This window comes from Neobacillus sp. NPDC093182, assembly GCF_044754045.1.
Genome location: NZ_JBIVOI010000016.1, coordinates 57,672 through 115,342 on the forward strand (window position 1 = coordinate 57,672; position 57,671 = coordinate 115,342).

The following is a 57,671-nucleotide window of genomic DNA, read 5'->3' on the forward strand; positions in this document are numbered from 1 at the left end:
ATCAAATAATTTCTTATCTATTTGTTTGGCAATTCCGACAATTTTAGAGCTATCTTGGCCCATTGCTTTTTCAATAAGACACTGATCATTGAAAAGCTCCTTTTTTGAGGAAACATAGTTACCAAGCGTACTAGTGGTTGTATGGTTAAAAACAAATAGGGTAATTTCTTTTTGCAGCTGGGCATATCCTTCGAGTCCGAGTGCATAGCAGAAACGAATAACGGTCGTCTCGCTGGTCCCAGCTTTCTCACCAACTTCAGCCGCAGAATGCACTCCGATAAATGTCAGATTATTTATCACGAAGTTTGCCACTTTTTGCTGTCCCTTTGATAGTTCATTAAAATGCATTTCAATCTTGTCCTTGATTGTATGTGTACCCTCCAAAAGAAGTCTCCCCTTTTATTGGTGATTGAATGAAGTCTAAACTTCGTTTTTAATTCAAATAAATTTATCACAATTTGAAAATAAAAACAATAAATTTTCTGAAATTTTTTATTAATTGAATATATAAATTTATTGAGAACAAGGGGGAACAAGGGGGACGGTTCTCGCGGCTTTTGACTTTAGCGGTGCACAGTTAAAAAATCGGGTGCCGTTGGGTATTCTATTATTTTCTATTGTTAATTCGAAGAAGCTATCAAAAAAATCATTACCTTTTTTCGACAAGTTCCTCTCTTGAAAACAGCAAAAACTCTTATAACAATAGGGTTCATTCGCTATTTAATCAAGCGTTTGATTAGTAGAATTGAATTTAACTAAACGTTTGATTAGAATTGCATTACGTACTGTTAATACTGTGTTAGCTTCTTTTTTGCAGGAAGAAAATTGTCGACGATTATAACGGTTCAGTTTCTAACTAATCGATCGGGGGAAGTTCCATATGGGGTGTATGTTATAGAAATTCATTCCGTGAAGCTTTGGATTAATCTTTAAAGAAGGACTGATAATGGAGATGGATAAACGAGATCTTGTCCAATATTTTATTGTAAATCAAGATTTAAAAATGTCGGCGGGTAAAACAGCTGCACAAGTGGCCCATGCTGCAACTCTAAGTACGATTAGCCTGATGTCTTCGCAATCCCCTTTTCATGAAAGGCATGATGATTTTGTAGAATGGATACAGAATGGAATGAAAAAAATTATTTTAAAGGGTAAGCAAGCCGAGCTTGAAAAGTTAGAAAAAAGAGGATTTTTTAGTATTCGTGATAGTGGATTAACTGAGATTAAATCGGGTTCTTTAACTGTTATTGCACTTCCACCGATGGAAAAATCTGAAGCGAAGGAAATAGTCGGCCACTTAACTCTCCTTAAAAACTAACCATGGGGACGGTTTACCCATTATGAAACCGTGAGAACCGTCCCTGTGGCTTACCTGTGGCTTACCTGTGGCTTAATTCGTAGCACCACTGTCAACTTTGGCTTCGATGCTGCTTTGGATGCTTGTCGAAATCGAAGAGAGGAAATCATAACCAGTCATAGATTCAATTGAGTCAATACTTACCCTGTAGTTGCCCCAAGGTTGACTGGAAGCTGTTTGATCATTCGGCACCATCACAGCGATTACTCGAGTTGCAGTGGATACACGGCTAATATCATTATTTCCTTTAGGCAATACAACGATGACCTTCCATACCTTTGCCGGCACTACAACTCCATTCCCTACAGTTGTTCTATATCCATTTGCCCCGGTACCCCCACTTCCGTAACCTCCGGAAATAATATATAATTCGTTACCAGCTGAAACAAGTTTACGAGAATACGACTCCAAATTCTCCCAGGTAATCTGGTTGTTATTTGGAGCTTGAGGGATCATATTGGTCATCAGAAATGTTGCTGAATTGTTGGCAACAGAAGATGTACGGTCACCAGATGGAGTCATGTGTCCTCTGTCAAATCCGCTTCCTGAAAATTCACTAGCAGTAACCTGATACCATCCCGACGGTAATGTGGTATCGGCACGGAAGTCATCCTGACGCGGAGTATTTCCAATATCAGATGAATCTAAATGCCAGCTAACCCAGTTAGGTATGTGTTTGCTATTGTTGTACGAAAGAGTATATTGCAGCTTCGTCATCAGATAATTATTGGAGTTGGTTGTAACGGCAGTAGCACCACTTGGATTCCCTAGACCTATATGATTATCATCAACACCTGTCTCTGTTCCAGGATCTGTTTCTGTTGTAGGCTCAGCTGGTGATGATGAATTCTGAGGAGCCAAGCTGCTTGTAATCACTAAGTCCATTGAATTATTGTTTGTGTCCCAGCCATTACCTTGCCCCTGAACGGTTCCGCCGTTATTGTCTTTACGCTCTGCACTAGTAGTAGCAGATAGAGTACCTACTGGGGAAGTTTCTGAATTATTGGCAGAACCGTAGCCAACAAAATCGACAACATTTGAACCAGTTGCCCCTGTTACCGCGGTAGTGACTTTTGCTAATGCAACTTTTCCGCTGGTTGCACTTAAGTTAATCGTACCTGTCACATTAGCTGTCGGTAAATTAACCGTTCCTCCACCGCCGCTAGCCTGTTTAATTAAATAGTATTGATGTGGCCCAATACTGCCTGTTAAATTTGTAATGTTATTGAACGTGCCAGTTGAAGAGGCATATTGAACAGACCATCCAGACAAGCTAACACTAGAATTTGTAGGATTGTAGAGTTCAATATAATCATTTTTATAAGAAGAGCCACTATTGCCCCCGCCGCCATAAACTTCACTGATTACCACATTCGTTCCTACAGCAGCTTGTGCGGGTGTAATATTTACATTGGTTATGACACCTAAAAACACGAGGCATGTAGAAACAAGAATGGCTGCCTTTTTCATTATGCTTTCTTTGCCCCTTTTTGATAAATTCGCATTTTGTACAGACCCGCTTTCAAACATATCGTGATAACCTCCTATTGATTTTACGAAAATCATATTGAGAGAAAAATAGAATAGGCAAGACAAGATTAAAAACAAGGTAAAAGTGATAAGGAAATAGCCCGTATATTTTCTTTGAAATAAGACCGATAAAAAATATAATTAAATGAACTTGAAAAAGTTGAGGTACACTAACTACCCAGCTATCGTTCTAATTTAAAAGTCCGAAATAAATCTACGGCACCCCCTTAAATTACTTTTGTTTAGCTATTTCCTTCTCTACTAACACAACCTGCTCCACATGCACAGTTATGTATTGTGTATACCTTGATAAAATTTACAATATCATAAAATTTTTTATAAAAATGTTAATTTTCAGTAAATTAATTCTTTTCCTTCTTTACCCTATCAAGAATGAAGAGGCTTATAAGATTTTCTGTGAAGATGCACCTATATTAAAGGACAGTCCAATCCAACGCGCCCAAGCCGCTCCTATGAAAAAGGCCGTCCAAGTCACTCCTACGAAAACGGCAGTTCGAGCAATAGTGTGAACACGGAGCGCCGTTCTACGGAGCAGCTGGATCAGTAGGATCATGGGTAATAAAGTCGCTTCCTTTTTGGGAGCGACTTTTACCTGTCTAGGTGGATGTTTGCCGCTTTTGGAACCATCCTGCTTTACAATTAGGTTTTGAGTTAGTGAACCCATAAGTTCAAAAATTCAATCAATCGTTCCTAAACCAGCCTTTTCGTTTAAACCAGCTCATCATAACTATTCCGATTAATAACATGATTCCAAGAATAAGAAAATATCCATAATGCCATTTTAATTCGGGCATGTTCTCAAAATTCATCCCATATATTCCTGCAATGAAAGTTAGTGGCATGAAAATAGTTGTAATAACTGTTAAGGTTTTCATGATCGAATTCATTCGAAACGAATTGATTGAAATGTAGTTATCTCGAATTTCTGAAGTCATTTCGGTACTGGAATCGACGATATCACTCAATTTAATTAAGTGGTCGTGAATATCCTGAAAGTACACCATTTTTTTAGTGGAAATGGGAAGCCGATTTGATTCCGTGACCCGGTACATTAATTGACGCATCGGGAAAATGGTTTTTCTAATTTTAAAAAGGCTACTTCTTGCTGAAAAGGTTTCTTGAATCATGTTCTTGTTTGATAAATCAAAATTACTTTCAATTGAAAGGATGTGATCCTCTATTTGATGAACAATTGGAAAATAGGTATCAACAATTTTGTCCATAATTTTATGGGTAATCTCAGTAGGACCAATTTGAGAGAAGTTTTTCATGCGTTGAATTGTGCCCCAAAATTGATTGATTTCTGGAATTTCGTCTAAATGGAATGTTACAACGAATTTTTCTCCGAAAAAAATGTCCACTTCATGAGGAGTGAGAGTGTCCATATTAATAGCATGAATCACAAAAAAACTGTGATCCTCGTAATATTCCAACTTCGGCCGTTGTAGGAAATGCAAACAATCTTCAACCGCCAAAGGGTGAAAATGAAAAAAATCTATAAGCAATGCACTTTCTTGTTCAGTAGGTTTATTGAAATCGACCCAAAACCATTTTAAATGGTTATTTTTTATTGTCTCGAGTGGAGGGTCCACCATTGGTTTATTTTGATGATCAACTGCAAATATTCGAATCATAAAGTCTCCTAGTAATTGTTAGTAAAATCTTATTATATTTTATACATTTGTATGGACCTCTTTCAAGATTTATTAATATTGGTGCAATAACATCTAAAAAAGGGGCTTTCTTGATGAAGAAAGGGAATGAAGGAGAGTAGGAATGATGTTAAAAACAGACGTTGAGAAGGAATCACGGTCATTGGCTGATAAGTGGAAGCCTTTAATCGACTACTTAGAACGGAATGGGAAGGAACAGGGTAACCATGGGGACGGTTCTGATGGCCTTTTTTGGCCAGATTTACCCATTATGAAACCGTGAGAACCGTCCCTGTGGTATTCTGTGGTATTTATGCTTCTACTCTTGTAAAAAATTGTGGCAGGTGTTCTTTGTGTGCTTCTAGCATTTCATCCAGGATTTGTTTTGCTAGTTTGTCAGATGGGACGAGCGGGTTGATGGTCATGGCTAGTAGCGCTGTGTTGTAGTCACCTGTTACGGCTGCTTCGGCTGCGACTCGCTCGAAGGATTTGATTTGTTGTACTAATCCTCTTACTGCAACTGGCAGGTCTCCAACTGATATTGGTTTTGGACCTTCTTTTGTGATCACACAGTTTACTTCTACTGCTGAGTCATCAGGAATACTAGCAATGGCACCGTTATTGCGGGTGTTTACGGGTTGAATGTCTCGTTTGTCATTATAGATTGAGCTAATCAGACTGCATGCTGCATCACTATAGTAGGCGCCGCCGCGTTTTTCTAATTGAGGAGGCTTAATATCAAGAGTTTCATCTTTATAGAGTTCAAACAATTCATTTTCTAATCGTTGAACGACTTCTGCACGAGTTCCTTCCGCTTCTGCTTTTTCTAATTCCTCTTGCAGCATTTCATCTGTTTTATAGTAGTAACGATGGTAGCCGCATGGAATTACCCCTAATCCACGAATAAAGTCAGGCTCCCATGAAAGACCAGAAATGTTTTTCATCGTTAATGCATTATCTGGATTTGCCATCGCTTCGATCACTTGGTCTTGTACGCTTACTCCATCTACGAATGTATCAAGGCCATATACCATATGGTTTAGACCGGCAAAGTTCACCTGAACACGCTCTGGCTCTACATTCAATGATTTCGCAATCCCCATGCGCATGCCAATTGGCACGTTACATAAACCGACCACCTTTTTAATGTTACTGTAGCGAAGAATCGCTTCTGTTACCATTCCGGCAGGGTTGGTGAAGTTTACTAGCCATGCTTCTGGGCAAAGCTCTTCGATATCTTTACAGATTTCAAGAATGACAGGAATGGTACGAAGGCCTTTGAATAAACCGCCTGGTCCATTTGTTTCCTGACCGATCACATTGTATTTTAATGGGATTCTCTCATCTTTTGCACGCGCTTCTAAAAGACCAACACGAAATTGAGTGGTAACAAAGTCTGCGCCCTTTAATGCTTCTCTTCGATCCAATGTTAAATGGACTTCAATTGGAAGACCTGCTTTTGCCACCATACGCTTAGCAAGATTGCCAACAATATCCAATTTTTCTTTTCCCGCTTCGATATCAACTAACCAAAGCTCTCTCACTGGTAACTCATCATATCGTTTAATAAAACCCTCTACTAATTCAGGTGTATAACTAGATCCTCCGCCAATTGTTACGATTTTAACGCCTTTTGACATTTAGGAAAACCTCCAATAATTTAGTTTTTCTCTTCTCCTATTCATTCTATTTTGTTGATGGGGATAGAGTAAATGACCTTGAGGGATTTAGGCAAAGGTGCTTTTGAAAGGAACGTGTTACAAATGAGTAACACGTTGTTTCAACTAATGTGGTATGATACTTTCAAAAAGATTTAGGAGGGCGCCAGCCATGTTCTCAAGCGAAATCATTGCTACATTTAATGAGCTAGAAACTTCTTTATACGACTACATATGTAAAAATAGCGAGAAAGTCATTTACATGCGAATTCGTGATTTAGCAGATGTAACTCATGTCTCTACATCTACCATTCTCCGCTTTTGCCGAAAATTAAAGTGTGAAGGATTTACGGAATTCAAATTGAAGTTAAAGCTTTATTTAGATGAAAATGTAGAGAGGAATATTAAAAGTACGCAGTACACCCTTTCGGAATTTGTGGAAAGGACCTTAAAGGGGAACCTTGATGAGGCCATAAAAGATGCAGCGACACTGATCGTAAAATCAGATAACCTTATTTTTATTGGTTCCGGAAGTTCAGGAATTTTAGCGGAATACGGTGCAAGGTATTTTTCAAGCTTAGGAAAGTTTTCTATGTATGTGAAGGATCCTTATATTCCAATCCATGCAAATTATCTTCATAATAGTACAACCATTGCTTTATCAGTAAATGGGGAAAATAGTTTTACGATTGCCCACTTAAATCAGCTTAAAGAAAAAGGCAGCAAAATTATTAGTATCACCAATCACAAACATAGTACCATCGCAAAAATCTCGGACATCAACATATCCTATTACGTCACCGAAGAATGGTACAAAAACTCAAACATCACCACCCAAATACCTGTCGTCTACATACTGGAAGAAACCGCTCGGGAAGTAAACAAACTCTCAGAATGAAAATCGGTGCCTGTCACCTATTTTCTGAAAATGGGACAGTCACATCAAAGAGGCATCGGAGGAAAGGGTATGTTGAGATTTAAGGGAATTTTTCATGCAGTGAGGTTTTTTATTGAACAGAATGTTTTGCTTAAGTTTAAGAGCAGTATTCGTTATAAGTTAATGGTTTTAATGCTTTTAGCGATGATTCTGCCTTTACTTATATTAATTGTCTTTTCGATCAATGTTTCGCAGCAAAATTATGAAAGAGAAGTTGTCACTTCCAATGAGTCGAGAATTATTCTAGCGGGTAAGTATATAGACGAGAAGTTGAATGAAAGTGATAAACTCTTGTTTTCTAGCCTGCTTGATGAAAGATTAATACCAAGTATTAGCCGAAGCGATGAGGAAGATATTCCATTGGATTATAATACCCTCGATTATATCCAGGACAAATTGTACTCTACCTATTATCGCAATGACTATATTGATAGTATTTCGATCTACGCGAAGGAAACTCAAAAAGTATATATGTTAAAAGAAGATGAATTTAATTTGTCAAGCATATCTACTATCAATGGGACAAACTGGGAGGAATTAAAGGTTAGTCCTCATTATGTTTTTAATAGTAAGCTGCCGCAACAAAATTTTTCTCTGACCCGGAGCATTATTCGATTTGAGGATCGTGAAATCGTCGGGGGGATTTCATTTGACATTAACTGGAATATAATCGACAGTGTGATTGAAATTTTGAAAACCGAACAGGATAGCTCCGTTTACTTACTAAACAAAGAGGGTCAAATCATTTATAACCCTAACGGGAATGACAAAACAACTGTAGATACGCACCAACTCTTTGAACAGATTAATAGTAGTAAAAATGAAAACCACCTAAAGACGAATAGTCATTATGTTTTTTTCAAAAAGGCTTTTAACAGTCAGGTAACGATTATGAAAATAATTCCAATGGCTGTCATTATGGATGGTGTAACAAAGACTTTTGTATATGGAATCATGATTAGTATTATTTCTATCATTATTACGATTCTTTTATCGATTTATATGTCATTGAAAACCACAAAGCCGATTATTCAATTAGTGGATGCCATGAAGGAAGTCGGCGAAAATAACTTTGAAGTGCACATTAGAACAGACCGAAATGACGAAATCGGGCTGCTGGAAAAGAATTTCACCGCCATGGTTTATAGAATAAAAGAGTTGATAGAAAAAGAGTATAAAAGTGAAATCGCTACGAAAGAAGCTCAGTTTAAGGCATTACAAGCACAAATTAACCCTCACTTTTTATACAATACACTCCAGTTAGTGGGGGGAATGGCAGTTAACCATGGGGACGGTTCTGATGGCTTTTTTGGCCAGATTTACCCATTATGAAACCGTGAGAACCGTCCCTGTGGTATTTGTACAGGAATTGGCCCCGCATGCGGAAAAACAACCAAGGTTGCTGATTCGGACACGGTTGCCATCGGAATCACAAACCCTGTCAGAATGCACGCTTCATTCGCCATCGCATTAACAAAACCTGTTTGAATGCCCCTTTATTAGGACTCCGTGTGCAGCCAATCATAATACATGACTTCACCTGTTCCGAGTACATAGCGTAACGGCTTACTCTCATTTCTGTCTTCAGGCAATTGGCTGAGATAGAATTCTTTTAGTTTATTGGTTAAAATGCCATAAAAGAAGGCAATCGGTTTTACTACCTGCTTAGTCGATTTAAGTTTACGGACCAGCTGTTTAAAGGACTGAATGGCAATAGCGAGAACATCCTCTTTGTGTTGATTACATTCAAATCGAAAAGCGGCGATTTGTACCATGTGCCAGTATTCTTCAATCGTCTTTGCGTCAGCGAAGAAGTATTTTACGAGCTGCACAAATGTTTGTGGAACTTGATCACTAACAAAAGTATGATCGAGTTCAATCGGCGCTTCGTTACGTTTAGTATTCTTTTGATGATTAGTTTTTAAAAGATTATTAGTTTCTTTAGGGTGGTCCAATTTTTCGGCTTTGGGTGGTTCACTTTGTGGGAAACGATTAAAACAATAAAGGTTACTAGTCTGTGAGCCATTTTTTCGTTCTGTTTCATAGATGGTGAGGATTCCCATTTCTTTGGCTTTGCTGACCATTCTTTTAAACGTGGAGCGGGAGATTCCGTTCCCTTGGTACTCTTCATTAATCGCTTTAAGCAAGGTCCCAATCTTTGCATTACATACACCGGGTACTTTTACAGAAAAACGAACCAGCCTCTTCAACCCGACAAGTTCCCCCTTCGAGAATTCCTGTTTCTTCACCGCCAGCCACATCTCGACATGCGTATTGAACTCCTTCACACTATTAAACTGAGAATACCCTTCAAAACCTTCAACTCTGCCTGATTTCAAATTCACAAAAATGCACCACCCTTTCTACCCTCTATATAGGAATCTAGAGGGCAAAAGGACATGGTGATTTGCGAAAAGTTGTTACAAAATTGTGTACTTCAAATAACTTATCCTTAACATAGTAGAATTTAGTTTCTATTGTAAGTTTTGAGGAGAAATCAAAAAAATGACAACATAATTTCGACAAGATCCTCTTCTAAAACCAAGCAAAAACTCTTATAACAAAGGGTTTAATCGCTATTTAATCAAGCGTTTGATTAGTAGAATTCGAGTTAACTAATCGATTGATTAGAATTACATTCCGTGCTGTTAATGCTGTATTTGCTCCTTCTTGGGGGAAAGAAAATTGTCAAAAAATGATATAGTCATTAAAGTGTATTTGGTCTATTGAATAGCAAGATTTAATATAATAACATGCAAAAGGGGTGCCCCAAACTTTTGGGACACCCTTTTTGTAAAAATGAAAATTATTCTCGATTTTCATATTTTATTTTTTGCATTTCTTTATATCCATTAATTTCATTTCTACAATAAATACTTTTTTTACAATTTAGTTCCAAATTCCGTTAAATCTGTGCCTCCCACTAGTCTGGATTATTATTTGCCCTTCTTGTAGTATAGTAATATGCTTTATTCATACACCAAGAGGGGGACATGATTTGTATAAATTAGTGGCAATAGATATTGATGGAACGCTGATGAATGATCGAAAAGAAATTACAAAAGAAGTAAATGACGCCATTCAAGCTGCTAAAGCTAGAGGAGTGAAGGTGGTAATCTGTACGGGGAGGCCGATTGTCGGTGTCCAATCGATTATTGAGGAATTGAAATTAAACGATGAAGATGACTATGTGATCACCTTTAATGGGGCTCTTGTGCAAAATACTTACAACCAGGATGTGGAATCCCAAATTACCTTATCCTATGAAAACTTAAAAGAAATATACGAATTAAGCTTAAAGATCGATTCACCGCTCCATTTCTTTGATACAGAAAATCTTTATACACCTAATCGAGAGATCAACCGTTACACCATTCATGAAGCCCATATCAACCAAATGCCTCTTCACTATCTGCCGATTAATGAAGTGCCAGAGGACATGCTGATTCCGAAAGTCATGTTTATTGATGAGCCGGAACGTTTGAATACTAATATTGCAAACATACCTGAATCATTCTGGGAAAAATATACGTTCGTTAAAAGTACTCCGTTCTTTTTAGAAATCCTTGACCCAAGAGTCAGCAAAGGAAATGCAGTCAGACAACTTGCCGAAAAACTTTCGATCAAGCAGGAAGAGGTTATCTGCATTGGGGATGGTGAAAATGATCTAAGTATGATTGAGTATGCGGGCTGCGGAGTGGCAATGGCCAATGCAGAATCCGTCGTAAAAGAAGCGGCTCAGTTCCATACATTATCCAATAATGAACATGGCGTTGCCTATGCGATTGAAAAATTAATTCTGGGGGCAGATCACCACTAAGCTCTACATTGAAGGGCCGCCATTGATAAAGAGCTAGTTGTTCAAAAGTTAATAGAACAGAATGTAAAAAAGAGCCTATGGCTCTTTTTTACATAGATTTACTACTCTTTCCACATCTAATGCATTTACTGGTGTAATAACTGTACCTGTGCCGTCTGCGAAAAAAACAAAGGATGGATTTAAGATTCAAATAGAACAACTCCCTTTGAATGATTAAACCTTTAGTTCAGCCATCATATTAGTTTCAGAGTAGAACGGTGATTTTGAGACCCTGCTTTCAATAGGTTTACCTTACCGATTGTTATGGTAATTTAATAGTATCATTTTACTGATAATTCCAAAAGTATAAGATGTCCAAAATGAAAAGGGAAAAACAAGGGATATGCTGAGTTTGTAGTTCTTATGGGAAATTGTTAAACTCAGATGTTTTCTCAAGATCGTCTTTAAGGACTTTCTAATTAATGACAATTATTTTATCTGAATCAAGGTAGAAAGCCTAATATAACGGTTTGCATTCTGTTTTTACACAAACGTTTGTTTACAACCTATTTTAGAAGAACCCGTCGTTCATTGTAGAAAGTTATTTTTATTGGGGGTCTTTGAAGAAATTTAGTAGAAAGCAAAGCTATTCCTCGACAAGAAATTCTCTTGAAATGAAGGTAGAGTTCGTTTTTCAAAAGGGTTTGAGGCACTTTTAATCAAACGTTTGGTTGAGAGGAATTACAGCATTTTTTGCCGAAAAAAATCAAAGTACTGATTTATGGGCATCAAAAAGAACTTTCAAAGGATTGTTTTTTGTAAATAAAAGTCCGAAATGATATTCAATTTTTCAGTTAAAATAGAATTACGAACTGGTACGAAGGGGGAGAGAAGTAGATGGCAAAAGAAATACAGAAGTTTAAGATTAAACATCCGACAGTAGAAGATGCTCAAGCCATTACGGATTTGGTGGCATTGTGTGATATCGAGGACATCGGTGAACCGGATATTACCTTGTCCGATGTACTTGATATGTGGAATTCTATTCAAATTGAGACAGATGCGTGGATTGCCCTTTCTGCAACGAACGAAATTATTGGGTATGGCTTTGTTGAGGTAACAGGGGCTAACAGAATGGATACGTGTGTATTTGTCCACCCACAGTTTAAAAACCAGGGAATTGGTTCACTTTTACTAGCGAAAGTGGAGGAGCGGGCACATGTTCTAGCGAAAGGGAAAGATGGCGGGCAAAAGTTAATGAACCAAATTTCTTTTACCAATAGTGCTGCTAGAAATTTGGTTGAAGCAAGGGGATATCAATTCAGCAGGCTATATGAACGAATGAAAATACAGTTAGAAGAGCAGCCTGGCCAGAACCATTTACCAGAGGGAATGACGTTACGGCCTTTTCAGCCTGATCAAGATGAAGAAACGCTATTCTCGCTATACGACGAAACCTTCCGGGATACATGGGGGTATACCAAGAAAGACTTCTCCACATGGATTTCTCAAAAAAAGGGAGACGGTTACGATCCAAGTCTTTGGTTTCTTGTCTGGAAGGATGCTAAGCCAGCAGGATTCCTCATGAGCAGGATGCAGGAGGATGGATTATTTATTGATTTGTTAGGCGTGAAACGTGAATACAGAAAAGATGGAATCGGTAAGGCGTTGCTTCTTCATACATTTGGGATGGCTTACCAACAGAATCAAAAAACCATTCTTTTGTATGTAGACAGTGATAGCCTAACCAATGCCAACCGCTTATATCAACAAGTGGGAATGACACCTCATTCACAAACTGCGGTTTATATGAAGGAACTTTGAAGACCATGGGGACGGTTCTTGTGGTCAGCGCAAACAAAAAAACCATGAGAACCGTCCCTATTGACCTAATCATTCCGAGTTTCACTTTGTTGGATGTTTTCGATTAGTTCTATTTCACCCCAATCCATAAGATTGTTTCTTTTCACTTGTTCATAAATTTTTGAATGAATTACCTGATCATTTTTTTCTTCATTAGCTGTTCCTTTTTCCATTCTATATCACCTCTGAATATAGTATGTTTTAAAAACGATAATTTACACTTTTGTACATCGTTAATTAAAATCAATTAACTGGAATGGTCAATTTATATATTGTTTGAAACATAGATTCCAACCTAATCAGCCTTCATGCTATACGCGCATGAAGGCTGATTTTTTTTGCAAACATTACTCTGAATGCTTCATTTTATAAATGACATATCCGGTATAAAGTTGAAATAAATCTGTAAACTTTTTAGGATTTTTGTTTGTTAATATTTCAATTCTTTGTAAGCGATAGGCTAAACTGTTCCGATGGATATGAAGTTCTTTCGAAATCGCATTCATATCACCACTGTTTTTTATATAGCAAAGAAGCGTTTCAATGAGCTCTTGTCCTTTAGGTGTAGTCTCAAACTCCTGAAAAAAATGACCAATTTCACTAAATGACAAATCTTTATTTGTTAAATAGTCAATAAACTTTAGCTCTTGATAATAACAAAAAGGTGAAGGCAGTGTTAGTTTTTCAGCGATATCAATCGCCCGTTCTGCTTCACGCACAGATTTTGATACAAGTGTACTGCTACCTCCAATCCCAATTTTTGTACGAGGATGGGTGCTCATCTGTTCCAATCTTTTTAAGATATCACTATCCGTCGGTACAATGAAAAGTAACGCAGTGTGGTTTAATTTGAATGAAAATTCCTGTTCTTTTAAATAGGGTTCTTTAATGGTTTCACCCTTAACGATAATGGCCATTCTTTCCATAGTAAGATTAATCCCCATTGCTTCCCCGTTATTCTTAAAAGCAGCATCATAGTGATCTTGACGAAAAACCCATTGATATAAAAATTCTTCTTTCATTTGCTCTTGTATTCTACGCTCTGTATATAAGTATTCCTGATTAATTAATAATTCTGCTGTTACGCGGACTAATTCTGCAAAAGGTTCAACGATGGCTGGTTCTCCGCTTATTCCAATCACGCCTATAATGTTCTTTCTGAAATGGATGGGGATATTTACACCAGGCATGGAGGGACCTTCTGTATCATAGATGCAAACAATGGTATTCTGTTCGATTGCTGCTACCGCTCCTTGATGAAAGCTGCCTTTTCTATTTGCGTCCCCACTGCCAATAATCATCCCTGTTTCATCCATAATATTTACATTGTAGGGAATAACGGTCATTACTTTATCCGCAATCTCTTGGGCTAGAACTTTATTAATTTTCAACTGCCAATCCCCCTGAATGGTAGAATTATATGAATAATTTGTTTATTTGCCTAAAAAACTTCACAATTTCTTAGTAATTTGAACGATTGTTTTATTTGTAAGACAATTATACAATAAAATATGTAAGCGGTTACGATAAATGATGAAAAAGTTCAATATATGTTTGATTTATTGTAATAAAACGAACATATGAAGAATCTTTGCTATTTTAGATTCTAATAAAATCATAAACCACTTGTTCATTTGCCTAAAATAGTCTGGATTAACTTTACCTATACATTCTAGGAATCTGACATAATTTTTGGAGTTTCAGTAAATTTAAATAATGAAAGAGCGAGAGGAGTTAAAACAATGTTTAAACCAAATGGGGTCATTCCTGCATTAGTCACACCTTTAGATAGAAATGGTAACTTGATGGAAGATGCTTTACGTAAAGTAATTGATTACACGATCGCAGGTGGTGTTCATGGATTATTCGTTCTAGGAAGCAGCGGCGAAATTTACGGGCTAACGCCAGAGCAGAAGCGCCGGGTTGTAGAGGTAACAGTCGATCACACCGCTGGAAGAGTTCCCATTTATTGCGGGGCTAGTGAGATCACGACTAGAGACTGTATTCAAACCGCACAGATGATAGAAGAAATTGGCGGTGTTGCGGCATTATCTGTCTTAACTCCGTATTTTATGTCACCAACGCAAACGGAGTTGGCTGAGCACTTTAAGACAATCGCCAAGTCAACAAATCTGCCAATTATCCTTTATGGCAATGAAGCTCGTACACAAGTGAAAATTGATGTGAAGACTTGCGAAGAACTAAGTAAGGTTGATAACATTATCGGAATTAAAGACTCAAGTGGAGATATGACGAAAACGGCTGAGTACTTACGAGTCACCCCTCGCGAATCATTTTCTGTTTTACTTGGGCGCGACACACTCATTTATGCAGGTTTATGTCATGGTGCCACTGGTGCGATCGCGAGCACAGGAAATATTGCTCCTAAGTTGGTAGCGGATATTTACAATACGTTTGTTGCAGGCGACTATCAAAAATCACTAGAATTGCAGTTTAAACTTGCTCCCTTACGTTTAGCAGTGGACAAAGCAACATTCCCTGTTGTGTTAAAAGAAGGTTTAAGAATGGTAGGAATTGATGTGGGTTATGCATTAGCTCCTGCAGCGGAAATGAATCCGGAAAGCAGGCAATTATTAGCTAATGTACTAAAAGACTTAGAGCTCTACCAAACTATCTAATTTCTCAGAGAGAGGAAGAATGACTATGCCATTAGTTTATGTTGCATTAGCTGTTGCTCTTATTTTGGTTTTGATGATTCCCTTAAAAATAAATGGATTTATTGCTTTAATCATTGCTGCTTTATTTGTGGGCTTCCTCCAAGGGATGCCAGGAAATGCATTACTGGAGTCCATTTATGGCGGAATCGGGGGACAACTTGATGAACTGATTTTGATTTTAGGATTTGGCGCCATGATCGGAACGGTTATGGCTGATGCTGGAGCTGCTCAACGGATTGCGACCACCCTAATAGACAAAATGGGAATTAAACGGGTTCAATTCGCGATGTTAATAGCTGCTTATATCCTTGGGATTACGATGTTCTTCGAAGTTGCCTTTGTCTTATTAATTCCATTAGTTTTCACGATTGCACGTCAAACAAAGTTAAATTTACTTTGGGTAGCCATACCGACATCGGTTGGATTATCGACTACACATAGCTTCCTGCCTCCGCACCCAGGACCAGCAGCGGTTGTTGACGCATTCGGTGCAAGCATGGGTTTAACATTAGTATATGGCTTGATTATTGCCATTCCTGTAGGCGTTTTCATCGCCCTAACGTGGCCAAGACTGCCCTTTGTAAAAAAAATCAATCCTTCTATTCCTGCAGGGATTGGCAGCACGAAGATTTTTAAAGAGGAAGAACTGCCTAGCTTCTTATCCAGTATCACGGTTGCACTTGTCCCGGTGGTGCTCATTGGAATATCTGCCGCCTGTGAGGTTGCTTTACCCGAAAATAATAGTTTTAGACATGTCATGGAATTCTTTGGTTCTGCTACGATTGCTTTAATGCTTACGCTATTGCTCTCCTTCTATTTGCTTGGAACAAGGGTTGGCCGTTCTTTAAAGGACGTAATGTCATCATGTTCTAGCAGTGTAAAGCCGATGGCCATGATCATACTGGTAATCGGTGCCGGCGGGGCATTCAAACAAGTATTAGTAGACAGTGGTATTGCTGATTATATCAAGGAGTTAACTAACGGGTGGGATATTTCTCCGATTGTCCTTGCTTGGTTAATCGCGGCTATCTTGCGTATAGCGCTTGGATCTGCCACTGTTGCGGTTATGACTGCAGCGGGTGTGGTTCTGCCAATCGCTCAAGCTTCTGGTATTAGCTTGGAATTAATGACGCTCGCTGTAACTTGTGGAAGTATTGCTTTCTCCCACGTGACAGACCCTGGCTTCTGGATGTTCAAAGAATATCTCAACCTATCAGTTGGCCAGGCCATTAAGATTAGAACCACTTATACAACCGCACTCGGGATCCTTGGATTGTTCGGTGTATTAATACTCAATATGTTTATTGGATAAATGAAAAAGAATTTATAGGAGTGAAGAAATAATGAAGAAAATTGGATTTATTGGACTGGGAATTATGGGTAAGCCTATGAGCAAAAACTTACTCAAAGCAGGATATCAGTTGATTGTTAGTGATTTTAATAAAGAGGCAAGTAAAGAACTAGAACAATTAGGAGCTGCAGTAGAATCAACACCAAAGGCTGTCGCTGAAAAATCAGATATCGTCATCACTATGCTTCCAAACTCTCCAAATGTAAAGGATGTTGCTTTAGGAGAAAACGGAATTATTGAAGGTGCGCATGAAGGATTAATCTATGTGGACATGAGCTCTATAGCCCCAGCTGCTTCTCAAGAAGTATATCGAGCATTAATTGAAAAGGGCGTTGAAATGTTAGATGCTCCTGTCAGCGGCGGGGAGCCAAAAGCAATTGATGGCACGATCTCTGTCATGGTAGGCGGCAAAAAGGAAGTATTTGAAGAAGTGAAGGATGTATTAGCAGCCATGGCTGGATCGGTTGTGCATGTGGGTGAAATCGGCGCAGGTAACGTTACAAAACTTGCAAATCAAATTATCGTAGCATTAAACATTGCGGCGGTATCAGAAGCTTTTGTATTAGCGCAAAAAGCCGGTGTGAACCCAGAAGCGGTTTACCAAGCTATCCGCGGCGGTTTAGCAGGAAGCACGGTATTAGATGCAAAAGCACCAATGATGTTAGACCGTAACTTCAACCCTGGTTTCCGTATTAACCTGCATATGAAAGATTTAACAAATGCACTGGAAGCCAGCCATGAGTTCGGTGCTCCAGCTCCCCTAACGGCAGCTGTTCTGGAAATGATGTATGCATTGAAAGTAGATGGTTATGAATTTGAGGACCATAGCAGTCTAGTAAAATACTATGAAAAATTAGCGAATGCAGAAGTTTCTCGTTGAATTTATTGAAAAAACTTCATAGAGAACGTGGCCTTGCGTTCTCTCTTTTATAAAAATAAAACCACTTTGATTGGAGAAATTGCTATGAATACAGTTGAGAAAGTGATTAATGCTACTCCAGTTGTGACAGAAATGGAAGTATATCCTGTTGCCGGCCGTGACAGTATGTTATTAAATCTAAGCGGCGCACACGGTGCATATTTTACTAGAAACATTGTGATCTTAAAGGACAGCAATGGTAATGTTGGTGTAGGCGAAGTACCCGGCGGCGAAGCAATCCGTAAAACGCTTGAAGATACGAGGGCAATCGTAGTCGGTTCATCCATTGGTCAATATAACAATATCTTAAATAAGGTTCGAAAAGAATTTGCCGGCCGCGATTCAGCAGGCCGCGGTTTACAAACATTTGATTTACGGATTACCATTCATGCGGTTACTGCTCTTGAAGCAGCTCTATTAGACTTATTAGGGAAGCACTTAAATGTTCCAGTTGCAGCTCTTCTTGGTGAAGGCCAGCAGCGGGATAAAGTAAAGACTCTTGGTTACCTGTTTTATATTGGCGACCGCAATCGGACAGATCTTCCGTATTATAGCAATCCGGATTCTGAAGTGGAATGGTATCGTGTCCGCCATGAAGAGGCTTTAACACCGGAAGCGATTGTACGTCTCGCGGAAGCTTCGCAAGAACTTTACGGCTTTAAAGACTTTAAGCTAAAAGGCGGCGTTTTAGAGGGGAAAGAAGAGATCAAAGCCATTAAGGCATTAAAAGAAAGGTTCCCTGATGCAAGAATTACCCTTGATCCAAACGGTGCTTGGTCATTAGCAGAAGCGGTTGAGCTTTGCAAAGATATGCACGGAATTCTAGCCTATGCTGAGGATCCATGTGGTGCGGAAAATGGTTATTCTGGCCGTGAAGTCATGGCTGAGTTCAGAAGACAAACGGGTCTTCCAACGGCAACCAACATGATTGCTACGGACTGGCGTCAAATGGGTCATACGATTTCGTTGCATTCTGTGGATATTCCGCTTGCCGACCCACACTTTTGGACGATGCAAGGTTCTGTCCGTGTAGCACAAATGTGTAATGAATGGGGACTAACCTGGGGATCTCACTCGAATAACCACTTTGATATCTCACTTGCCATGTTTACCCATGTTGCTGCGGCTGCTCCGGGTGAAATTACGGCGATTGATACACACTGGATTTGGCAGGAAGGCATTGAACGTTTAACGAAGGATCCATTCCAAATCGTTGACGGGCACTTATCGATACCTGATAAGCCAGGTTTAGGTGTAGAAGTAGATATGGAGCAAATCCTAAAGGCACATGAAGTATATAAAAATATGGGGCTTAACTCTCGTGACGACTCAGTCGGTATGCAGTTCTACATCCCTGGCTGGAAATTTGATAACAAGAAACCATGTCTTGTTCGCTAAAACATTTTGGGGTGGCTATGAGGGTCACTCTTCTTTTTTTAAAACGATTAAACTCATTACATGTAAAGGACAGATTATGATGAAGTTTGTACTAGCTCCCGATTCATTTAAGGAAAGTATGACGGCGAAGAAGGCTGCCCTTGCAATGGAGAAAGGTGTAAAAGCCGTTTTCCCTGAAGCAGAATGTGTCATTGTCCCCATGGCGGACGGCGGGGAAGGAACGGTTGAATCTCTCGTCAGCATGACAAATGGCGAGATGATTAAGACAGAGGTACTCGGACCACTAGGAGAAAGTGTCATTGCAGAATACGGTCTCTTGGGAGAGGGGCAAACTGCAGTTATCGAGATGGCAAGTGCAAGTGGATTAGAATTAATTAAGCCTGAAAATCGTAATCCCTTATTGACCACTTCTTACGGAACAGGACAATTAATTAAACATGCATTAGACAAAGGGGTCAGCCGGTTACTAATCGGAATTGGCGGTAGTGCTACCAATGATGGAGGGGCAGGGATGCTCCAAGCACTTGGTGTTTCTTTTAAAGATGAAACTGGTAAAGAGCTCTCGTTCGGCGGCGGCGCATTGGGTCGTTTGCATACGATTGATGTAAGCGGGTTGGATGAAAGAATTAAACATGTAAAATTTGATGTAGCTTGTGATGTCACCAATCCACTAATCGGTGAAAATGGAGCGTCAGCTATTTTTGGCCCTCAAAAAGGAGCAACCGCTGAAATGGTACACGTTCTGGACCAAAACTTATCCTATTTTGCTGAGGTGATGAAGGAGCAATTAGGCCAGGATATTGCCCATCTGGCTGGTGCTGGTGCTGCGGGCGGCCTTGGTGCGGGGTTAATGGCCTTCTTAAATGCCGAGCTAAAAAAAGGAATTGACCTGGTCATTGAGTATACTAGGCTGGAGGACCAAGTCAGAGGAGCAGACTATGTTTTTACGGGTGAAGGCAGTATTGATGCCCAGACATTGTTTGGCAAAACTCCTTACGGGGTCGCGAGTGTAGCTAAAAAGCACTCTGTCCCTGTTATTGCGTTTGCCGGCAGAATTGGCAATGGAGTGGAATCGCTATACGATAACGGATTTAATGCCATTATTGGTATCTTAAAAGGTGTGACAACATTGGAGGAAGCATTTGATTCCGGCGAAGCGAATTTAGCATTTGCGGCCGAAAATATTTGCCGAGTATTGAGGATATAGTGATAGTAAAACGCTGCTGGCATTTCGCAGCGTTTTTTTCGCTGGTGAAGGAGGATAGAAATATAATATAATGGGCTTACAAAAATGTGAAAACAAGGAGCCTAAAAATGGACGAAACTCCTAAAAAAATCATAGTTGAGTCAATAAATCGTACTACTTTGTCCAAGCAGGTGGTCGAAAGTATTATTCAACTATTGAGTAGTGGTCAGATGAAACCTGGAGATAAACTTCCAACAGAAATGGAATTAATGGAAATACTTAACGTCAGCCGTCCCGTGTTACGTGAAGCACTCAGCTCTCTTGAATCGTTGGGTGTTATTACCCGAAAAACACGAGAAGGTACTTTTTTTAATAATAAAATTAGCAGCCACCCCTTTTCGATTATGTTATCCCTTGCACATGATAATCTGCAAGCAATGGTAGAAGCGAGAATGGCATTGGAATTAGGGTTAATTACCATTGCGGCAGAGAAAATTAGCGACGAAGATCTCAAAAGATTAAAACAAACGATTGAAATCATTGAAAATAGTAAAGATGAAAACTATGGAGAAGCAGATATTGAATTTCACCGGATCATCGCCTTAAGTGCCAATAACCAGATTGTAGAGGGAATGGTAGATTCCTTAATTGTCACTCTTGTCAAAATCAACAGTGAAATAAAAGTTCGAGAACCAGAACGAACCATCGAGCATCATAGGGCGATTTACAAGGCATTGGAAAGAAGGGATCCGTTCGAGGCATTTCATCAAATGTATTTACATCTTGATTACGTCCGACACAAAGTTTTAAAAAATTGGCACGGTAACAAAGATTAATTTCAAGACAAATCCTTGACCTAGGTGATTGAATCATTGCTATCAGGATATCCCTGCGAGACAGATAGGCAGGTAAATGATAGTTTTTTGCAGGTACGATGGATGTGATAAAAGAAAAGTGGCCAAAACCCCACATCTTGAATATAAAAATGGAAAGATCATCTACTTAGACGCCGTGAACTGGTACATTGCAGGAAATGGTATTACTTCAACGCAATCCATGGTAGAAGAAGTGAAAGCAGCATTAGAATAGAAAGAAAGCCGGAATTATGTTCCGGCTTTTAACTTTTATTCAACTATGGTAAAGCTAATTGAATAAGATAACTTACAGGCATTAGGTGCTCTTATTTAATTTCATTCCAAACGTTAAGATCTCATAACTATTTTTAAGCATAAATCCATAATTCTTTTTAAAATCAATCACTATATCTCCATCTAGATGGCTAATCACCAATGGGTCGATTAGGATTGTAATCGCTTCGACTGTAAAAATCTCCTCATTATTTATCTGCTCAACCTGAGCAAGTTCGTACACATACGTGGCACCTCAACCAGTTGTTCGGATTTCATTAATCTTAATGGTTGGCGCTTCACCCAGTACATTTATCAGCTGCTGCTTTGCGTCTATTGTAATAGTAACCTTCATTTTCTCACCTCAATTTATTTTACCCTTTCCTTATCATGTTAAACGAGAAAATATTAATCAGCAAACTTTTAGAGAATGTGAACCTCTCGCACCATTTTCTTAAACTAGCAGTTCCACCTTGCTTTTATTCCTACGAATAGTGTTCCATCATACAAGACATTATAGTATTTTTTCTTTTCTGGTTTGTATTGAAAAAACAGAAAATTTGTAGTTTAGTTCATTGTAGATGTGGGTAATTAAAAAGGGGATAAGAGATTTCTTTTTAAATTGGAACTCTCATCTAGTTATTAATAAGCAGTCGTATTGGAGTGGTCTTGTTACCATCGGACTATTTTCAAGAAAATAGGAAACATTTTCAATTTTGAAACGTTTAATAGGTAGAGATAATTTTGGGGGGTAATAAAAAGATGAAGCGTGGATTAATTTTGATAACTCTTTTAATGTTAATGACTGCATGTTCTTCTAAAGATGTTTCTCCGAGTAAGGTAGATAAAACCGATGAATTATCTCCACAAACTATCACCTTGGAACCAACTCAAATGATTACGGAAAAAGAAATGATTGAGAGCAATCAAGATATTCAACTGATAAACAGTGAAAATAGTGAAAATGTTGAAACGCAAAGTCTACTTTCTTCTCAGACGGTAGAAGGGGAAGAAAACGAAATTCAAACCCTGTCACAGGTATCTGCGGAACCACTAGTGAAGGAAGAGGAAGAAACACCTGCCGAGGATTCTATTATAATCGGAGATTCGGAATATATTAATTTGATGCATGAAGAAAAATTTCAGGATTGGATAACGGTTGCGGAGAAATATGGGGCAGCTCTTTATGCCATCCCGTATTCCGATGTGTTTGCTATTGTGAAAGATGAAGAGGTGCTCGTCGGTATGAGTACTGGGGTTATGAGTGCTACGCCAAACCATATCGATATATTATGTGATTTGATGGTAGATAAAGGCGAATCTGCGGTAAAAATAATAGAAGGTATCCACCATGTGGCCCAAACAGGAGAAAGCGTTCAATTGGTGGGTCCACAAGAATTTGACGATGATTTTTCAATCCAAAAGCAGGATGAGTGGATTGTCGTTTCGTGGTAATAAGAAGAGAGGATTTCTAGCGCTGCCTAGAAACCTCTCTTTTTTGTAAGTTACTATAGCTTTCCATAGCATTTTCCATTTTTCTATTAAAAAAGCAAAGGAAACCGGGAATATGGTGCTTAAATGTGGGCTCGATTAGTTATATCCTAACGCTTACGTCCACCACATTTGACCAATAGATTCTTTTACGATAATTGGTTTTAGGTTTTCGACTGCTTTTGTAAATCCTTCCTCAACGGACATTAAACCATCTTCATGCTCAATGCTCACAACATAATCATATCCATAAAGTCGTAGTGTACTAATAATATCTGCCCATGTTTTTTGGTCGTGTCCGAACCCCACTGTTCTAAAATACCATGACCGGTCACGCATTTGGGAGTAGTCCGTCATGTCTGTAAGGCCATTACGGTTCATGTTTTGCTGGTCGATAATGGTATCTTTTGCATGGAAATGGTGGATGGCATTTTCCCGGCCAAGTATTTTTATCGCTTCAATCGGGTCAATACCTTGCCACCACATATGACTTGGATCCAAATTTGCACCAATTGCTGGCCCGCAAGCTTCTCTTAATCGTAGCATGGTAGCTGGTGTATGTACGGAGAATCCCCCATGCAGCTCTAAGCCGATTTTTACATTATGTGCTTGTGCAAAATCATTTTTACCCTTCCAGTACGGAATTAGCTTTTCTTCCCATTGCCATTTCAAAACCTCTTGAAAGTCGTGTGGCCAAGGCGTTACTGGCCAGTTTGGATAAAGGGCATTTTCGTGATCGCCCGGACAGCCGGAAAATGTATTCACGACTGGAACCCCTAGTTTGGAAGCTAGAACAATCGTCTTTGTGAGCACCTCGTCGGCTGGTCCAGCGACTTTTTTCTGTGGATGAAGTGGATTACCATGGCAGCTTAATGCACTAATGATTAATCCATAATCCTCAACCTTTTGCTTAAAGCTTTTCAATTTAGAGTCATCATATAATAATTCATCCAATTTACAGTGAGCATCACCAGGATATCCTCCTGTACCTATCTCAATGGCTTCTATGCCTTTCGAGGAAACATAATTTAACATGTCTTCAAAACTTTTATCGGAAAATAATACAGTAAATACACCTAATCTCATTTGAAGTACACCCCTTATCTATTGTTATCTGAATTTTTCAAAATGTAATCCATTACATTTTAAAGATATTAAAATTGTCCCAGTAAATCAACTGTTTTATTTTCAGAAAAATAAATATTGACAGATAATTGTGAACATATTACTATAAAAAATGTAATCGATTTCATTGAAAGACAACATGAAGTCAAAGAAAGTAGGAAAGTAAGATGGCAAACATCCAGCAGGTTGCTAAACGAGCAGGAGTTTCTGTTGCAACCGTATCGAGAGTACTAAACGGGCAAAATACCGTATCAGCAAAAACACGAATGAAAGTCGAAGAGGCTATAAAAAAATTAAATTATGAACCAAGTCTTCTTGGGAGAAACTTAAGAACTTCAGAAAGCAGGCTTCTCTTAATTTTAATCCCAACCATCTCCAATCCATTTTATTTAGAAATTATTAAAGGAATTGAACAGGTGGCGATTAGTCAAAATTATAATATTCTCCTTTGTGAAACCGATTCCAACCCTGAAAAAGAGAATATTTACTTCGACCTGGTTCGAAAAAAGATGGCAGATGGAATTATTTCGATGGATCCGGCTGTTAATGTTGAAACGCTCAAAAAGTTAGCAGAGAATTATGCGATTATTCAATGCAGCGAGTATGAAGATTGTACTGGTATCCCGTATGTAACCATTGATAACGAGGAAGCTTCTTACCGAGCAGTCAAGCACCTGATTCAAATCGGTCACAACAAGATAGCTTTAATAAATGCTGATGAAAAATATTTATTTGCCCGCCAGCGAAAAATGGGTTACAAACGAGCATTAGAAGAGAATGGAATCACTTTGAAAAACGAATATATCATTCCTGCCCAACAGCTAGGTTTTGAAAATGGACAGCATGCCATGAAAAAGATCTTGAATTTACAAGACCGTCCTACCGCTGTATTTGCCGTATCGGATCTTTTAGCTATCGGGGCGCTTAAAGAAATTAATGCCGCTGGTTTGCATGTACCCAATGATATTGCGGTAGTAGGTTTTGATAAAATTGATTTTTCAAATATGACGAACCCTACTCTAACCACCATCGCTCAGCCGATGCATAAGATGGGAACTGTTGCAGCAAGAATGTTGATTGAAAAGATTAAAGGTGAAGAAGTGGAAAGTATCATATTAGATCACGAGTTAGTAATACGAGAGTCTACATCAAGATAATGCATCTAAGATCAGCGCTCTGCTATTAATAGTTTAATAGTAGATCGCTGACCTTAGATGTGAATGTAATCGATTACAGTACATATAGGGAGAGCCTTTTACAAAATACAAAGGGGTGAAGGTTTTGAAGAAATTATTAGTCTTAATTTTATCTTTAGTAACAATGTTTAGTTTGGTAGCATGTAACAGCGAAACAGGAGGTTCCGAGGGTGGTAAAGAGGATGACACACTAAAAATCGGAATTTCTTTACCTTCCGCAACACATGGTTGGATGGGAGCTTTGATTGATAGTGCTGAAAAGCAAGCCAAGGAACTGAAAGAAAGTGATGGCATTGAGTACGTGATGACAAATGCGGCTGATCCAAATAAACAAGCAAATGACGTTGATGATTTAATCGCTCAAGAAGTGGATGTTATCGTCATGCTTCCAATTGAGTCTGCAGCACTTTCTCCTGTAGGTCAAAAAGTTAAAGACGCTGGTATTCCTTTAGTCATTGTTGACCGCGAACTTGAAAATGATGCAGCTACTGTAGTGGTAAAAGGTGACAACGAAGGTATCGGTGTAAACGCTGGTAAATACTTTGTAGAAAAGTTAAATGGAAAAGGAAAAGTGGTTGAAATCACTGGACCACCAAGTTCTGTTACTGAACAACGCGGAGCAGGCTTTAAAGAAGCAATGGAAAACTCAGATATTGAAATTATCGCTTCTCAAAGTGGTGATTTTTCAACGGAAAAATCTTTAGAAGTTATGCAGAATATTCTCCAAGCGCATCCTGAGATCGACGCTGTGTTTACACAGGATGATGGAATGGCTCTAGGTGTACTACAGGCTATTAAAGAAGCTGGCCGTAAAGATATTCAATTTATAACAGGGGCTGGCGGCGGAAAGGCTGTATTTGAAGACATGAAAGAAGATGGTTTAATTACAGCAACCTTCTTATACTCACCAACGATGGTTGAAGATGCAGTTAAAATTGCAGCAGACATTGCAAAAGGAAATAAACCCGCAGAATCAATGGTCGTAAAAGAAGCAACTCAAGTGACAAAAGATAACGTTGATGAGTTCTATGATTCGGAATCAAAATTCTAAATAATTGGTGGAGATACAGGTAGTGTATCTCCACTTTTCCTAAAAAGGAGGGACAAAGAACATGACTGCAAGTCCTTTTTTGACAATGAACAACATCGAAAAAGCATTTAACGGTGTACCTGTATTGAAAAAAGTATCTCTTACCGTCGCGCAGGGTGAAATTCATGCTTTGTTAGGCGAAAATGGTGCCGGAAAATCTACGCTGATGAACATTTTAGGGGGTGTTCATCAACCCGATAATGGCTCGATTCAGATTAATGGTCAGGATGTAAGAATGTCTAATCCCAGAGTATCTCAGGAGCAGGGTGTCAGCTTCATCCATCAAGAACTGAATGTCGTAGCTGATCTTAGAGTCTATGAAAATATGTTTTTAGGTTCAGAGCTTCGAAGTAAACTTGGATTCTTAAAAGTAGAAGAGATGTGCCGACAAACGAGTGAAATTTTAGCGAAGCTTGGTGTAGATATCAATCCGAAGGAATATGTTAGAAATCTAGAAACCTCTTATAAACAATTAATTGAAATATCAAAGGCGCTTCTACATAAATCTAAACTGATTATTATGGACGAACCGACAACATCGTTAGCGGAACATGAAGTCAAACGTTTATTTGAGTTAATGAAGAACTTAAAGAAATCAGGCGTGTCTATTATTTATATTTCTCATAAGTTAAAGGAAATCAAGGAAATTTGCGACCGTTATACGGTGTTACGTGACGGAGAACTAGTGGGGACTGGCAGTATTGAAAACGAAAATTTAGATACCATCACGAAACTTATGGTTGGTAAATCGATTTCTCAAGAGCGATTAGTTCAAAAGCATTCGGTTGGACCAGTAGTTTTAGAAGTGAAGAACTTAACGAGTCAAGGATTATATAAAAATATAAACTTCACCCTCCGAAAAGGTGAAATATTAGGCTTTACTGGCTTAGCTGGTGATGGTCGAACAGAGCTTTTTGAAAGCTTATTTGGATACCGGAAAAAATACACTGGTGAAATTAAGATTAATAACCAGCTGGTAAAAATAGATCACCCACGAAAAGCGTTAGAAGCAGGCTTGGCACTTGTTCCGAAGGATCGGAAAGAAAATGCAATCATTAAAGATTTAAGCGTTATTCATAATATGAGTTTATCGTCCATCGGACATTTTGAAAAATCTGGTTTTATCCAAGAAAAGAAAGAAAAGGACAAATTCCAATATTATAAGGAACGGCTTAACATTAAAGTCCACAATCCCCGGATAACCATTGATAAGCTAAGCGGTGGTAACCAACAGAAAGTCATTATTGCTAAATGGCTTGAGGTCGATACAGATATTATTATTTTTGATAATCCAACCCAGGGGATTGACGTGGGAGCGAAGCATGAGATTTATCAGCAAATTGTGTCATTAGCAGAACAAGGAAAAGCCGTTATTATCTTGTCCTCAGAGGCACCGGAAGTACAAAAGGTTTGTCATCACATCTATGTCATGTACCAAGGGGAAATTACAGCCCGTCTTAAGGGAGAAGAAGCAACAGATGATGAAATTATGAGTTATGCAACTGGCTCAAAAAGGGAGGCCGAAAAAATTGGCTAATGTTAATACAATCAAACAACAACCAAATCCGCAAACCTCAACTACAAAAAGTCGCCTCTCTTGGCTATGGTCCGAGTATAGCGTTATTATTGCTTTCTTAGTTATTTTTATTGCTGCATCGGCAATGAATCCTAGATTTCTAGATATCAATAATCAACTAAATATCTTAATGCAAGTCTCCATTATTGGAATTGTGGCTTTAGGTATGACGGTTGTTATGCTCTCCGGCGGAATTGACTTATCGGTTGGATCGGTGCTGGTTTTCGTTGGTGTCATTTCCGTTTTAGCAATGAATGCTACTGGTAGTATTTTCGTTGCAATCGTAACGGCTTTGGCCGTAGGTTCATTCGCAGGATTTCTAAATGGATTAATGGTTGCGAAGGGTAGAATTGCTTCGTTTATTGCGACCTTAGGGATGATGGCTGCAGCCAGATCGATCGCTTTATATATTGCAGAAGGCGGGAGTATTTCAGGAGAGGTTTCAGGTTTCACAGCGATTGCGAATAGTAACCTATGGATTTTTGATTTTCCTGTTATTATTTTCTTTGTTATGACAGCACTTGTTTATGTTTTAATGCATAAAACTCGTTTCGGGCGTTATGTCTATGCCCTTGGCAGTAATGAGAAAGCGGCACTTCTTTCAGCCATCCGAGTGGACCAGGTGAAAATTGGTATCTATAGCTTGGTAGGATTACTTGTGAGTGTAGCGGCGATTATTGAAACATCTCGATTAAACTCGATATCTTCATCAAGTTCAGGCGTTCAATATGAACTAGACGCGATTGCTGCCGTTATCATTGGCGGTACTAGAATGACCGGTGGTCGTGGTAAGATCATGGGTACATTTTTTGGCGTACTTATCTTAGGTATCCTCAATAACATGATGAACTTAATGAATGTTTCTCCACACCTCCAAGGATTTGTAAAGGGATTAATTATCATCATTGCAGTCGTATTCCAAAAGAGAGAGTAGGAGGGAATTCATTGGGTATTAAAGTAGGAATTATTGGTTGTGGATCAATTACTAAATTACGCCATGCACCCGAATACAAAGCGAATCCCTATGTAGATGAAATCATTTTTTATGATCGGAATCCGGAACGCGCAACAGGACTTGCGAACCAGTTTGGTGGAAGTGTCGCTCAAACCGTCGAACAATTATTTGCAGATCCAACGGTTGAAGTCATCAGTGATTGTTCTTCTAATGAGTTTCATCATATCTATTCTACACAGGCATTACTTAGCGGAAAGCATGTTTTATGTGAAAAACCGATTTCTTTAACGGTCGAGCACGCAAACGAAATTGTCGAAGCCGGGAAGATATCAGGAAAAAGATTAATGGTTGATCATAACCAGCGATTTACTCGGGCCCATCAAAAGGCGAAAGAAATTATTAAAAATGGAGAAGTTGGGAAAGTCCTTACCTTCCGAACAACATTTGGACACTCTGGGCCGGAACAGTGGAGTGTCAATAAATCAAACGCTACCTGGTTCTTTAAAAAAGAACGCTCAGGTTTTGGAGTGGCAGGAGATTTAGGGATTCATAAGGTCGATTTACTCCATTACTTATTAGATGATGAAATTGAGACAGTAAGTGCTTTTCAAGGCGCTCTCGACAAAGTCAATGAAAATGGAGAACCCATTGAGGTATGCGATAACATTGTATGTAGTTTAAAAACCAAAAAAGGCCGTCTTGGCACAGCTTCCTTTTCTTGGACCTATTATGGAGAAGAAGACAATAGTACCATCATTTATTGTGAAAAAGGAATTTTAAAGATTTATCATAGTGAAGCATACCAACTAGAAGTCATCCATAAAAATGGAGAGAAGGTTCATTACGAACTCGAAAAGATCCAAACGAACGATAATCAAACCAATAGCGGCGTTATCGATGCTTTTATTGATTGTGTACGTCTGGACCAAGAACCAATTGTGACAGGAAATGACGCGCTTTCCTCTCTAAAAGTTATTTTAGGCATTATGGAAGCAGCAGAAAAAGGTAGTGTGATTACAATTTAACGAGTCCATTTTAATATGGAAAAGACGAGAAAAAGCCACTGTTTCAGAGATTGAACACAGTGGCTTTTTTACTATCATTAAAATTTCCTAACTCTCAAAGAACCACTCAGATTACACTCAGTGGTTCTTCCAATTACTACTTAGAAGTATCCTTAGACAAGAAGTTATAAATATTAGCTTCGCCTGCCCCATATAGTGGATCGACTCCAACTTTTCCATAATCAATGGCACTTTGTCTGATGGCGGCTGCTACTTGTGCAGGGCTATACTCAGGGTGAGCGGCTTTAATGACCCCGGCAACTCCAGCTACTTTCGGTGCTGCCATGGAAGTACCATGCAAATAAGAGTACCCATGCCATTCTCCGTCGCTAAATTGCGTTGTAGCATTATTCCCTCCGCCTACTGGATAACTAGGATAAGTAGATAATGTACGATACGTAAAATCACGTTTATTTAAATAGTTTCCAGTCGGATTTTGGCGGTAAAGACTGTCGTACAATGGGCCATTATCGCCTCCAGGACCAGCAACATCGATGGCATTACCGTAATTCGAGTAGAATGCAATATTGTCTTCTGACCATTCATTCGAGGAAGAAACCGTAATAACCCCAGGAATTTGTGCTGGAACCACACGGGATGGCCCCTTAATGTCTAAGCCGTAAGTAGCCTTCCAATAGGCTTGCATATCATGTAAATTGTTTAGGTCTTTTGAGTCGTTACCAGAAGATACGACCACGGTAACTCCTTTTTGAATCGCGTATTGAACGGCACGGTGATAGGCAACCATAGAAGCGGAATCACCTTTCTCTTCTAAGTTATGAGCCATCCAGCGCCAGCCGCCAATGGACATATTAATTACTTCAACGCCATCGTTTGCTGCTGCTATAATGGCATCGGTAATCCATGATTGCTGTGCTCCGCCAGTTGCTCCAAACACACGGTAAGCTCTGACAGTTAAATCCGGACCAACACCCTTTACCTTTCCATTCGCAGCGATTGAACCAGCGACATGTGTGCCGTGGCCATTTTTGTCCCAAGCATCTGTTGTTCCCGGTACAAAGGTTTTAGAGCCTGCCAAATCAGCATTATCCTTCAAGTCCGGATGGCTAAAGTCAATACCAGTATCAATTACCGCAACCACCGTATCTTCATTTCCGTTATTTAAGGTATAAGATTGCCCGTTGTTAGTAAGACGCTGCATGTCCCATTGTTTATTCCAATAGCTGCTTGCGTTTGGATCTAAAGTAACTTTCGCTCCATCAGCAGTTCCTGGGGTAAAATTAACTTTCGTATCTGGGTCTGTTTCTAAGTATGCTTCAAGTTCTATGCCCGCTGATTGTACGTTTGTATCTTTTTTTACATTTGTAAGGAAAGCAGGATCATTTGAAGCAACTTCTACGATGCCAATTTCTTCAATGATTCGTTCTACTTTTCCGCCTGATTTTTCAATTCTCTCAGAAAAATTGGATGGCAGTTTCCCCTTATAGGCTACAACATAATGTTCCAGTTCCGCTGAAGCCTTTGTTTTGTTCGGTTGGACCCCGACAAGTAGTGAAAATGATAGAGCAGAACAAATAGATAGTACAGCTAGTTTCTTCTTCATTTAAATCCTCCCTTTATATTTAATTTTACGTGATACACGTAGAATTAAATTTTATTACAAGCTCTTAAATATATTTGTCGAAGTATAAATTGTAAGAGTGGGAATATTACGACAAAAAATATTGAGGGTAAGTACTCGTGCCCAATCACTTCCCGATTTTTCTCGAAGGTTGATAGATTGGTAAGATACTATTCTAGTTAAAGTTCCTTCCTGGGTAGTACTTCTTCAAATTGAGGTAGTCTTTCAATGGAATCTAGCAATATTCCCACTTGTTCTTCCTTGTCACGAGGGGGGATAAGGCATTTCAATCTTGAACCACCACTCAACTGCCCGATGTAAGACGTCAAAAAAAGTGAAGAATTACATCTTCACTTAAATTGCGGTATTTTCCTTCTGTTATTCCATCCATTCTTTATATCTCTTCGATGACAAACTAAAAGTAATCGGCTATGGAAGAACACTTCCTCTTGTACCATCCGTTTCAAATGCGGATCCGCATGTTATGGGTTCGTCGACCAAAGTCCAGCCGTTTTTAGGACAACTCTTGGATGAAGCTTTAAACCTGAAACAATCAGGTCTGCTAGATCTTCCGGCTGCATTACATTTTCAGGATTTCCTGAAATTAGATTTGTATCATAGGCTAAATCTGTAGCCACCGTGCTCGGTGTTAATGCTGTTACACGGATATTATGTTTTCTTACTTCTAGCATAAGTGATTCTGTCAGCCCGAGGACAGCGAATTTGGATGCGCTGTATGCACTTGTAACTGGAGCTCCTTTTTGCCCTGCTGAAGAGGATATATTGACGATATCACCGGATTTCCGTTCGAGCATTCCGGGTAAGACTGCTCTCGTAACATTGTAGACACCCATTACGTTTACGCGAATGATGTTCTCCCATTCTTCAGGGGTTAAATCTAAAAAGCCGCCAAATTTCGCTACCCCTGCGTTGTTAATTAAAATATCAATGGATTCTAAATCCGATAGTATATGCTCTACGGCGTGTTGAACGGAGGTTAGATCCGCTACATTGGCTGCAGCGGCAGAAACGTTGACATCATAAGAAGCTAGCTCAGATGCTACTTTCTCCAGATTAGACATGTTTAAACCGATTAATCCAAGATTTACGCCTTCTTTGGCTAATGCAATGGCTGTAGCACGGCCAATTCCTCTTCCCGCTCCTGTTATAATTGCGGTTTTTCCTTTTAAAGAGATCATCTATACACTCCCTACGTTTAATAAGATAGTCATTCAGTCTAACACATACATGTATTCTCTCCATATTTTTCATATTCATTTCACCATTAAGCAAAATATGTAGAACGAATAGAAAGGCAAGAAATAGCGCAAAAATGAACAGGTATGATAATCTATGAAGGTAATTACATATCGATAGTGAAGGAGCATTTAGTATGAATTTTGTTACTTTAAATAACGGTTTAAAAATGCCGCAGCTGGGATTTGGTGTTTGGCAGGTTCCTGACGACCAAGCGACAGAGGCGGTTGAAATCGCACTAAAAGTTGGTTACACATCAATTGATACGGCGATGATCTATAAAAACGAAAAGGGCGTGGGAAGGGCAATCGCTGAATCTTCCGTTCCTCGTGAAGAATTATTTATTACAACCAAAGTTTGGAATGCTGACCAAGGCTATGAAAAAACCTTACGTGCGTTTGATGAAAGCTTGGCAAGATTAGGACTTGATTATATTGATTTATATTTAATTCACTGGCCAACTCCTAACTTTGATCAGTATGTTGACACTTATAAAGCTTTAGAAAAGCTATACCATGATGGCCGAGTGAAGGCAATTGGGGTTTGTAACTTTGAAATTGAACACTTAGAGCGCATTTTAAAAGAATGTGAAGTCGTGCCGGTACTGAATCAGGTTGAGTGTCACCCATACCTTGCTCAAAATGAGCTAAAAGAGTTTTGTGCCAAACATAATATCTTTGTAGAAGCTTGGAGTCCTCTGGACCAGGGAGGAGAGGTGCTGCAAGACGAAGTCATTCAAAAAATTGCTGCGTCACACAGCAAATCACCAGCTCAAGTTGTATTGCGCTGGCATTTACAAAACAACACCATCGTCATTCCAAAATCTGTGACACCATCTAGAATCGAAGAAAATTTTAACGTATTTGATTTCGAACTGAGCAAAAATGAAATGAACGAAATTAATAAAATTAATCGTAATCGACGCAAAGGCGCACATCCAAACGACTTGCATGTTCGATAAAATCCTCCTTCAAATCAATGCAAAAAACCGAGAAGGCCATCAAGTGATGGTCTTCTTTTGTTTTTCCTCTCAGACTTTCATTACTTTTTCATCATCATCCGGAACCATAGAGTAAGAATATTTCCCACTGGTTGCTACAAACTAATTTAAAGGATAAGAAAAAGTTGATCAAATGCGCATCCAGAAAGGACAGAGAGTATGAAAAAAAATCTTATGCTCCTCATTTTCACTATCACATTCATGTTCATAAATTTATCTCCTGTCTACGCTCAAAATAACCCGAGAAACATTTATGAAGTAAAACCAGGAGATTATTTATGGAAGATTGCTCAGACCTATGAGACGACAGTGCAGGATTTGAAACAAATCAACGGCTTACAAACAGATATACTAATTATTGGGCAAAAATTAAGGGTTCCCATTAATTACGAAGTTGTTCCCGGGGATACACTCTGGAAGATTTCTCAGAACTTCACCTCTACAGTTTCATTAATTAAATCAGCAAATGGTCTTACATGGGATATAATTATTGTTGGACAAAAGTTAAAGATTCCTCCGAAAAAGCTTAGAAACCAAGGACAATTTTTCCTGATGACTAGAGAGGAATTCAAAGACTGGATTTTCAACCAAAAATTCACGAGAAGAGTGGGGAAGATCCAACAGCATCACACGTACCAGCCATCTTATCAGTCATTCAACGGAGTTAATCATTTTATGTTAATGCAGGGGATGAAGGAATATCATGTATCAGGCATGAAATGGAGCGATATCAGTCAGCAATTGACCACATTCCCAGACGGAACAGTGGCACTCGGAAGACCGTTTAACACACCTCCTGAAGGTTCATTTGGGCTGCTAAATGAAACTGTCATGCACGAAATCGAAAAAGATGCACTAGCGATTGAAAACGTCGGAAACTTTGATGCTGAACACATGACAGCCGAGCAAAGGGAGACCATTATTACCGTTACCGCCTTGCTCATGTTGAAATATGGCTTGCAGCCAACGGTTGAAACGATCACGTATCATCACTGGTGGGATATCAACACAGGGGAAAGAGTGCTAGATGCGGGACACGGACATGCGATCAAAACTTGTCCTGGTACTGGATTTTTTGGTGGAAATTCCACGGACGCTGCAAAAAATAATTTTTATCCTCTAGTCGATAAAAAAATGCATGAAATTTTAGCTACTATGCAATAGTAAAAAAATGCTCAGTCGATCTGAGCATTTTTTTTATTAATGGAAAAGATTAATTCATCTTCTACAGCCTTAATTACTCTGCCGGTATCTTTAAATCCTACTGATACATAGAGTTTTTTAGCTTTTCCATTTTCGGGTACAAAGGTTATAAATATTTCGTCACAATTAAATTGATTCACCATTTCTTTTAATACTAGGAGTAATGCTTTTCTCCCATACCCATTACCTTGAAACTTGTAATCAATCATAATTCTGCAAATCTCATAGCCAGCGAGCTCGTCCGAATACCCATACATGGTAAATCCAATTGGTGTTTCATTTTGATAAACGGCATTAACTGTCCAATTCTCCTCCATACTTGCTTGTGCTAAGGACAAACAGTTTGAGGCAATTGTTTTTTCGAATACTCTGTTTCGTTGATCTTCTGCACTACTTAGTCTTACAATGTCAAACCAGTTTTGTTTAGTTACTTCTTTTAATGTAATCATTTTATTTCCCTCTAATCAAAATTTTAATCTCCATTAATAAATTCTCCGTTTGGCGAAAATCACCTTTTTGGGGATTGCTCATAACTAATTTTAAAATAATGTACTTCCAAGCTGCTAGATATGAGCATCCGTGTTCTAGGAAAGGGACGTAGCTGACCGGAACTTTAAGTACAAAAAGAAAAGCTGCCATATATATGGACAGCTCTGATTATTATAAGTGTCTTTTTAATTATGATTTATTTATTATTTGCGAGAATCGCTAGTGATAAAACAGAGTAGGATGCTTTTTCATTATTTACGTAGCAATTCATCAAGTTTCTCCTCTATCTTTTTAAATCTTTTGTCATAGTGTCGATATGTAATATAGCCCGTAATTGCTTTAGCCAGGAAAAATAATATGGCAGCAACCGCGATAAGCACATAATTATGCCCTAAACGACTTAAAAATTGATTGATATCATTCATAGCTTCTAAGCAACCTCTTTCAATCCTATCACAAATGAAGTATTTATATTGATTATGTCCTTACTATGAATATTTATGTGAGACGGATTGGGGAGCTTATCGCTTTAATCTTTCTTCGATTACCATCGTTGGGAAATAATCACCAAATTCATTAGTTTCCTTTTCATTACGATTCATACTGATTGTCCCAATATTAGGATATGTAATCGATAGGATTTCCCAACCTTCATGTTTTAATAATTCATCTGATAATTGACTATATCTATTAACTGCCATATCTTTAGCAGGAAACTTTTCATTTGGAGCTAAATCAATTGTGGCTTTAATTTCACGATTTACAAAAGACACATTAGTTAACTTGTCACCTTCTCCAATTCCATAATAGTCAATAATTTCTTTCACCAGCACTTCTGTAAGCGGTTGTGGTGTTTCTCGTGGTTGACTTTCCTGAGATAGTTCAATTAACTTTTCTTTATTATCCTCTGTTTGTTGTTCTGTCAGTAATCCTTCTGATTCATTAGGTTTTTCTTCAGTCTCCTTTATTGGTTCATTTGTTGACTGGTTATTATTTGGTTCTTCTGCATTACATGCTGCTAGAAGTATTAAAGAAAACAACATCATATAAAGTATTTTTTTCATGTTACACCCTCCACCAATTGGTTAAAACTAAAAATGTGTCTTTGAACATTAATCATTTTTCCCTAACTTTTTTTATCTAGACGGGCTCGAATTTGCGTTTCCGTGTGTATGATATAGTGTATTGGCATACTAGCTCTCTATGCAAATGAAAGGAAGTGTTACAATGGATAATATGATTCCGTCACATACTATGGGTGCTAATGTACTTCCCCAGCCTCAAATGCATTATGGCTATGCGGCTCCATGTGTTCAAACACGTGGTTGCGATAGTTTTATCATTATAATCGTGTTGTTTATTTTATTAATCATTATTGGTGCATTTGTTTTCTGCGATTAAAAGGCACCTATTACGGTGTTCTTAAATAAGCTCATTCAGGATACGAAAAAAGGGGGAGACGAATGGAATCGTCTCCCTCAAATTATTTGGTCTTGCGCCATGTTGCGCCATGGGTGCGCCATGGGGACGGTTCTTGTGGTCAGCACTAACCAAAAAAACCATGAGAACCGTCCCCATTGACGCAACGCCCGTTGACGATAAAATTACAGTTTGTCCCATTCAAATTTCGATTATTACCATAAATATATAAATGGAAGAGTATTTTGAAAAAAGAATGGAGGATAGTTGATGAAACTTTATTTAGATCCAGGTCATGGAGGCTCAGACACTGGCGCTGTAGGCAACGGACTAAGGGAAAAAGATATTACGTTAGATATTGCGCTTAGAATACGTTCGATCTTAACGAATAATTATGAAGATGTTCAAGTCATGATGAGCCGTACAGGCGATACAAGTAAGACCTTAAGCCAACGGACCAATGAGGCGAATTCTTGGGGTGCCGATTATTATTTGTCGATTCACTGCAATGCGTTTAATGGCTCTCCGGGGGGATATGAAGACTTTATTCACACCAGCCAATCCAGCTCATCCGTTACTGCACAATATCAGACCATTATCCATGCAGAGGTTATGAAATTGAATCAGCTGCAGGACCGCGGCCAGAAAAAAGCAAATTTCCATGTTCTACGCGAATCTGCTATGCCAGCACTATTAACGGAAAATGGTTTTATCGACAACGCACAAGATGCCGCACTGATGAAACAGTCTTCATGGCGGCAACAAGTGGCACAAGGTCATGCAAATGGTGTAGCGAAAGCATTTAATCTTAAAAGTAAAACAACTGATCCCGGTACCGGAGCGATTTACAAAGTAATAGCCGGGTCATTCAAGTCAAAAGAAAATGCGGTCGAACGTGTCGCATTTCTTCGCACCAAAGGGATTGAATCGTTTGTTGATACCGTTTTAATCTCAGGTGAGACTTGGTATCGGGTTCAGGCAGGGGCCTTTTCAAACCGTGAAAATGCAGAGAACCGTTTGAATGAAGTTAAAAATGCGGGGATTCAGGATGCCTTTATTCTTGCTGAGAACACAAGCGGCACTTCTAATGAAGAAGGTCCAACGGGGTATTCCATCCAAGGGCAAACCTTTCTCTCTCCCGAACATATGAATCTATTTGTAAAAACTATTAATCCTGCTGCACTTGAATTAGGGATGTATTATTTAACCTTCGGAGAATATTACGGAATCAGAGGTGACATTGCCTTTGCACAAGCCATGCACGAAACAGACTTTCTTCGATTTACCGGGGGCGTGCAGCCTGAGCAGAACAATTTTTGCGGATTAGGCGCCACTGGGCCAGATAATCCTGGTGCAAGCTTTGCTACTCCAAGAGAAGGAGTACTTGCCCATTTGCAGCATTTATTTGCCTATGCTTCTACTAAACCGCTGCCAGATGAATATCCATTAGTGGATCCTCGTTTTGACCTGGTAGCAAGAGGATCTGCTGCAACATGGGTTGGTTTAAATGGAAAATGGGCCGTACCGGGTACCAATTACGGTCAATCTATTTTAAGTCTTTATGAAAGAATGATTGATGAAGCAAGGAAAAATCTAGAAAATGTTCTACTAGAATTAAAAGGTTAATTTTTTCTAGTTACTTGCCCTTTTCTCTTTTTATAAACATTTTCATCATTTCCTCTATTAAAAGATTGCATAGAATATCTTGTTGCAAAATAATATGAGAGGAATGAATGCGCATGTTAGGTTTTTCAATTATTCAACTGGTTCGGCGAAATGGACATAAAATTGATAGAAACTTACGCCAGGAATTACTTCACATCTATTCCCCATTTCGTACTATTCCATGTTTCTTACACAGACCCGTTGAATATTTAAGTAAGAAGGTAAAGAAGATCCCATTAGTCATTGAGTTTGAGGCGGACTGTTTTGAGCAGGGGATAAATGATGTTAAAAATACAAAGTCCAAAACGCTGCATCAGCATCCTTCCATTTCCTGTTGCTCTACCACACTATCAATCGAAAAAATTGAACATTTACTCGATCATTGCAGTCATATAAAGAAAGTCTATTATGATCGAAAAGTAACAGCCCTCCTTGATAGAGCCACCCCTTCTATTCACTCCGACCAATTACAGCAAAACGGCTTAACAGGAAAGGGTGTTACCATCGCCATCATTGATACAGGCATCCATCCACACGAAGATTTACAAGGACGGATCAAAGGATTTAAAGATTTTATCAATAGTCGATCTGCACCCTATGATGATAATGGTCACGGTACCCACTGTGCAGGAGATGCAGCAGGCAACGGAGCATTATCCGGTGGAAAATATAAAGGACCTGCACCTGAGGCTCATTTAGTAGGAGTAAAGGTTCTAGATAAAATGGGCTCTGGTTCCCTTTCAACGGTCATTTCTGGTGTTGATTGGTGCATCCAAAATCAAGCACTATATAATATCAACATTCTTTCATTATCGCTTGGCAGTGATGCACAACAGCCTGCTGAAGACGATCTTGTCGTAAAAGCTGTTGAAAAAGCATGGGATAATGGAATGGTCGTTTGTGTAGCAGCGGGTAATTCAGGACCTTCACAAGAAACGATTGCCAGCCCTGGGATAAGCCCAAAAGTTATTACGGTGGGAGCGGCCAATGATTTTAATACAGTCGATCGTTCTGATGATACGGTAGCCGATTTTTCAAGCCGGGGTCCGACCATTGATGGGCTTATGAAACCTGATCTTGTCACGCCTGGTGTAAATATTATTTCACTGCGTTCACCGGGGTCTTTTTTAGATAAAACAAATTCATCCTCACGTGTTGATACAAACTATTTTTCATTATCCGGAACCTCCATGGCCACTCCGATATGCGCAGGCGTAGTCGCACAAATGCTGCAAATCAATCCAAACCAATCCCCCGACGACATCAAACTACAGCTCATTCAAGCATGTGAAGATATGGGACAACCCTCCTACATCCAAGGCAATGGTTATTTAGACGCTGAAAATATAATGAATATGGAAGGAAGACAACATTAATCAAGGTGGTTTTGGCACCTCTAAGATAGACTAATTAAAGAATACTAAGCTGGCTCAGTTCTTATAACTGAGCCATTTCTGATGGACCATGGGTGGACCATGGGGACGGTTCCAGGACCATGGGGACGGTTCTAATGGTTTTATTCCTATTATTTAGTAGCAGGGGATAGGCAAAAAATCACTGAAGTATTTTTAAAATTGGTGTATGATAATTTTGATCGTATAGTTTCCTTTTTTCTTACCTTCTTATTACGTTACCCTCGTATGTTTATCCAGCATGAAAACTATCATTTTTTTACTTTCCATTTCGATCGTATTACCTCATCTAATCCATTATTCAAATTTTTAACGACTTGACCCCCATGCGGGGTCGGTTCTTTTGCTCTAACCTCACTTGGACCATGAGAACCGTCCCTATGGAAACTAATGTAAGGGAGAATCTTATCTTGGAAAATTATTGTTTTTTTAAGGGAATAGAGCAAATAAATAGACCGATGTTTTCCTGTGGTGTTTAAGATGCCACGAAGAGCCAGAGTGAAAAGTAGGAGCGGAATCTATCATATTATGCTAAGAGGTGCCAATCGTCAGGAAATCTTCCACGATGATGAGGATTGCTTGAAGTTTCTCGATTTATTACATACGTATAAGCTGAAAACCGAGGTGGAGATGTACGGTTGGTGTTTGATGAGTAATCATGTACACCTCCTATTAAGAGAGGGCAATGAAGATATATCGGCTACCATGAAGCGAATTGGTGTAAGTTATGTCTCGTACTATAACTGGAAGTACGGAACTTCAGGGCATCTTTTTCAAGACAGGTTCAAGAGTGAGAATGTAGAAAATGTACAGTACTTATTGACCGTGGTAAGATACATCCACCAAAATCCACTTAAGGCAGGAATCGTCAAACGGGTGGATGAATGGAGGTGGAGCAGCTGTCGGCAATATTACGGTACTCACGATGAGGGATCGAAACTGCTGGACCCTGAATTCATTTTTGGAATGTTTTCGGGGGATAACATTTTGGCCAGAGAGAGATTTATAGAATTTAATGAAAAGGTCAATCAGGACCAATGTTTAGATAACCACATGGATAACAGAAGAGTAACAGATGAGGAAGCTAGGGAAATGATCAAGAAGCTGCTGATAGAAACTGAAATCGCCCAGGTTAAGAGTTTACCTAGACTCCAAAGAGATGAAATACTCAAAAAAACAAAAGGAATTAAAGGCCTTTCCCAACGCCAAACAGCAAGAATCCTAGGCGTTTCACGAACACTTATTTCTAAGGCTTGATTTTCGGGGACGGTTCTTGTGGTCTAAAAAAACCATGAGAACCGTCCCTATTGACATTAATGAACAGCTATAAAACGTTTCCGATTTTTTATTTGATAGAAAATAGCAACTGCCCATAATCCGATAATGAGGACGTATGCCAGCATCGCTAAAGAAACTGGTAATGCAACGGTTTTAATGATGGTCATTGAGTTGGTAAGGATAATAAATCCGCCCACTAACACCCCTAACATATAAGAAGGAACGATTCTTACAAGCCAAGCTGCTATAGGTGCGGCAATCACTCCGCCAATCATAAAAGCGATGACCCATTGCCATTGGTACTGGTCAATCCCTAGAAACAAGATGAATCCTAATGTCGCTGATACCGCAATGGCAAATTCACTTGTATCTACTGTGCCAATGACTTTCTTAGGGGAAATCCCATTTTTTGCAATCAACACAGGGGCAGTGATAGGTCCCCATCCTCCGCCTCCAACGGCATCAAAGAAACCTCCAACCATACCAAGTGGTGTTAAGAATTTACTTGAAATAGGCGACCCTTGATTCTTAGAAGAATGATTGAAAAATAGAAAACGGATTAGAATGTAGATTCCTAGTACTATTAAAAAGATTGAGATAAACGGTTTGATTTTATCTCCAGGCAAACTGCTTAGAAAAGCCGCTCCTATAAATGCACTAATTGCACCAGGGATGGTTAGTTTCCATAAAATCCTTTTATCCACATTTTTAAACCATATATGTGATGCACCAGATGCTGCAGTCGTGGCAATTTCAGCCATATGAATCGAAGCGGAGGCCGCTGCAGGCGCTATTCCGAACATTAATAGTAATGAGGAGGATGTTGCCCCAAATCCCATACCTAAAGAACCATCGACTAACTGTGCTAAAAAACCAATTACTGAAAAAATAATTAATCTTTTCATCCTTAACCTCCTCAAAACCAAGTAATCTTATATGAATTATAAGTTAAGGTATAAGGTTTGTAAATAATTATTTTCAGAATATTGTCTTACCTCGAAAATACTTGTAACTCATCCGTTTGAACGTAGAGCGTGAGATCCCGTTTCCTTGATTTGCGGAAAGTTGTGAACCTTGAATGATAAAACAGCTATGTTTTTTCCAGTACTTGAGCAAAGTTACTACAATCAATAAATGGAATGGAAAGGGAAATGCTCCATTATTATCGTGATTTTAATCAGAAGTTAATCATAACTTAACATTCTAGTTTTACAATTTAATAGAGTAATGAATAGGAGGAGAGAGTATGAATAAAATGAAAAAGAATTTATTGACGGGCTGCTTTTCAATGGCGATGGCTGCTGCTTTTGTCGCAACACCTGCTTCGGCAGACGCGGAGGAAAAGCTCAAGGAGGGAGAGAAGTTTGAACTCACCATTCTCCAGACGAATGACTTTCATGGTCATGTGGATGACATCGTCACACTGGATGATGGAACACTTCATCACAATTCCATTGCGAAGTACGCCACCATCATTGAAGATGTTCGCAATGTAGAGGAGAATGTACTACTCGTCGATGGCGGGGATGTCTTCCTGCGCGGCGAGTTTCAGGCGGGTCAAGGAGAGTTGGAGACGTCTCTTTTGAAAGCAATAGACTATGATGCGATGGTTCTTGGAAACAACGACTTCCGCGTTTACCCTGCCGGAGAGGGCACACCTTACAGCCTTTATGAACAGTTAAAGGATTACCACCGTAACGTGAACTTCCCAATCCTTACTGGTAATGTCATTAACAAGGACACAGGAAAGTACATACAGAATGTCAAGCCTTGGAAGGGTTTTACTTTCAACGGTGTTCAAGTCGGGTTGATCGGCCTTACTTCGATGAAGCCTGAAATTCGTGGTTGGAATGACGTTGCAGACCTAGATTTTATTGAACCGGTTGAAGCCTTGCAAGCATTGCTTCCTGTAGTAAGTGAAAAATCGGATATTAACATTGTCCTTTCTCATGCTGGAAACCCTGAAGATCACAACTTGGCAAAAGTTCCTGGAGTTTCTGCGGTTATCGGTGCTGATACACACAAAGTTATCGAAAAGCCTGAATACGAATTCAACGGAGAGGTAATGGTTCCGATTACTCAAGCTGGCGGAGAACAAGAGAATTATTTGGGGCGCCTGGATTTGACTTTTGAAGTCGTTGACGGTCAAATGAAATTGGTAGAATCTGATGGATTCCTCTACGAGGTCACCAATGTTCCTGCAAATCCGGATATACAAGCGATGATTGATGATTATCGTGCAGAGATGAATGCACAATAATCCAATAAGGTGACTGTATGCAACAGCGATAAAAAATCCAACCCTTTTGCCGAGTGGAAAAAGGGTTGGATTTATTTATACAGATAAAAATCTTGGTTGTGAAAAGTTCGCGCTTGAAAAGGTGGCAGGTTTCAACTGGAAGTTTAAGTGTGAGCAAACAACCCAAACTTAAACTGCCTTGGATTTTTTATTTATTTTCTTTTGATTGCGTACTTCCTCACGGTACGTGGCTACTTTTTCTTTGATCAGTTCGGAGTCTTGTTTTTTTGACGGCTATGAGGTCTATCATATGGGCTACGGTGTAAATATAGATGGGCAATTCCCTATGATCGCTGCCCGAAATGGGTTAAAGGTTTATAGAATTGGAAAAACCGCAGATGTCTTGCATGGTGAAGGCCCTTCCTATCCGATTGTAGATACAGATGAAGTTTTAAGAGTTTTAGAGGAAACGTATTTGAAAGAAAGTGGAGAGGCTGCTTTTCTCGTCAATGTGCAAGAAACAGATTTGGCAGGTCACTCAGAGGATGCAGAGTGGTATGCAAAGCTATTAAATACCACAGACCAGTGGCTGGCGAAGTTCCTGCCTAAGATGGAGGAAGAAGATATTCTTATCATCATGGCAGACCATGGGAACGATCCAACCATCGGGCACTCGAGTCACACAAGGGAATACGTACCGTTAATGATTACAGGCCACAAAGTCAAGGCTGCCCATATTCGCAGAAGAAACTCAATGGCCGATGTCGGCGCCACACTAAGTGAATTCTTTGGACTTCCTAAGACAGAAGAAGGGGAAAGCTTTTACAAAGAGATTCTCGAATAAAACGGCAAATTTGCAATGTTTAGCTAATACTACAGATTTATTGTCTCTTCGCCAAGAATTGTCATTTCTATTAATGGTAGATAATTCAGACTTCATGAAAAAGAATTTTAAATTTAACCTTGAAGCTACTGATTTACAAATTGTCCCACTTGAAGATTTATCGGAGTTTCTAACTGGAGAATTACTATATCCAAGTAGCGCCGGATTGTTAGAACTGGTAAAAACATCTAAGCTTATTAATGATAGAAACCTAGATTAGTATTTTTAATTATTATAATGAAAACGACCGGCTATACGGCAGTTGGGAAGATTAGGGAGGTATAAAAATACCTCTGCTTTTATTTTTTAAAAACCCCAAAGGAATTGCGAATAGCGGAAAAATTTTTGAAAAAACTAGGGAATCTCCTCGATAAGAAAATTCTGTAGAAACCAGACTAAAGTTCGTTTTTTCAAAAGGGATTGTGGGACTTTTAATTAATCGTTTATTTATGAAGAATTCAATCGTCCTTTGTCGAGATGGTGGTTCTCAGCCTTTTTTAATCAGAATTACTTTTTATAACCTTTTCATTATAGTACAAAAAAGGATAATTGAAGCTTATGATCAACTATCCTCTAGGTTGGTTTTAATATACGGGTCCGTTCTTTTATTAAATGATTAATTATGATTCAAAATTGAATCTACTTTAAGTTCATCAATATTAAGTTCTGCTAGGTTATCAACTAATACCGAATCCGGATCAAATATTAAAGTCATAAATTTTGTTGAGCCTGCTTGAATGGTTCCAATAGATGATAAATCAAACTCACCACTAGCGACTTCAAGAACCATTTCCTCGCCCATTCCATTTGTTTGCTTAATTGAAATTGTTACTGTCCCAGAAATATCTTTAATAGGAACATTAAATCCATTACGGATAAATACATCCGTCTGAAAGATGCCATTTGCCTTTTGATCTGGATATACGTTTATACTATAAACGGTAATAGAGTCTTTTGGTACATCTCCTAAAGCATTTAAAACCTTCTTTATATTATCGATGTTCTCTTCGGGAACATCATCGAGAAAGGCTTGATCAAACTCAATGGGTTGTTCTGTTAAAGAGGATTTTACTATTTTGTTACCCTCTATTTCACCTTTTACTTTATCAATCCATGCCGTTGGAGTTAAATTTTCACTCTTTAGTCTCTTAAGTGCATTCCTCCACGTTAATGAGTTGTCAAAATTTAAATGGGAATAGTCAGCATTTTCTTTTCCTTCTCCGTCAAGATAAACAACGGTAGCTATTTCATCATAGTTGGCAACAGCTTTCCAAGCTCCATCTACTTTCTTGAAAACGGCATAACCTTTAATTTTTTGGTTCATGTTAGAGTCAGGTGTATATGTCTCACTAATCATTTTCGCTTCATAATAAGCTAGAACTTCGTCATCCTTTTGATACAATACATCAATCTTATCGAGAGAAGTAGAAGGTTTTTTAGGAATAATAACATCCTTAATAACACTCTCATACACTGAATTGATCTCCCCATAGACCAACTCTTGATACTTATTGTAATCACCTTCATCAATTGCTTTATACTGACTTTTAAGGTTTGTTTCTATTTTCTTTACAATGTCTTGTTCAATCCCGTGTTTATTTTTCGCTTCTACTTTTTCTAATGATGCAGTTTTGTTACTGCCACAAGCAAAGAGGATGGTGCTTATTAGTAGTAACGTAAAAATTATAAATAATTTTTTCATGACATATCCCCTTTATATAAAAAAATATAAATCCTATACTACTATATAATAGGGAAAAAATGTAGAAAAATGAGATAATTTTATAAAAGTATGGGAGGAACAAAACCTCATTTAGATGCACTACGGTGAACCGTATCTAAGTAAGTGAGGTTTTTCAGCATTTTGTAAAGATTTAAAATTAAAATAAGTCACTATGAAAAGGGAGTTAGCGCAGCTAACAAGCTTTTATGCATAGCTTGTATGTGCAAGAATATACTGCAAAAAATAGCAGGTGTCCCCTATCATTCTCTATCCTTACCTTCAATAAAAACCATGAGAACCGTCCCCAAAGAAAGGAACCTTTACAAACAATTTACCCACAATTAACACTTTTAACTTGGTACCAAGTTATTCTTAAAGAAAAGATAAAGGAGGGACCTGCGTGAAAGTTGAGTTGCATTGTCATACGAATATTTCAGATTGTCCATTGTCGATTGAGGAAGTCTTGGAGTTAGCTCTTGCACAAGGCGTTACACACTTAGCGGTTACAAACCATGACACCACAAAAGGTCTTGAAGAGGCAGTTGAAACTGGAAAAAGATATGGAATTGAAGTCATTCCAGGCATTGAGATGTCAGGGTTTGATTTTGTAAGAGGCCGGCGTGTACACATTCTCGGTTATTTTATTGAACCGGGTCATGAGGGGATTGAATCTTTTTGTGAACCACTCGTTAACAATAGGCACAGAGCTTCGGAGGAAATGGTTGAAAGATTAATGGCTGCAGGGTACCAGATCTCATGGGAGCGCTGTAAGGAAATCGCTCATGGAGGAACAGGAGTTTACAAGCAGCATATCATGCATGCATTGATTGAAGCAGGGTATACCGATTCCATTTATGGCCCGCTTTATAAAAAATTATTTAATCGCGGACAAAATGGTGAGAAGCCGGGAATTGCGTTTATTCCAATGGAATATATGGATGCCAAAACAGCTGTTCAGGTCATTCTTCTTGCTGGGGGAGTACCCGTGCTTGCTCATCCGGGTCAGTATGGCAACTTTGAAATGGTGCCGGAATTAGTGGAAGCTGGATTGCAGGGAATCGAGGTTTGGCATCCGTTGCATGATGAGAAACATGAGGAACAAGCCAAACAGCTGGCAAGAAAATATGACCTAATCATGACAGGTGGATCCGATTTTCACGGTGAATATGGAGAAAAACCTGTGCTAATTGGGAGTAAAAGCCCAGGAATGGAGACTTTTGAAGCGTTACTAGCGAGAAGAGAGCTGATCGCAAAAACGAATTAAATAAGGAGCTGAACCATTCATATGCCATTGATCTATCAGCCCAAAAAAGAAAAAAAGCTATCCATCGCTCCAAGCTTCGCTGAGTCAAGTCATATCATCAATAGTTCTGCGGGGGAATGGACGTCTATTGGAGAAAATAATCATATCATTGAGTCCACCTTTGGTGATTATACCTACACGATGGATGATGTAACGGTGAACTATGCGGAAATAGGTAAGTTTTGTTCGATTGCGTCCCACGTATGTATTAATCCGGTTCAGCATCCAATGGACCGAGTCAGCCAGCACCATATGACGTATCGAAAGGTGGCATACGACTTTGCCAATGAGGATGATGAAGCCCTTTTTGATTGGCGGAGAACTCAAACCGTGAAAATTGGTCATGATGTATGGATCGGCCATGGTGCGATTATTATGAAAGGCGTGGAGATTGGTACAGGAGCAGTCGTTGGATCTGGGGCGGTTGTGACGAAAAACGTCGAGCCTTATACGATCGTCGTTGGTGTTCCTGGCAAGCCCATTAAAAGAAGGTTTTCAAAAGAAGTAGGTGATCGATTACTTGAAATTGCCTGGTGGGATTGGCCGCGAAAAAAACTTGAGGCCCATTTTGAAGAATTGAATGATTTAGAAGCTTTTCTAAAAAAGCATGGATAAGTGTGGCAGGTAAGTCCTAGTCTTGGATTAGGGCTTTTTCTAATTTGATAAATATAATTTACATAGACTTAACGTTTACTATATATTCAGACGATATACTAGACATAGATTTCGTGTCGAAAGGGGCAAGCCTTGATGTCTGAAAAAACTTTATTAGTAGATCGGTTGATTTCGGAAATACGGGAAGGAAAATATAAACCGAATGACAAATTACCATCGGAAAATGAACTAGCCGATCTGTATAAAGTACCAAGAATGGTGATTCGAAAGGTATATGAGCGCTTGCAGGAACTCGGTTATATTTTTTCGAAGCAAGGTAAAGGCAGCTATGTACAAAATCAAAAACTGCAAATACCGCTTATTTTAACCGGGGATGTCAGTTTTACTGAAAAAATGAAGGAATTAAACTATGATTCTAGGACTATGAATCTATCTTGTGAAAAAATTCCATATGATTCTTCCATTTATCATTCGTTACAAGTGAAACGTGATGACGCCGTGTATAAGATTAGCCGATTACGAATCGTGGAAGACTGTCCGATTGCTGTGCATACCTCGTACTTATCTCAATCCCTTTTTGAAAATATTCAGAAGGATGGGAAGGAAATTCATTCTATTTTTCACTATTATCGACAACAAGGCTACACAGATTTTCAACCGACGCGCAGCCAATTGAGTGTTGTTTTTCCAAGTAAAGTAGAACGAGATCTATTAAAATGTCCCAGCCTTGTACCCCTTTTACTCTTAGAATCTGGATGTGTAGATAAGAAAACCCGCACAGTGCTTGAATACTCGAAGATTATATATCGCAGCGATTGTTTTACGTATGTAATCTAAAGCAGTTGGTATCATGCAAATGAATAGATGTATTTTAAAAAAATCGGCCCGCTCAGAAGCCGATTTTTTTTATTTCCAGACCGTGGGGACGGTTCTGATGGCTTTTTTGTGGCAGTTTATTGAGCCGGTGGAACCGTCCCCTTGGTATATTGAGCCGGTGGAACCGTCCCCTTGGCACACATACGTCATTTACAAAACCCATACAAACTTAACCATTCTTTTACGTTCGCTGACTTGGCAACAAGATAGAGTAAAACATGTAGAACAAAGACATTAGGAGGCCTTAGATGAAAAGAAGACGAAGAACGGAGATATTAATCAATGGCTCTCAAAATCGATTAGAGGACATGGCACATTGTATAAAAGATAACTACCAGGTGAAGGTCATTCAAGAGCCAGAAAGCGGCTTAGTGATGTTGAAAGTCCGAGAGACTTCCCAAAAAAGCCTGTTTTATCCTGGCGAAGTGTTCGTAACAGAATGTAAGGTTCAAATACAAGGAAGCATTGGAATTGGCATCGTGAAGGGAGATCAGCCAGAGCTTTCGTTTAACCTTGCTGTGATTGACGCAGCGTATGAAGCGATGCTGCCTGAAACGATTGGGTGGAAGCTGCTGCTTGAAAAAGAGGAGAAGGCCATTCAGGAGCAGAGAGCTGCTGACAGCCAATCTATATTAAAAACAAAAGTAAACTTTGAAACGATGGATGTTTAATGAGGAGGAAAAGATTTTGACACTAGATATCGTTCACGATCTTCAATCTGTTTATCGAAAATTGGTGGATTCTACTTCAAGACCAGGGCTCATTTCCGATTTGATGAAGGAGGCAGCTTTAGTGGAAGAGGAGGATCAAAAAGCCTGCAGTGCTTCTGTCTTATTGATAGCCCTCACCTTATTTGATCAGGAAGTTTCTTTTAAGGTTTTTTCACCCCAAGCAGATTCGGTTTCGAAAACTATTAATCAATTAACCTATGCAAAGCCTACAGAAGCAAAGAAGGCTGATTTTCTAATAATCCTTCAAGATGCTGAGAAAGGATCGCTTGAAGAGGCCATTATCAATGCGAAGGCTGGGACGTTAAAAAATCCACATACATCCGCCTTCATTATCGTAGAAGCGGAATCTGTGACTAGCGGGGAAGCCCTATTGTTAAAGGGGCCAGGAATTCACACCACAGAGATTGTTCATGTGGATATAAATGAAAACTGGGTGGAAAGCCGCCAAGAAAAAAACAAGGAATATCCGTTAGGGATTGATTTGATTTTTATCGATCAACATCATCAGCTACTATCATTGCCTAGAACCACACAAATTACCAGGAATCGGGTGATGGGTTAATGGGTTATGTAGCCGTTAAAGGTGGAACGCATGCAATTGAAGAGTCGATTAAGCGTCTGAAATATGAAAGAGTTCATCAAGGACAAACCATCGAAGTAGAAAAAATTAAAGCTGGTATGCGCGGATTAGTGGATCAGGTGATGTCCGAAAGCAGTTTATACAATGAGACGTTGGCTGCCCTAGCGATCAAACAAGCAGAAGGAAACCCGGAAGAAGCTGTCTTTCTATTAAGAGCTTATCGTTCGACGGTCCCGCGAAAGCATTATTCAAGAGTGATTGAAACACAACAAATGAATGTGGAGCGCCGGATCTCGGCAAGCTTTAAAGATATCCCGGGTGGTCAAATCCTTGGAGCAACAACGGATTATACCCATCGGCTGCTTGATTTTAACTTGATGGAAGAAACCGACGAAGTCGTTCAGGAATGGCTTCATCATTATCTAAAGGAAAACTTTCAAGGTGATGAGCAGCAGCTGACTCTTCCAAAGGTGCTCGATTATTTGCGTAAAGAGGGCTTAATCCCCCCTTGCGAAGACAACAATAGTGAACCAGATGATGTAACGAGAGAAAGTCTGGAGTTTCCATCGAGCAGAAGTCAAAGACTGCAAATTTTAACAAGAGGAGAAACAGGGGCTGTTACTTCCCTTGCCTATGCGGTCATTAGGGGATATGGAGCCTTGCATCCGACTGTTGGCGAGCTTCGTGTTGGCACTTTGCCCGTTACGATTGATCATCCAACCGATGCGGGTGACGATGATGATGCCTTTTATATTGGAGAAGTAAAGGTTACTGAAACTGAAATGCTCATGCCGGTTACCGTTGAAAAAGAATACGGAAAAAAAGAATTGGAGTTTGAAATCGGCTACGGCCTTGTGTTTGGCCAAAATGAAACAAAGGCGATTGCAATGGGGATTCTAGATAATTGTCTTGAACATCCAACGACTGATTTTCCTAGCCATAATGAAGAATTTGTTCTTTATCATATTGATTCAGTAGAATCAACGGGCTTTATCTCGCATTTGAAAATGCCTCATTACGTTACCTTCCAGTCCAAGCTTGATAGCGTACGGAAAACGAAAAAAGAAGGGGCGAAACATGAGGAAGAACAAGAGGTGAAAAGGTGATGAATACAGCCTACAACTTTGCTTTTTTTGACGAAGGTTCAAAAAGAGAAATTAGAAGAGCCACTCTAAAGGCGATTGCTATTCCTGGTTACCAAGTTCCATTTGCCTCAAGAGAAATGCCGATTGGCAGAGGATGGGGAACCGGCGGTTTGCAGTTAACGCTATCGTTAATTGGCAAAAAGGATGTTCTGAAAGTCATTGATCAAGGATCGGATGAATCGGTTAATGCCGTCAATATTAAAAAGCTCGTTTCTGATACGACTGGGGTGGAAACAACGGATCATACCACGGAAGCAACCCTTATTCAATCGAGACATCGAATTCCTGAGGTGCCGCTAAAGAAGGATCAGATTCTCATCCTGCAGGTGCCGCTTCCTGAACCGCTCCGTTATTATGAGCCGAGCGAGAATGAAACGAAAAAGCTTCACGCAGAGAAAGAATATAGTGGTGCCTGGTTAATGCTGTTTGAACAGATCATGAAATATGGAAGTATGACAACAGGGGCGGATCATCCTGTGATGGTTCATGATCGTTATGTGATGGCACCGAGCCCGATTCCACGATTTGATAATCCGAAAATGCATGAAAGTGAAGCACTTATTCTGTTAGGGGCGGGGCGTGAAAAGAAAGTGTACGCAGTCCCGCCATATACAAAGGTCGTATCGCTCGATTTTGAGGATTATCCGTTTGAGCCAGAGTCCTTTGAAGACAAGCATTGCCGGTTATGTGGTTCAACGGGGGTCTTTTTAGATGAGCTCATTGATGAAGAAACAAACGTAGCGTTCTATCAATGTAATGATACGAGCTATTGTATTGAAACATTAAATGAAGTCGAACCATTTGGAGTGAAATAAATGGCTGAATTTGAAGTTCCAGTTTTATCGATTAAACACTTAAATAAGCAGTTTGGTAAAGGATGTCCGTATTGCCAAGACCAAGAATCTCTCGTTAAAAATTATTGTCAGGTTTGTGGAACAGTTTATGCCTGTAGAGATGTATCCTTTGATGTTTTTCCAGGAGAGGTTCTTGGCATCGTCGGAGAGAGTGGCAGTGGAAAATCAACATTGATGCAATGCCTATATTTTGACCAAGAAGTAACCAGTGGAGAAGCCTATCTAGCAGACTACCATAATGGTGAGAAAAATCTCTTTCAAGAGTCTTCTCAGCAGCAGCGCTATATACGCAACAATATCATGGGGAAAGTCTATCAAAACCCTTTATTAGGTTTGAAAATGAACTTTTCATCGATTGGCAATATTGCCGAGAAGCTTATTGCAGCTGGCAATCAGCATGTTGGCATGATGGAGAACAGAGGGACAGAACTTCTAAATAAAGTAAACATCCCTGTGCATCGCCGAAAAGAGGCGCCGAAAAACTTTTCTGGAGGAATGCAGCAGCGGGTACAAATTGCCAAAGCTCTTTCCAATCGTCCTCCCCTTCTGCTGCTAGATGAGGTGACGACTGGATTGGATCTTTCTGTACAAGCGAGTGTCCTCGACTTAATTAAAAGTCTGCAGCGCGAATTAAATATTAGTATTGTTCTCGTTTCCCATGATCTAGGAGTCATCCGTATGCTCGCAGACCGAACACTGGTTATGTTGGAGGGAAGGGTCATTGAGCAAGGATTAACGGACCAAATCCTCGAGGATCCGCAGCATCGATATACACAGCAGCTTGTTCATTCATTGCTGTAAGATTTCCATTCTACTTTAGGGGGAAGTACTTTGTTTGTGATTACAAATGGAAGATTAATCACCGAAGAAGCCGTTTTGTATGGCTATGATCTATTAATTGAAGAGGACAGAATTACAAAAATTGCTCCTAAAGGCGAGATTAAATTTGAGGAACAGATAGAGGTAATTGACGCAGCAGGAGGATATATTTCTCCAGGTTTTATCGATATCCATTCGGACTATATCGAACATATGGCTGCACCTAGACCGACCTCACTAATGAATTTTGACTTGGCTTTACGGGAAACAGAGAAACAGCTTATCTCACATGGCATTACGACGATGTTCCATTCTCTTTCCTTGTTCAAAGGGAGTGATTATGAGTATAAGCCGATTCGTGAGCCTGAAAATGTTCGGAAATTTATTGATTTAATTGACCGGACCCACAGTATGAAGCACCTTGTCCGCCATCGATTTCATGCAAGGTTTGAGATTGATAATGTTGAAGAAATGGAAAATCTCAAAAGCTATATTACCGAGAACAAAGTCCATTTAGTTTCTTTTATGGATCATACTCCTGGGCAGGGTCAGTATCGTCATCTAGAAATTTACCGAAATACTGTTAAAAGCTATAACAATATCAGTGATTCATCGATTGATGTTCTCATTCAAAAACACCAAACGAAAGAGAAGCTGTCGATTGAAGACATAAAGGAAATCACTCAGCTTGCTCATGACCATCAAATTGCTGTCGCTTCCCATGATGACGATAGTCTTGAAAAGCTTGAACTTGTTCATAGTTTTGGTACGACCATTAGTGAATTTCCCATCACGTTAGAGGTAGCGCGTAGAGCAAAGGAGCTAGGTATGTATACAATTGCCGGTGCTCCAAATGTCCTCCTTGGAGGTTCTCATAGTGGAAACTTGGGGGCAGCGGAAGCGATTCAATACCAATCGATTGATATCTTGTGCAGTGATTACTATCCGGCAGCGATGTTTCATTCCATCTTTGAGTTGGTTGAAAAGTATGGCATGGATTTAGTTGACATGATCAAGCTTGTCACGATTAACCCAGCAAAAGCAGTCAAAATGGATGGAGAAATTGGATCTATTCGCGAAGGAAAAAAAGCAGATTTGCTGATCATTGAAAAAATTAGTGATGATTTTCCAGTGATTACGGGAGTATTTGTGGACGGAAAGCTGATTCAAAAGACCAATTATCGAATCTAAGCTGAAGCGAGATGCTCAGATTACGGGAGAATTTCAGAAAGCAGGTGCAATGGGTGGAAACTCTTCTAGAGATTAAGAACTTATCCAAATCGTTTGACCTTCATAATTTGGGTAAACATATCCAGGCTGTAAGCGGTGTACATATCCAGATAAAAGAAGGAGAATTTGTCGGGATTACGGGTAAAAGCGGAAGCGGCAAGTCGACGATTTTAAAATGTATTTATGGAACGTATCGTATCCAGCAAGGGAGTATTTGGTACCATTCAAAAAAATTTGGGCGAATTAACTTAGCAGAGGCAACTGAACGAGAAATGCTTTATTTAAGGAAGCATGAAATCGGATATGTGTCCCAATTTTTAAATGTCATGCCGCGAACGACGGCTAGGCAGCTTGTGAAACAAGCGATCCTTGAAATGGGGGACGATCATGACTTGGCGGAAAAAGAAACAGAAAAGATTCTTGCGCATTTTGAATTGGGTGAAGAATTATGGGACAGCTACCCAACCACTTTTTCCGGAGGTGAAAAACTGAGACTTAACATTGCCCGAGCGATGGTGAAAAAACCGAGACTGTTGCTATTAGATGAACCGACAGCAAGTTTAGATCACGATTCTAAAATAAAGGTGAAACTTCTCATTGAACAGCTCATGAAGGAAGGCACAACAATGCTTGGAATCTTTCATGACCTTGAGTTTATGAATCATTTATGTAATCAAGAGTACAACATGCAAAATGGAGTTTTCTCTCATTCTACTAGTTTTACCAACTCTTAACAAATCTTTATATAAGATTAATAGTAGCTTGACAATTCGTTGATACAGTATAGAAGTGGCCAAAATAAAAAAATGTTGAGGAGCTTGATGATGAAAAAGACGTTATTATTTTTACTTTCTATTGTTATGTTAGTCGTATTTGCAGGTTGTTCAGCTTCATCAGGAGGAGCAGCTGGTGATAAAGATACCCTTACCATTGCTTGGCTGCCAAATGAATCTGGGGCAGATCTTACGGAAGCTCGAGACGAAATTGGAAAAATAGTCGAAGAGAAAACAGGTAAAAAGGTCGAGCATCAAACAACGACAGACTATATTGTGGCGATTGAAGCAGTGGCCAATGGAAATGCGGATATGGCTTTCCTAGGAGCACAAGGCTACATTGAAGCGCATAACAAAAATGATAAAGTACTTCCATTGGTGGTTCCTTCAGGTGCGTCTGGTACCTTAGACGATGCGGTTTATTATAGCTGGTTAGCCGTAAATAAAGACAATGTCGACCAATATCAGAATGGTGACGAATTTGCGATTGATAACATTCAAGGCAAGAAATTCTCTTTTGTATCCAATAGTTCAACATCAGGTTTTAAAGTTCCATCAACAGGAATTGTTAATTACTTCAGTCAACAGGGAGAGTTCAAAGACTTAACGGCAGAAGATTTGCTTGAAGGCGGCGAAGATCAATTCTTTAGCGAAGTTTTATACGGAGGTTCTCACCAAGGTTCAGCGGTCAATCTTTTATCAGGAAAAGCGGATGTAGCGGCTTTCTGTGATACATGTGTGAACAATTATGTAGAGCTTGCTGATGGGGAAGAGAACCGACCTGGAGCGGTTTATCAAGTGAAAAAAGATGCAGCAGAACCATTTAACACTGTAGTTGGAAAAGAATTTTCACTCATCTCTGTTACTCCAGTCCTAAATGCACCATTTGTTATCAATACTGAGACGGTGAATGAAGATCTTCAAGCGCAGCTTCTTGAAGTGATGACATCGGATGAAATTACGAACAATGAAAAAGTCTTTGTTCCAGAGGATTCTGAGTTTTCAGGATTGTTTAAGAAAACAGCAGACGAGCGTTTAGTAGAAGTAGAGGATGCCTGGTTCAACCCAATTCGTGAGCTTTCGAAATAAGTAACCAAATAGCAAGGAGAGTTAACCTATGACAGTCTTATTAGAAGTAAATCATGTGTCCAAACAATTTGGTAGTGATACGAAGGCGTTATCAGATGTTAACTTCTCCGTTAATGAAGGAGAGTTTGTTTCCATCATCGGTCCATCAGGAGCGGGGAAATCCACTCTCCTTCGTTGTATTAACCGGATGATTAATGCAACGAGCGGAGAAATTATGTTTGATAACATGAATGTGATGAATCTGAAGAAGAAGGACTTAAAAAAAGTCCGCACGAAAATCGGAATGATCTTTCAGCATTATAATCTTGTCAATCGCTTAAGTGTGATCGAAAATACGCTTCATGGCAATTTAGGAAAAAAATCAACATTAGCTGGAGTTCTCGGTCTTTATAGTCAAGAAGAAAAGGAGCAGGCGGTTAACATCCTACATGTTCTTGGTTTAGACGAACACATTTATAAGCGTGCGGATCAATTGAGCGGCGGTCAAAAGCAGCGAGTTGGAATCGCTCGTGCTATTATTCAAAATCCACGGATGCTATTGTGTGATGAGCCGATTGCTTCACTTGATCCCAATTCTGCCAAGGTCATTATGGATCACTTAAGAAACATTTCAAGGACCATGGGCATTACCGTTCTCGTGAATCTCCACCAAGTGGATGTGGCATTAAAGTACTCGGATAAAATTATCGGGGTTAACCATGGTCAAGTGGTTTATAATGGCTCGCCTAAAAACATAACAAAAGAAGATATTCAGCGTATTTACGGATCCGAAGCTGAAGATCTTATTTTTGATGTAGGAGGCATCCATGCAAGCTGATTATTTTTTCAAAAAGAAGCGGAATACGCTCGGATTCCTCTCCATCTTAGGAGCAGTCACGGTACTAGCCATTATCATCACCGAGTACAATATCGTCAAAGGCTTTTCTTCCCTTCCAAAAGCTGTGGAATGGGGTTTAGCAAACTTTTACCCGACGCAAGAATCCTTAACGAAGCTTCCTGCTATTCTCGATAAGTTAATTGAAACGCTGTTAGTTTCGATTGCAGCAACCACTACGGGAGCTGTTGTTGCTTTACTATTTGCGATTCTAGGCTCGAATACAACGAGAGTGAATGCCTTTTTTGGGAGTATTAGTAGAGGAATTGCGACCATTTTTCGAAATATCGATGTGGCAGCCTGGGCCATGATTCTACTATTCTCATTTGGTCAAAGTTCATTAACAGGTTATTTTGCCTTGTTTTTTGGTTCGTTTGGCTTTTTGACAAGAGCTTTTGTTGAAACGATTGATGAGGTCAGCGGGGGCTCCGTTGAAGCGTTACAAGCGACGGGTGCGGGTTACTTTTCGATTATCTTTCAGTCGGTGATTCCATCTAGCCTTCCACAAATGATCAGCTGGATCTTATTTATGATTGAAACAAATATTAGAAGTGCCACCCTGATTGGGCTGCTGACTGGCTCAGGAATTGGGTTTACTTTTAACTTGTATTATAAAAGTCTACATTACGATGTTGCTTCTTTGGTTGTCGTCGTCATTA

The 57,671-nt window shown here is 39.3% G+C and carries 57 protein-coding genes (2 of these 57 cut by a window edge); 41 read left to right on the forward strand and 16 right to left on the reverse strand.

The features are described 5' to 3' along the window. Positions 1 to 384, reverse strand: the 5' end (the start) of a protein-coding gene (locus tag ACIQAA_RS24970; protein WP_402625125.1) for a MurR/RpiR family transcriptional regulator. The gene continues 486 nt to the left of window position 1, outside the view; the window shows 384 of its 870 coding nt (coding positions 1-384); it begins with the start codon at positions 382 to 384; its stop codon lies off the left edge, out of view. 562 nt (positions 385 to 946) lie between these two features. Here ACIQAA_RS24970 and ACIQAA_RS24975 point away from each other — a divergent pair. Then, a complete protein-coding gene (locus ACIQAA_RS24975; RefSeq protein ID WP_402625128.1) occupies positions 947 to 1,318 on the forward strand; it encodes an aminoacyl-tRNA hydrolase in 372 nt (123 codons plus the stop codon). A gap of 72 nt (positions 1,319 to 1,390) precedes the next feature. Here the strand turns inward: ACIQAA_RS24975 and ACIQAA_RS24980 are convergent, their stop codons facing one another. Together ACIQAA_RS24980 and corA are read right to left on the reverse strand one after the other, a co-directional pair. Further along, positions 1,391 to 2,887 (reverse strand): DNA/RNA non-specific endonuclease, encoded by a 1,497-nt coding sequence (locus ACIQAA_RS24980; protein WP_402625130.1) that lies wholly within the window; start codon positions 2,885 to 2,887, stop codon positions 1,391 to 1,393. A gap of 701 nt (positions 2,888 to 3,588) precedes the next feature. Next, a complete protein-coding gene (gene corA, locus ACIQAA_RS24985; protein WP_402625133.1) occupies positions 3,589 to 4,542 on the reverse strand; it encodes a magnesium/cobalt transporter CorA in 954 nt (317 codons plus the stop codon). 142 nt (positions 4,543 to 4,684) lie between these two features. Here corA and ACIQAA_RS24990 point away from each other — a divergent pair, with 142 nt between their 5' ends. Beyond that, positions 4,685 to 4,843: a hypothetical protein gene (locus ACIQAA_RS24990; RefSeq protein ID WP_402625136.1), complete on the forward strand. Its 159-nt coding sequence runs from the start codon at positions 4,685 to 4,687 to the stop codon at positions 4,841 to 4,843. 28 nt (positions 4,844 to 4,871) lie between these two features. On the opposite strand, the gene ACIQAA_RS24995 is transcribed toward ACIQAA_RS24990, so the two are convergent. After that, positions 4,872 to 6,200, reverse strand: a complete 1,329-nt coding sequence (locus tag ACIQAA_RS24995; protein WP_402625138.1) for a 6-phospho-beta-glucosidase — start codon at positions 6,198 to 6,200, stop codon at positions 4,872 to 4,874. A gap of 190 nt (positions 6,201 to 6,390) precedes the next feature. Here ACIQAA_RS24995 and ACIQAA_RS25000 point away from each other — a divergent pair, with 190 nt between their 5' ends. Together ACIQAA_RS25000 and ACIQAA_RS25005 are read left to right on the forward strand one after the other, a co-directional pair. Beyond that, complete coding sequence (locus ACIQAA_RS25000; RefSeq protein WP_402625141.1) at positions 6,391 to 7,116, forward strand: MurR/RpiR family transcriptional regulator; 726 nt, start codon at positions 6,391 to 6,393, stop codon at positions 7,114 to 7,116. Between the two features lie 69 nt (positions 7,117 to 7,185). After that, positions 7,186 to 8,487 (forward strand): sensor histidine kinase, encoded by a 1,302-nt coding sequence (locus ACIQAA_RS25005; protein ID WP_402625144.1) that lies wholly within the window; start codon positions 7,186 to 7,188, stop codon positions 8,485 to 8,487. Positions 8,488 to 8,654: 167 nt separating this feature from the next. Here ACIQAA_RS25005 and ACIQAA_RS25010 read toward each other — a convergent pair whose 3' ends face one another. After that, positions 8,655 to 9,500 (reverse strand): hypothetical protein, encoded by an 846-nt coding sequence (locus tag ACIQAA_RS25010; protein WP_402625147.1) that lies wholly within the window; start codon positions 9,498 to 9,500, stop codon positions 8,655 to 8,657. A gap of 653 nt (positions 9,501 to 10,153) precedes the next feature. Between ACIQAA_RS25010 and yidA the strand changes: the two genes are divergently transcribed. Beyond that, positions 10,154 to 10,975: a sugar-phosphatase gene (gene yidA / locus ACIQAA_RS25015; RefSeq protein WP_402625150.1), complete on the forward strand. Its 822-nt coding sequence runs from the start codon at positions 10,154 to 10,156 to the stop codon at positions 10,973 to 10,975. Positions 10,976 to 11,851: 876 nt separating this feature from the next. After that, entirely contained in the window at positions 11,852 to 12,778 is a 927-nt protein-coding gene (locus ACIQAA_RS25020) for a GNAT family N-acetyltransferase (protein WP_402625152.1), read from the forward strand. 65 nt (positions 12,779 to 12,843) lie between these two features. Here ACIQAA_RS25020 and ACIQAA_RS25025 read toward each other — a convergent pair whose 3' ends face one another. Further along, positions 12,844 to 12,990, reverse strand: a complete 147-nt coding sequence (locus ACIQAA_RS25025) for a hypothetical protein (protein ID WP_402625155.1) — start codon at positions 12,988 to 12,990, stop codon at positions 12,844 to 12,846. 174 nt (positions 12,991 to 13,164) lie between these two features. Beyond that, a complete protein-coding gene (locus ACIQAA_RS25030; protein WP_402625157.1) occupies positions 13,165 to 14,208 on the reverse strand; it encodes a CdaR family transcriptional regulator in 1,044 nt (347 codons plus the stop codon). 351 nt (positions 14,209 to 14,559) lie between these two features. Here ACIQAA_RS25030 and dapA point away from each other — a divergent pair, with 351 nt between their 5' ends. The 7 genes from dapA (at position 14,560) to ACIQAA_RS25065 (ending at position 21,438) form a co-directional block, all read left to right on the forward strand. Further along, positions 14,560 to 15,456 (forward strand): 4-hydroxy-tetrahydrodipicolinate synthase, encoded by an 897-nt coding sequence (dapA, locus tag ACIQAA_RS25035; RefSeq protein ID WP_402625160.1) that lies wholly within the window; start codon positions 14,560 to 14,562, stop codon positions 15,454 to 15,456. A gap of 25 nt (positions 15,457 to 15,481) precedes the next feature. Next, a complete protein-coding gene (locus ACIQAA_RS25040) occupies positions 15,482 to 16,807 on the forward strand; it encodes a gluconate:H+ symporter (protein ID WP_402625163.1) in 1,326 nt (441 codons plus the stop codon). A 31-nt stretch (positions 16,808 to 16,838) separates the two neighbouring features. Continuing rightward, positions 16,839 to 17,726 carry a 2-hydroxy-3-oxopropionate reductase gene (gene garR, locus ACIQAA_RS25045; RefSeq protein ID WP_402625166.1) on the forward strand — a complete coding sequence of 296 codons (888 nt, stop codon included), beginning with the start codon at positions 16,839 to 16,841 and terminating at the stop codon, positions 17,724 to 17,726. Positions 17,727 to 17,810: 84 nt separating this feature from the next. After that, the gene (gudD, locus tag ACIQAA_RS25050; protein ID WP_402625169.1) at positions 17,811 to 19,163 is read left to right on the forward strand and encodes a glucarate dehydratase; all 1,353 of its coding nucleotides are present in this window, start codon (positions 17,811 to 17,813) and stop codon (positions 19,161 to 19,163) included. A gap of 79 nt (positions 19,164 to 19,242) precedes the next feature. Further along, positions 19,243 to 20,370 (forward strand): glycerate kinase, encoded by a 1,128-nt coding sequence (locus ACIQAA_RS25055; RefSeq protein WP_402625172.1) that lies wholly within the window; start codon positions 19,243 to 19,245, stop codon positions 20,368 to 20,370. 107 nt (positions 20,371 to 20,477) lie between these two features. Beyond that, positions 20,478 to 21,185, forward strand: coding sequence for a FadR/GntR family transcriptional regulator (locus ACIQAA_RS25060; RefSeq protein ID WP_402625175.1), 708 nt, complete (start codon positions 20,478 to 20,480; stop codon positions 21,183 to 21,185). Between the two features lie 118 nt (positions 21,186 to 21,303). After that, entirely contained in the window at positions 21,304 to 21,438 is a 135-nt protein-coding gene (locus ACIQAA_RS25065; RefSeq protein WP_402625178.1) for a hypothetical protein, read from the forward strand. An 81-nt stretch (positions 21,439 to 21,519) separates the two neighbouring features. On the opposite strand, the gene ACIQAA_RS25070 is transcribed toward ACIQAA_RS25065, so the two are convergent. Further along, complete coding sequence (locus ACIQAA_RS25070) at positions 21,520 to 21,720, reverse strand: hypothetical protein (RefSeq protein WP_402625180.1); 201 nt, start codon at positions 21,718 to 21,720, stop codon at positions 21,520 to 21,522. Between the two features lie 518 nt (positions 21,721 to 22,238). On the opposite strand from ACIQAA_RS25070, the gene ACIQAA_RS25075 reads away from it, so the two are divergent. After that, positions 22,239 to 22,931: a hypothetical protein gene (locus ACIQAA_RS25075; RefSeq protein ID WP_402625183.1), complete on the forward strand. Its 693-nt coding sequence runs from the start codon at positions 22,239 to 22,241 to the stop codon at positions 22,929 to 22,931. Positions 22,932 to 23,084: 153 nt separating this feature from the next. Here the strand turns inward: ACIQAA_RS25075 and ACIQAA_RS25080 are convergent, their stop codons facing one another. Next, entirely contained in the window at positions 23,085 to 24,053 is a 969-nt protein-coding gene (locus ACIQAA_RS25080; protein ID WP_402625186.1) for a sugar phosphate isomerase/epimerase family protein, read from the reverse strand. A 206-nt stretch (positions 24,054 to 24,259) separates the two neighbouring features. Between ACIQAA_RS25080 and ACIQAA_RS25085 the strand changes: the two genes are divergently transcribed. The 5 genes from ACIQAA_RS25085 (at position 24,260) to ACIQAA_RS25105 (ending at position 29,934) form a co-directional block, all read left to right on the forward strand. Then, positions 24,260 to 25,249, forward strand: coding sequence for a LacI family DNA-binding transcriptional regulator (locus ACIQAA_RS25085; protein ID WP_402625189.1), 990 nt, complete (start codon positions 24,260 to 24,262; stop codon positions 25,247 to 25,249). A gap of 115 nt (positions 25,250 to 25,364) precedes the next feature. Continuing rightward, positions 25,365 to 26,339: a substrate-binding domain-containing protein gene (locus ACIQAA_RS25090; RefSeq protein WP_402625191.1), complete on the forward strand. Its 975-nt coding sequence runs from the start codon at positions 25,365 to 25,367 to the stop codon at positions 26,337 to 26,339. A gap of 61 nt (positions 26,340 to 26,400) precedes the next feature. After that, positions 26,401 to 27,915 carry a sugar ABC transporter ATP-binding protein gene (locus ACIQAA_RS25095; protein WP_402625194.1) on the forward strand — a complete coding sequence of 505 codons (1,515 nt, stop codon included), beginning with the start codon at positions 26,401 to 26,403 and terminating at the stop codon, positions 27,913 to 27,915. Continuing rightward, positions 27,908 to 28,888: an ABC transporter permease gene (locus tag ACIQAA_RS25100; RefSeq protein ID WP_402625196.1), complete on the forward strand. Its 981-nt coding sequence runs from the start codon at positions 27,908 to 27,910 to the stop codon at positions 28,886 to 28,888. The genes ACIQAA_RS25095 and ACIQAA_RS25100 overlap by 8 nt, the downstream gene beginning before the upstream one ends. An 11-nt stretch (positions 28,889 to 28,899) precedes the next feature. Further along, the gene (locus ACIQAA_RS25105) at positions 28,900 to 29,934 is read left to right on the forward strand and encodes a Gfo/Idh/MocA family protein (RefSeq protein ID WP_402625199.1); all 1,035 of its coding nucleotides are present in this window, start codon (positions 28,900 to 28,902) and stop codon (positions 29,932 to 29,934) included. Positions 29,935 to 30,070: 136 nt separating this feature from the next. On the opposite strand, the gene ACIQAA_RS25110 is transcribed toward ACIQAA_RS25105, so the two are convergent. Continuing rightward, on the reverse strand, positions 30,071 to 31,537 hold the full coding sequence (locus ACIQAA_RS25110) for a S8 family serine peptidase (protein WP_402625202.1): 1,467 nt from the start codon (positions 31,535 to 31,537) through the stop codon (positions 30,071 to 30,073). Between the two features lie 500 nt (positions 31,538 to 32,037). Continuing rightward, the gene (locus ACIQAA_RS25115) at positions 32,038 to 32,754 is read right to left on the reverse strand and encodes a 3-ketoacyl-ACP reductase (RefSeq protein WP_402625205.1); all 717 of its coding nucleotides are present in this window, start codon (positions 32,752 to 32,754) and stop codon (positions 32,038 to 32,040) included. 194 nt (positions 32,755 to 32,948) lie between these two features. On the opposite strand from ACIQAA_RS25115, the gene ACIQAA_RS25120 reads away from it, so the two are divergent. Together ACIQAA_RS25120 and ACIQAA_RS25125 are read left to right on the forward strand one after the other, a co-directional pair. Next, positions 32,949 to 33,773 (forward strand): aldo/keto reductase, encoded by an 825-nt coding sequence (locus ACIQAA_RS25120; protein WP_402625208.1) that lies wholly within the window; start codon positions 32,949 to 32,951, stop codon positions 33,771 to 33,773. Positions 33,774 to 33,971: 198 nt separating this feature from the next. Then, on the forward strand, positions 33,972 to 34,976 hold the full coding sequence (locus tag ACIQAA_RS25125) for a LysM peptidoglycan-binding domain-containing protein (RefSeq protein WP_402625211.1): 1,005 nt from the start codon (positions 33,972 to 33,974) through the stop codon (positions 34,974 to 34,976). An 11-nt stretch (positions 34,977 to 34,987) separates the two neighbouring features. On the opposite strand, the gene ACIQAA_RS25130 is transcribed toward ACIQAA_RS25125, so the two are convergent. The 3 genes from ACIQAA_RS25130 to ACIQAA_RS25140 all read right to left on the reverse strand — a co-directional run bounded on the left by ACIQAA_RS25130 (position 34,988) and on the right by ACIQAA_RS25140 (position 36,568). After that, positions 34,988 to 35,464: a GNAT family N-acetyltransferase gene (locus ACIQAA_RS25130; protein ID WP_402625214.1), complete on the reverse strand. Its 477-nt coding sequence runs from the start codon at positions 35,462 to 35,464 to the stop codon at positions 34,988 to 34,990. A gap of 291 nt (positions 35,465 to 35,755) precedes the next feature. Beyond that, a complete protein-coding gene (locus tag ACIQAA_RS25135; protein WP_402625216.1) occupies positions 35,756 to 35,929 on the reverse strand; it encodes a hypothetical protein in 174 nt (57 codons plus the stop codon). A 96-nt stretch (positions 35,930 to 36,025) separates the two neighbouring features. Next, the gene (locus tag ACIQAA_RS25140) at positions 36,026 to 36,568 is read right to left on the reverse strand and encodes a hypothetical protein (protein ID WP_402625219.1); all 543 of its coding nucleotides are present in this window, start codon (positions 36,566 to 36,568) and stop codon (positions 36,026 to 36,028) included. A 220-nt stretch (positions 36,569 to 36,788) separates the two neighbouring features. Here ACIQAA_RS25140 and ACIQAA_RS25145 point away from each other — a divergent pair, with 220 nt between their 5' ends. The 4 genes from ACIQAA_RS25145 (at position 36,789) to ACIQAA_RS25160 (ending at position 41,257) form a co-directional block, all read left to right on the forward strand. Continuing rightward, entirely contained in the window at positions 36,789 to 36,905 is a 117-nt protein-coding gene (locus ACIQAA_RS25145; protein ID WP_307311758.1) for a YjcZ family sporulation protein, read from the forward strand. 288 nt (positions 36,906 to 37,193) lie between these two features. After that, on the forward strand, positions 37,194 to 38,549 hold the full coding sequence (locus ACIQAA_RS25150) for an N-acetylmuramoyl-L-alanine amidase (protein ID WP_402625221.1): 1,356 nt from the start codon (positions 37,194 to 37,196) through the stop codon (positions 38,547 to 38,549). 113 nt (positions 38,550 to 38,662) lie between these two features. After that, positions 38,663 to 39,964, forward strand: a complete 1,302-nt coding sequence (locus ACIQAA_RS25155; RefSeq protein ID WP_402625401.1) for a S8 family peptidase — start codon at positions 38,663 to 38,665, stop codon at positions 39,962 to 39,964. Positions 39,965 to 40,498: 534 nt separating this feature from the next. Continuing rightward, on the forward strand, positions 40,499 to 41,257 hold the full coding sequence (locus ACIQAA_RS25160) for a transposase (RefSeq protein ID WP_402625223.1): 759 nt from the start codon (positions 40,499 to 40,501) through the stop codon (positions 41,255 to 41,257). Between the two features lie 56 nt (positions 41,258 to 41,313). Here the strand turns inward: ACIQAA_RS25160 and ACIQAA_RS25165 are convergent, their stop codons facing one another. Further along, the gene (locus ACIQAA_RS25165; RefSeq protein WP_402625226.1) at positions 41,314 to 42,183 is read right to left on the reverse strand and encodes a sulfite exporter TauE/SafE family protein; all 870 of its coding nucleotides are present in this window, start codon (positions 42,181 to 42,183) and stop codon (positions 41,314 to 41,316) included. A gap of 365 nt (positions 42,184 to 42,548) precedes the next feature. On the opposite strand from ACIQAA_RS25165, the gene ACIQAA_RS25170 reads away from it, so the two are divergent. Next, the gene (locus tag ACIQAA_RS25170; RefSeq protein ID WP_402625229.1) at positions 42,549 to 43,538 is read left to right on the forward strand and encodes a bifunctional metallophosphatase/5'-nucleotidase; all 990 of its coding nucleotides are present in this window, start codon (positions 42,549 to 42,551) and stop codon (positions 43,536 to 43,538) included. Between the two features lie 289 nt (positions 43,539 to 43,827). Next, on the forward strand, positions 43,828 to 44,361 hold the full coding sequence (locus tag ACIQAA_RS25175) for an alkaline phosphatase family protein (RefSeq protein WP_402625232.1): 534 nt from the start codon (positions 43,828 to 43,830) through the stop codon (positions 44,359 to 44,361). 655 nt (positions 44,362 to 45,016) lie between these two features. Here the strand turns inward: ACIQAA_RS25175 and ACIQAA_RS25180 are convergent. Then, positions 45,017 to 46,102, reverse strand: a complete 1,086-nt coding sequence (locus tag ACIQAA_RS25180) for an SLAP domain-containing protein (protein ID WP_402625235.1) — start codon at positions 46,100 to 46,102, stop codon at positions 45,017 to 45,019. Positions 46,103 to 46,523: 421 nt separating this feature from the next. On the opposite strand from ACIQAA_RS25180, the gene ACIQAA_RS25185 reads away from it, so the two are divergent. The 14 genes from ACIQAA_RS25185 to ACIQAA_RS25250 all read left to right on the forward strand — a co-directional run. After that, positions 46,524 to 47,387 (forward strand): PHP domain-containing protein, encoded by an 864-nt coding sequence (locus ACIQAA_RS25185; protein WP_402625237.1) that lies wholly within the window; start codon positions 46,524 to 46,526, stop codon positions 47,385 to 47,387. Positions 47,388 to 47,408: 21 nt separating this feature from the next. Next, on the forward strand, positions 47,409 to 48,041 hold the full coding sequence (locus ACIQAA_RS25190) for a DapH/DapD/GlmU-related protein (RefSeq protein ID WP_402625239.1): 633 nt from the start codon (positions 47,409 to 47,411) through the stop codon (positions 48,039 to 48,041). A gap of 135 nt (positions 48,042 to 48,176) precedes the next feature. Next, a complete protein-coding gene (locus ACIQAA_RS25195; protein ID WP_402625241.1) occupies positions 48,177 to 48,878 on the forward strand; it encodes a GntR family transcriptional regulator in 702 nt (233 codons plus the stop codon). A 13-nt stretch (positions 48,879 to 48,891) separates the two neighbouring features. Further along, a complete protein-coding gene (locus ACIQAA_RS25200) occupies positions 48,892 to 49,155 on the forward strand; it encodes a hypothetical protein (protein WP_402625244.1) in 264 nt (87 codons plus the stop codon). A gap of 10 nt (positions 49,156 to 49,165) precedes the next feature. Further along, entirely contained in the window at positions 49,166 to 49,588 is a 423-nt protein-coding gene (gene phnG, locus ACIQAA_RS25205; protein ID WP_402625247.1) for a phosphonate C-P lyase system protein PhnG, read from the forward strand. Positions 49,589 to 49,604: 16 nt separating this feature from the next. Beyond that, complete coding sequence (phnH, locus tag ACIQAA_RS25210) at positions 49,605 to 50,210, forward strand: phosphonate C-P lyase system protein PhnH (RefSeq protein WP_402625249.1); 606 nt, start codon at positions 49,605 to 49,607, stop codon at positions 50,208 to 50,210. After that, entirely contained in the window at positions 50,210 to 51,334 is a 1,125-nt protein-coding gene (locus tag ACIQAA_RS25215; RefSeq protein WP_402625252.1) for a carbon-phosphorus lyase complex subunit PhnI, read from the forward strand. Before phnH ends, ACIQAA_RS25215 begins: the two co-directional genes overlap by 1 nt. Beyond that, on the forward strand, positions 51,334 to 52,188 hold the full coding sequence (locus ACIQAA_RS25220) for an alpha-D-ribose 1-methylphosphonate 5-phosphate C-P-lyase PhnJ (RefSeq protein WP_402625255.1): 855 nt from the start codon (positions 51,334 to 51,336) through the stop codon (positions 52,186 to 52,188). The genes ACIQAA_RS25215 and ACIQAA_RS25220 overlap by 1 nt, the downstream gene beginning before the upstream one ends. Further along, the gene (locus ACIQAA_RS25225; RefSeq protein ID WP_402625258.1) at positions 52,189 to 53,028 is read left to right on the forward strand and encodes an ATP-binding cassette domain-containing protein; all 840 of its coding nucleotides are present in this window, start codon (positions 52,189 to 52,191) and stop codon (positions 53,026 to 53,028) included. 30 nt (positions 53,029 to 53,058) lie between these two features. Continuing rightward, on the forward strand, positions 53,059 to 54,237 hold the full coding sequence (phnM, locus tag ACIQAA_RS25230; protein ID WP_402625260.1) for a phosphonate metabolism protein PhnM: 1,179 nt from the start codon (positions 53,059 to 53,061) through the stop codon (positions 54,235 to 54,237). 53 nt (positions 54,238 to 54,290) lie between these two features. Next, positions 54,291 to 55,010, forward strand: coding sequence for a phosphonate C-P lyase system protein PhnL (locus ACIQAA_RS25235; RefSeq protein WP_402625262.1), 720 nt, complete (start codon positions 54,291 to 54,293; stop codon positions 55,008 to 55,010). A gap of 90 nt (positions 55,011 to 55,100) precedes the next feature. Next, complete coding sequence (gene phnD, locus ACIQAA_RS25240) at positions 55,101 to 56,138, forward strand: phosphate/phosphite/phosphonate ABC transporter substrate-binding protein (RefSeq protein WP_402625265.1); 1,038 nt, start codon at positions 55,101 to 55,103, stop codon at positions 56,136 to 56,138. A gap of 28 nt (positions 56,139 to 56,166) precedes the next feature. Further along, positions 56,167 to 56,955 (forward strand): phosphonate ABC transporter ATP-binding protein, encoded by a 789-nt coding sequence (gene phnC / locus ACIQAA_RS25245; protein ID WP_402625268.1) that lies wholly within the window; start codon positions 56,167 to 56,169, stop codon positions 56,953 to 56,955. Then, on the forward strand, positions 56,945 to 57,671 hold the 5' portion of the coding sequence (locus ACIQAA_RS25250; protein ID WP_402625271.1) for a PhnE/PtxC family ABC transporter permease. 59 nt of this gene lie beyond the right edge of the window; only the first 727 of its 786 coding nucleotides appear in the window; it begins with the start codon at positions 56,945 to 56,947; its stop codon lies off the right edge, out of view. Before phnC ends, ACIQAA_RS25250 begins: the two co-directional genes overlap by 11 nt.

Bases quoted from the DNA above. Each gene is read 5' to 3' on its own strand.
- ACIQAA_RS25110 (WP_402625202.1), bottom strand. From the start codon at position 31,537: ATGAAGAAGAAACTAGCTGTACTATCTATTTGTTCTGCTCTATCATTT.
- ACIQAA_RS25020 (WP_402625152.1), top strand. From the start codon at position 11,852: ATGGCAAAAGAAATACAGAAGTTTAAGATTAAACATCCGACAGTAGAA.
- ACIQAA_RS25005 (WP_402625144.1), top strand. From the start codon at position 7,186: ATGTTGAGATTTAAGGGAATTTTTCATGCAGTGAGGTTTTTTATTGAA.
- phnG (WP_402625247.1), top strand. From the start codon at position 49,166: ATGAAAAGAAGACGAAGAACGGAGATATTAATCAATGGCTCTCAAAAT.
- ACIQAA_RS25215 (WP_402625252.1), top strand. From the start codon at position 50,210: ATGGGTTATGTAGCCGTTAAAGGTGGAACGCATGCAATTGAAGAGTCG.
- ACIQAA_RS25120 (WP_402625208.1), top strand. From the start codon at position 32,949: ATGAATTTTGTTACTTTAAATAACGGTTTAAAAATGCCGCAGCTGGGA.
- ACIQAA_RS25155 (WP_402625401.1), top strand. From the start codon at position 38,663: ATGTTAGGTTTTTCAATTATTCAACTGGTTCGGCGAAATGGACATAAA.
- ACIQAA_RS25000 (WP_402625141.1), top strand. From the start codon at position 6,391: ATGTTCTCAAGCGAAATCATTGCTACATTTAATGAGCTAGAAACTTCT.
- ACIQAA_RS25225 (WP_402625258.1), top strand. From the start codon at position 52,189: ATGGCTGAATTTGAAGTTCCAGTTTTATCGATTAAACACTTAAATAAG.
- phnC (WP_402625268.1), top strand. From the start codon at position 56,167: ATGACAGTCTTATTAGAAGTAAATCATGTGTCCAAACAATTTGGTAGT.
- ACIQAA_RS25095 (WP_402625194.1), top strand. From the start codon at position 26,401: ATGACTGCAAGTCCTTTTTTGACAATGAACAACATCGAAAAAGCATTT.
- ACIQAA_RS25140 (WP_402625219.1), bottom strand. From the start codon at position 36,568: ATGAAAAAAATACTTTATATGATGTTGTTTTCTTTAATACTTCTAGCA.
- ACIQAA_RS25175 (WP_402625232.1), top strand. From the start codon at position 43,828: ATGGGCTACGGTGTAAATATAGATGGGCAATTCCCTATGATCGCTGCC.
- ACIQAA_RS25085 (WP_402625189.1), top strand. From the start codon at position 24,260: ATGGCAAACATCCAGCAGGTTGCTAAACGAGCAGGAGTTTCTGTTGCA.
- gudD (WP_402625169.1), top strand. From the start codon at position 17,811: ATGAATACAGTTGAGAAAGTGATTAATGCTACTCCAGTTGTGACAGAA.
- ACIQAA_RS24990 (WP_402625136.1), top strand. From the start codon at position 4,685: ATGATGTTAAAAACAGACGTTGAGAAGGAATCACGGTCATTGGCTGAT.
- ACIQAA_RS24995 (WP_402625138.1), bottom strand. From the start codon at position 6,200: ATGTCAAAAGGCGTTAAAATCGTAACAATTGGCGGAGGATCTAGTTAT.
- ACIQAA_RS25055 (WP_402625172.1), top strand. From the start codon at position 19,243: ATGAAGTTTGTACTAGCTCCCGATTCATTTAAGGAAAGTATGACGGCG.
- ACIQAA_RS25125 (WP_402625211.1), top strand. From the start codon at position 33,972: ATGAAAAAAAATCTTATGCTCCTCATTTTCACTATCACATTCATGTTC.
- ACIQAA_RS25075 (WP_402625183.1), top strand. From the start codon at position 22,239: ATGAAGCGTGGATTAATTTTGATAACTCTTTTAATGTTAATGACTGCA.
- ACIQAA_RS25135 (WP_402625216.1), bottom strand. From the start codon at position 35,929: ATGAATGATATCAATCAATTTTTAAGTCGTTTAGGGCATAATTATGTG.
- ACIQAA_RS25165 (WP_402625226.1), bottom strand. From the start codon at position 42,183: ATGAAAAGATTAATTATTTTTTCAGTAATTGGTTTTTTAGCACAGTTA.
- ACIQAA_RS25145 (WP_307311758.1), top strand. From the start codon at position 36,789: ATGCATTATGGCTATGCGGCTCCATGTGTTCAAACACGTGGTTGCGAT.
- garR (WP_402625166.1), top strand. From the start codon at position 16,839: ATGAAGAAAATTGGATTTATTGGACTGGGAATTATGGGTAAGCCTATG.
- ACIQAA_RS25060 (WP_402625175.1), top strand. From the start codon at position 20,478: ATGGACGAAACTCCTAAAAAAATCATAGTTGAGTCAATAAATCGTACT.
- ACIQAA_RS25080 (WP_402625186.1), bottom strand. From the start codon at position 24,053: ATGAGATTAGGTGTATTTACTGTATTATTTTCCGATAAAAGTTTTGAA.
- ACIQAA_RS25040 (WP_402625163.1), top strand. From the start codon at position 15,482: ATGCCATTAGTTTATGTTGCATTAGCTGTTGCTCTTATTTTGGTTTTG.
- ACIQAA_RS24975 (WP_402625128.1), top strand. From the start codon at position 947: ATGGAGATGGATAAACGAGATCTTGTCCAATATTTTATTGTAAATCAA.
- ACIQAA_RS25115 (WP_402625205.1), bottom strand. From the start codon at position 32,754: ATGATCTCTTTAAAAGGAAAAACCGCAATTATAACAGGAGCGGGAAGA.
- ACIQAA_RS25025 (WP_402625155.1), bottom strand. From the start codon at position 12,990: ATGGAAAAAGGAACAGCTAATGAAGAAAAAAATGATCAGGTAATTCAT.
- ACIQAA_RS24980 (WP_402625130.1), bottom strand. From the start codon at position 2,887: ATGTTTGAAAGCGGGTCTGTACAAAATGCGAATTTATCAAAAAGGGGC.
- ACIQAA_RS25190 (WP_402625239.1), top strand. From the start codon at position 47,409: ATGCCATTGATCTATCAGCCCAAAAAAGAAAAAAAGCTATCCATCGCT.
- phnD (WP_402625265.1), top strand. From the start codon at position 55,101: ATGAAAAAGACGTTATTATTTTTACTTTCTATTGTTATGTTAGTCGTA.
- ACIQAA_RS25150 (WP_402625221.1), top strand. From the start codon at position 37,194: ATGAAACTTTATTTAGATCCAGGTCATGGAGGCTCAGACACTGGCGCT.
- ACIQAA_RS25200 (WP_402625244.1), top strand. From the start codon at position 48,892: ATGCAAATGAATAGATGTATTTTAAAAAAATCGGCCCGCTCAGAAGCC.
- dapA (WP_402625160.1), top strand. From the start codon at position 14,560: ATGTTTAAACCAAATGGGGTCATTCCTGCATTAGTCACACCTTTAGAT.
- ACIQAA_RS25195 (WP_402625241.1), top strand. From the start codon at position 48,177: ATGTCTGAAAAAACTTTATTAGTAGATCGGTTGATTTCGGAAATACGG.
- ACIQAA_RS25180 (WP_402625235.1), bottom strand. From the start codon at position 46,102: ATGAAAAAATTATTTATAATTTTTACGTTACTACTAATAAGCACCATC.
- ACIQAA_RS25220 (WP_402625255.1), top strand. From the start codon at position 51,334: ATGAATACAGCCTACAACTTTGCTTTTTTTGACGAAGGTTCAAAAAGA.
- ACIQAA_RS25130 (WP_402625214.1), bottom strand. From the start codon at position 35,464: ATGATTACATTAAAAGAAGTAACTAAACAAAACTGGTTTGACATTGTA.
- corA (WP_402625133.1), bottom strand. From the start codon at position 4,542: ATGATTCGAATATTTGCAGTTGATCATCAAAATAAACCAATGGTGGAC.